At 73.3% G+C, this 55778-nt stretch carries 50 protein-coding genes, 4 tRNA genes and 3 pseudogenes (2 of these 57 cut by a window edge); 28 read left to right on the top strand and 29 right to left on the bottom strand.

From position 1 onward, the window contains the following. The 3 genes from R4Z62_RS17390 to R4Z62_RS17380 form a co-directional block, all read right to left on the bottom strand. Positions 1–509: the 5' portion of a DUF2637 domain-containing protein gene (locus R4Z62_RS17390; protein ID WP_491521888.1), read on the bottom strand. It extends 367 nt beyond the left edge of the window; 509 of the gene's 876 nt are visible here — the first part of the coding sequence; the start codon lies at positions 507–509; the stop codon falls past the left edge of the window. A 276-nt stretch (positions 510–785) separates the two neighbouring features. Beyond that, positions 786–1070: a hypothetical protein gene (locus tag R4Z62_RS17385; RefSeq protein WP_159393099.1), complete on the bottom strand. Its 285-nt coding sequence runs from the start codon at positions 1068–1070 to the stop codon at positions 786–788. Between the two features lie 124 nt (positions 1071–1194). Further along, positions 1195–1413 (bottom strand): hypothetical protein, encoded by a 219-nt coding sequence (locus R4Z62_RS17380; protein WP_064533964.1) that lies wholly within the window; start codon positions 1411–1413, stop codon positions 1195–1197. 144 nt (positions 1414–1557) lie between these two features. On the opposite strand from R4Z62_RS17380, the gene R4Z62_RS17375 reads away from it, so the two are divergent. Continuing rightward, positions 1558–2217 (top strand): HhH-GPD-type base excision DNA repair protein, encoded by a 660-nt coding sequence (locus R4Z62_RS17375; protein WP_491520251.1) that lies wholly within the window; start codon positions 1558–1560, stop codon positions 2215–2217. Between the two features lie 180 nt (positions 2218–2397). Next, positions 2398–3096, top strand: a complete 699-nt coding sequence (locus R4Z62_RS17370) for an HdeD family acid-resistance protein (RefSeq protein ID WP_389599734.1) — start codon at positions 2398–2400, stop codon at positions 3094–3096. Positions 3097–3219: 123 nt separating this feature from the next. Here the strand turns inward: R4Z62_RS17370 and R4Z62_RS17365 are convergent, their stop codons facing one another. Next, on the bottom strand, positions 3220–4851 hold the full coding sequence (locus R4Z62_RS17365) for a helicase HerA-like domain-containing protein (RefSeq protein WP_491520250.1): 1632 nt from the start codon (positions 4849–4851) through the stop codon (positions 3220–3222). Positions 4852–4967: 116 nt separating this feature from the next. On the opposite strand from R4Z62_RS17365, the gene R4Z62_RS17360 reads away from it, so the two are divergent. Together R4Z62_RS17360 and R4Z62_RS17355 are read left to right on the top strand one after the other, a co-directional pair. Continuing rightward, on the top strand, positions 4968–5264 hold the full coding sequence (locus R4Z62_RS17360; protein ID WP_003986294.1) for a type II toxin-antitoxin system VapB family antitoxin: 297 nt from the start codon (positions 4968–4970) through the stop codon (positions 5262–5264). 158 nt (positions 5265–5422) lie between these two features. Continuing rightward, complete coding sequence (locus tag R4Z62_RS17355) at positions 5423–6052, top strand: LytR C-terminal domain-containing protein (protein WP_491521887.1); 630 nt, start codon at positions 5423–5425, stop codon at positions 6050–6052. 209 nt (positions 6053–6261) lie between these two features. Here the strand turns inward: R4Z62_RS17355 and upp are convergent, their stop codons facing one another. Then, on the bottom strand, positions 6262–6897 hold the full coding sequence (gene upp / locus R4Z62_RS17350; protein WP_018566340.1) for a uracil phosphoribosyltransferase: 636 nt from the start codon (positions 6895–6897) through the stop codon (positions 6262–6264). Positions 6898–7277: 380 nt separating this feature from the next. Between upp and R4Z62_RS17345 the strand changes: the two genes are divergently transcribed. The 8 genes from R4Z62_RS17345 (at position 7278) to R4Z62_RS17310 (ending at position 12045) form a co-directional block, all read left to right on the top strand. Next, positions 7278–7487 (top strand): hypothetical protein, encoded by a 210-nt coding sequence (locus R4Z62_RS17345; RefSeq protein WP_064537513.1) that lies wholly within the window; start codon positions 7278–7280, stop codon positions 7485–7487. A 366-nt stretch (positions 7488–7853) separates the two neighbouring features. Further along, positions 7854–8390, top strand: coding sequence for a tRNA adenosine deaminase-associated protein (locus R4Z62_RS17340; RefSeq protein ID WP_491520249.1), 537 nt, complete (start codon positions 7854–7856; stop codon positions 8388–8390). A 212-nt stretch (positions 8391–8602) separates the two neighbouring features. Beyond that, complete coding sequence (gene tadA / locus R4Z62_RS17335; protein ID WP_064533969.1) at positions 8603–9034, top strand: tRNA adenosine(34) deaminase TadA; 432 nt, start codon at positions 8603–8605, stop codon at positions 9032–9034. A 67-nt stretch (positions 9035–9101) separates the two neighbouring features. Beyond that, positions 9102–9186: transfer RNA gene (locus tag R4Z62_RS17330), tRNA-Ser, on the top strand. Between the two features lie 136 nt (positions 9187–9322). Beyond that, entirely contained in the window at positions 9323–9493 is a 171-nt protein-coding gene (locus R4Z62_RS17325; RefSeq protein WP_173860784.1) for a hypothetical protein, read from the top strand. After that, the gene (locus R4Z62_RS17320; RefSeq protein ID WP_064533970.1) at positions 9493–9786 is read left to right on the top strand and encodes a Dabb family protein; all 294 of its coding nucleotides are present in this window, start codon (positions 9493–9495) and stop codon (positions 9784–9786) included. The genes R4Z62_RS17325 and R4Z62_RS17320 overlap by 1 nt, the downstream gene beginning before the upstream one ends. Before the next feature lie 242 nt (positions 9787–10028). Further along, the gene (locus tag R4Z62_RS17315; protein ID WP_026252283.1) at positions 10029–10889 is read left to right on the top strand and encodes an RNA polymerase sigma factor SigF; all 861 of its coding nucleotides are present in this window, start codon (positions 10029–10031) and stop codon (positions 10887–10889) included. 247 nt (positions 10890–11136) lie between these two features. Beyond that, positions 11137–12045, top strand: a complete 909-nt coding sequence (locus R4Z62_RS17310; RefSeq protein WP_064533971.1) for an RNA polymerase sigma factor SigF — start codon at positions 11137–11139, stop codon at positions 12043–12045. A 140-nt stretch (positions 12046–12185) separates the two neighbouring features. Here R4Z62_RS17310 and R4Z62_RS17305 read toward each other — a convergent pair whose 3' ends face one another. After that, a complete protein-coding gene (locus R4Z62_RS17305) occupies positions 12186–12383 on the bottom strand; it encodes a hypothetical protein (RefSeq protein ID WP_064533972.1) in 198 nt (65 codons plus the stop codon). A 272-nt stretch (positions 12384–12655) separates the two neighbouring features. On the opposite strand from R4Z62_RS17305, the gene R4Z62_RS17300 reads away from it, so the two are divergent. From R4Z62_RS17300 to R4Z62_RS17290, 3 genes are all read left to right on the top strand, one after another. Then, positions 12656–13150 carry a MarR family winged helix-turn-helix transcriptional regulator gene (locus tag R4Z62_RS17300; RefSeq protein WP_018566331.1) on the top strand — a complete coding sequence of 165 codons (495 nt, stop codon included), beginning with the start codon at positions 12656–12658 and terminating at the stop codon, positions 13148–13150. An 84-nt stretch (positions 13151–13234) separates the two neighbouring features. Beyond that, positions 13235–15736 carry an MFS transporter gene (locus R4Z62_RS17295; RefSeq protein WP_491521886.1) on the top strand — a complete coding sequence of 834 codons (2502 nt, stop codon included), beginning with the start codon at positions 13235–13237 and terminating at the stop codon, positions 15734–15736. Positions 15737–15841: 105 nt separating this feature from the next. Continuing rightward, positions 15842–16663 (top strand): YceI family protein, encoded by an 822-nt coding sequence (locus R4Z62_RS17290; RefSeq protein WP_064533974.1) that lies wholly within the window; start codon positions 15842–15844, stop codon positions 16661–16663. Positions 16664–16701: 38 nt separating this feature from the next. Here the strand turns inward: R4Z62_RS17290 and R4Z62_RS17285 are convergent, their stop codons facing one another. Beyond that, positions 16702–17424: a GAF and ANTAR domain-containing protein gene (locus R4Z62_RS17285; protein ID WP_051115809.1), complete on the bottom strand. Its 723-nt coding sequence runs from the start codon at positions 17422–17424 to the stop codon at positions 16702–16704. Positions 17425–17695: 271 nt separating this feature from the next. Here R4Z62_RS17285 and R4Z62_RS17280 point away from each other — a divergent pair, with 271 nt between their 5' ends. Together R4Z62_RS17280 and R4Z62_RS17275 are read left to right on the top strand one after the other, a co-directional pair. Continuing rightward, on the top strand, positions 17696–18052 hold the full coding sequence (locus R4Z62_RS17280) for an STAS domain-containing protein (RefSeq protein ID WP_064533975.1): 357 nt from the start codon (positions 17696–17698) through the stop codon (positions 18050–18052). A 37-nt stretch (positions 18053–18089) separates the two neighbouring features. Then, a complete protein-coding gene (locus R4Z62_RS17275; RefSeq protein ID WP_491520248.1) occupies positions 18090–18563 on the top strand; it encodes a PPOX class F420-dependent oxidoreductase in 474 nt (157 codons plus the stop codon). An 18-nt stretch (positions 18564–18581) separates the two neighbouring features. On the opposite strand, the gene R4Z62_RS17270 is transcribed toward R4Z62_RS17275, so the two are convergent. From R4Z62_RS17270 to R4Z62_RS17225, 10 genes and pseudogenes are all read right to left on the bottom strand, one after another. Beyond that, positions 18582–19349, bottom strand: a complete 768-nt coding sequence (locus R4Z62_RS17270; RefSeq protein ID WP_064533977.1) for a TetR/AcrR family transcriptional regulator — start codon at positions 19347–19349, stop codon at positions 18582–18584. Positions 19350–19433: 84 nt separating this feature from the next. Then, positions 19434–21026 carry an MFS transporter gene (locus R4Z62_RS17265; protein ID WP_491520247.1) on the bottom strand — a complete coding sequence of 531 codons (1593 nt, stop codon included), beginning with the start codon at positions 21024–21026 and terminating at the stop codon, positions 19434–19436. A gap of 165 nt (positions 21027–21191) precedes the next feature. Next, positions 21192–23569 (bottom strand): annotated as a pseudogene (locus tag R4Z62_RS17260) (mannosyltransferase YkcB-related protein). Further along, positions 23566–24996 (bottom strand): bifunctional glycosyltransferase family 2/GtrA family protein, encoded by a 1431-nt coding sequence (locus R4Z62_RS17255; protein ID WP_491520246.1) that lies wholly within the window; start codon positions 24994–24996, stop codon positions 23566–23568. The pseudogene R4Z62_RS17260 and the gene R4Z62_RS17255 overlap by 4 nt, the downstream one beginning before the upstream one ends. Positions 24997–25010: 14 nt before the next feature. Further along, positions 25011–26852, bottom strand: a complete 1842-nt coding sequence (locus R4Z62_RS17250) for a sensor histidine kinase (protein WP_491520245.1) — start codon at positions 26850–26852, stop codon at positions 25011–25013. Beyond that, positions 26849–27589 carry a response regulator transcription factor gene (locus tag R4Z62_RS17245; RefSeq protein WP_173860850.1) on the bottom strand — a complete coding sequence of 247 codons (741 nt, stop codon included), beginning with the start codon at positions 27587–27589 and terminating at the stop codon, positions 26849–26851. The genes R4Z62_RS17250 and R4Z62_RS17245 overlap by 4 nt, the downstream gene beginning before the upstream one ends. Positions 27590–27738: 149 nt before the next feature. Continuing rightward, complete coding sequence (locus tag R4Z62_RS17240) at positions 27739–28680, bottom strand: amidohydrolase family protein (RefSeq protein ID WP_237305378.1); 942 nt, start codon at positions 28678–28680, stop codon at positions 27739–27741. Between the two features lie 82 nt (positions 28681–28762). Next, positions 28763–29707 carry a DUF2797 domain-containing protein gene (locus R4Z62_RS17235; RefSeq protein WP_064533982.1) on the bottom strand — a complete coding sequence of 315 codons (945 nt, stop codon included), beginning with the start codon at positions 29705–29707 and terminating at the stop codon, positions 28763–28765. A 73-nt stretch (positions 29708–29780) separates the two neighbouring features. Further along, entirely contained in the window at positions 29781–30371 is a 591-nt protein-coding gene (locus R4Z62_RS17230) for a YciI family protein (RefSeq protein WP_491520244.1), read from the bottom strand. Positions 30372–30473: 102 nt separating this feature from the next. Then, positions 30474–30896 carry a MarR family winged helix-turn-helix transcriptional regulator gene (locus R4Z62_RS17225; protein ID WP_355477790.1) on the bottom strand — a complete coding sequence of 141 codons (423 nt, stop codon included), beginning with the start codon at positions 30894–30896 and terminating at the stop codon, positions 30474–30476. A 56-nt stretch (positions 30897–30952) separates the two neighbouring features. Between R4Z62_RS17225 and R4Z62_RS17220 the strand changes: the two genes are divergently transcribed. Further along, positions 30953–31480, top strand: a complete 528-nt coding sequence (locus R4Z62_RS17220) for a DUF6790 family protein (RefSeq protein ID WP_064533985.1) — start codon at positions 30953–30955, stop codon at positions 31478–31480. A gap of 16 nt (positions 31481–31496) precedes the next feature. Here the strand turns inward: R4Z62_RS17220 and R4Z62_RS17215 are convergent, their stop codons facing one another. Beyond that, complete coding sequence (locus R4Z62_RS17215; RefSeq protein WP_237305379.1) at positions 31497–31823, bottom strand: hypothetical protein; 327 nt, start codon at positions 31821–31823, stop codon at positions 31497–31499. 200 nt (positions 31824–32023) lie between these two features. On the opposite strand from R4Z62_RS17215, the pseudogene R4Z62_RS17210 reads away from it, so the two are divergent. Further along, a pseudogene (locus R4Z62_RS17210) lies at positions 32024–32359 on the top strand (YdcF family protein); the annotation flags it as partial. Between the two features lie 90 nt (positions 32360–32449). Here the strand turns inward: R4Z62_RS17210 and R4Z62_RS17205 are convergent. Next, positions 32450–32522: transfer RNA gene (locus tag R4Z62_RS17205), tRNA-Arg, on the bottom strand. A gap of 200 nt (positions 32523–32722) precedes the next feature. Next, positions 32723–32813, bottom strand: a tRNA-Ser gene (locus tag R4Z62_RS17200). A 281-nt stretch (positions 32814–33094) separates the two neighbouring features. Between R4Z62_RS17200 and R4Z62_RS17195 the strand changes: the two genes are divergently transcribed. Both R4Z62_RS17195 and R4Z62_RS17190 read left to right on the top strand, forming a co-directional pair. Then, positions 33095–33553: an SSI family serine proteinase inhibitor gene (locus R4Z62_RS17195; protein WP_491520243.1), complete on the top strand. Its 459-nt coding sequence runs from the start codon at positions 33095–33097 to the stop codon at positions 33551–33553. Positions 33554–33788: 235 nt separating this feature from the next. Further along, a complete protein-coding gene (locus tag R4Z62_RS17190) occupies positions 33789–38666 on the top strand; it encodes a hybrid sensor histidine kinase/response regulator (protein WP_491520242.1) in 4878 nt (1625 codons plus the stop codon). 84 nt (positions 38667–38750) lie between these two features. Here the strand turns inward: R4Z62_RS17190 and R4Z62_RS17185 are convergent, their stop codons facing one another. Further along, positions 38751–39329, bottom strand: a complete 579-nt coding sequence (locus R4Z62_RS17185; RefSeq protein ID WP_064533991.1) for a TetR/AcrR family transcriptional regulator — start codon at positions 39327–39329, stop codon at positions 38751–38753. Positions 39330–39523: 194 nt separating this feature from the next. On the opposite strand from R4Z62_RS17185, the gene R4Z62_RS17180 reads away from it, so the two are divergent. Continuing rightward, the gene (locus R4Z62_RS17180; RefSeq protein ID WP_491520241.1) at positions 39524–40792 is read left to right on the top strand and encodes an MFS transporter; all 1269 of its coding nucleotides are present in this window, start codon (positions 39524–39526) and stop codon (positions 40790–40792) included. Between the two features lie 217 nt (positions 40793–41009). Here R4Z62_RS17180 and R4Z62_RS17175 read toward each other — a convergent pair whose 3' ends face one another. The 3 genes from R4Z62_RS17175 to R4Z62_RS17165 all read right to left on the bottom strand — a co-directional run bounded on the left by R4Z62_RS17175 (position 41010) and on the right by R4Z62_RS17165 (position 44013). Then, positions 41010–42686 carry a long-chain fatty acid--CoA ligase gene (locus R4Z62_RS17175; protein ID WP_491520240.1) on the bottom strand — a complete coding sequence of 559 codons (1677 nt, stop codon included), beginning with the start codon at positions 42684–42686 and terminating at the stop codon, positions 41010–41012. A gap of 131 nt (positions 42687–42817) precedes the next feature. Beyond that, positions 42818–43375, bottom strand: a complete 558-nt coding sequence (locus R4Z62_RS17170; RefSeq protein ID WP_018566302.1) for a SigE family RNA polymerase sigma factor — start codon at positions 43373–43375, stop codon at positions 42818–42820. A gap of 326 nt (positions 43376–43701) precedes the next feature. Continuing rightward, the gene (locus tag R4Z62_RS17165) at positions 43702–44013 is read right to left on the bottom strand and encodes a hypothetical protein (protein ID WP_018566301.1); all 312 of its coding nucleotides are present in this window, start codon (positions 44011–44013) and stop codon (positions 43702–43704) included. Between the two features lie 398 nt (positions 44014–44411). Between R4Z62_RS17165 and R4Z62_RS17160 the strand changes: the two genes are divergently transcribed. Together R4Z62_RS17160 and R4Z62_RS17155 are read left to right on the top strand one after the other, a co-directional pair. Next, positions 44412–45362, top strand: a complete 951-nt coding sequence (locus tag R4Z62_RS17160; protein ID WP_491520239.1) for a bifunctional DNA primase/polymerase — start codon at positions 44412–44414, stop codon at positions 45360–45362. Positions 45363–45618: 256 nt separating this feature from the next. Further along, a pseudogene (locus tag R4Z62_RS17155) lies at positions 45619–45699 on the top strand (GntR family transcriptional regulator); the annotation flags it as partial. A 643-nt stretch (positions 45700–46342) separates the two neighbouring features. Here R4Z62_RS17155 and R4Z62_RS17150 read toward each other — a convergent pair. Together R4Z62_RS17150 and R4Z62_RS17145 are read right to left on the bottom strand one after the other, a co-directional pair. After that, positions 46343–47299 carry an IS481 family transposase gene (locus R4Z62_RS17150; protein WP_491520238.1) on the bottom strand — a complete coding sequence of 319 codons (957 nt, stop codon included), beginning with the start codon at positions 47297–47299 and terminating at the stop codon, positions 46343–46345. A gap of 398 nt (positions 47300–47697) precedes the next feature. Then, positions 47698–47782 (bottom strand) — tRNA-Ser (locus tag R4Z62_RS17145). Between the two features lie 261 nt (positions 47783–48043). On the opposite strand from R4Z62_RS17145, the gene R4Z62_RS17140 reads away from it, so the two are divergent. Further along, positions 48044–49522 carry an MFS transporter gene (locus R4Z62_RS17140; RefSeq protein ID WP_491520237.1) on the top strand — a complete coding sequence of 493 codons (1479 nt, stop codon included), beginning with the start codon at positions 48044–48046 and terminating at the stop codon, positions 49520–49522. Between the two features lie 101 nt (positions 49523–49623). Here the strand turns inward: R4Z62_RS17140 and R4Z62_RS17135 are convergent, their stop codons facing one another. Then, the gene (locus R4Z62_RS17135) at positions 49624–51207 is read right to left on the bottom strand and encodes a S1C family serine protease (RefSeq protein WP_491520236.1); all 1584 of its coding nucleotides are present in this window, start codon (positions 51205–51207) and stop codon (positions 49624–49626) included. A 260-nt stretch (positions 51208–51467) separates the two neighbouring features. Between R4Z62_RS17135 and R4Z62_RS17130 the strand changes: the two genes are divergently transcribed. The 3 genes from R4Z62_RS17130 (at position 51468) to R4Z62_RS17120 (ending at position 54665) form a co-directional block, all read left to right on the top strand. Further along, positions 51468–52295 (top strand): glycerophosphodiester phosphodiesterase, encoded by an 828-nt coding sequence (locus R4Z62_RS17130; protein ID WP_491520235.1) that lies wholly within the window; start codon positions 51468–51470, stop codon positions 52293–52295. 182 nt (positions 52296–52477) lie between these two features. Then, entirely contained in the window at positions 52478–53119 is a 642-nt protein-coding gene (locus tag R4Z62_RS17125) for an ATP-binding protein (protein WP_355477811.1), read from the top strand. A 580-nt stretch (positions 53120–53699) separates the two neighbouring features. Continuing rightward, entirely contained in the window at positions 53700–54665 is a 966-nt protein-coding gene (locus tag R4Z62_RS17120; RefSeq protein ID WP_491520234.1) for a DUF5926 family protein, read from the top strand. A gap of 264 nt (positions 54666–54929) precedes the next feature. Here R4Z62_RS17120 and R4Z62_RS17115 read toward each other — a convergent pair whose 3' ends face one another. Further along, positions 54930–55622 (bottom strand): hypothetical protein, encoded by a 693-nt coding sequence (locus R4Z62_RS17115; protein WP_491520233.1) that lies wholly within the window; start codon positions 55620–55622, stop codon positions 54930–54932. Between the two features lie 53 nt (positions 55623–55675). Further along, on the bottom strand, positions 55676–55778 hold the end of the coding sequence (locus R4Z62_RS17110) for a bifunctional DNA primase/polymerase (RefSeq protein WP_064533999.1). 563 nt of this gene lie beyond the right edge of the window; 103 of the gene's 666 nt are visible here — the last part of the coding sequence; its start codon lies off the right edge, out of view; it ends in the stop codon at positions 55676–55678.

The raw sequence follows: 55778 nt of genomic DNA, 5'->3' as shown, positions 1-55778 counted from the left end.
GCGATGCCGCCGTGCATCCGGGTCACGGCGACGATCCGCAGCGGGTCGTAGGCGACCATGCCGCCGAAGAAGCTCACCGCCGAGGCGGTCACCGCAGCGAGGGCCGCGATGACATGGCTGGCGGCGCGGACGCCGCTCGGCCGCCTGCGCTGGCGCACCTTCCGGTGGCCGCGCGCGGCGTCCCGCAGGGGCGGCAGTTCCGCCGTGATCTCCTGGAGATTCTCCAGCGGGGTGTTCCGGACGGTCCCGGAGGCTTTTTCCGTGCTTTCCGTACCGGACGCACTCGCCGCGCCCGCCGCACTCGCCATGTTTTCCGGATGGTCCGGGATCCCCGTACCGGCCGGAATTCCGTTGCCCGCCGGGGCCCTGGCCGTTTCCGGTACTCCCGCCGTTTCCGGTACTCCCGCGCTTTCCGGGGCTCCCGGGAATCCCGGGCTTTCCGTTCGTACGGCGTCTCCGGCGTCCTCCGTCGCCGCCGGAGCTCCGTTCGACCGGGTGCCGCCCCGCATCCACTCGCCCCACTCGCCCTCCACGGGAGTGTGCGGCGGCGTCTGGTGCTCCATCGCGTCCTGGAGCATGAAAGCCAGTTCCTCGGCCGGGTCCCATGCCGAGTCCGGGGGCACCAGAGGGCCGAGGGGGCCGGAGAAGAACGCGGAGGGGGCCCGATGGCGACCGGTGCCGGTACGAGGGCGGGGTTCCGCAAAACCGTCCGACTCCGCGTAGGGATAATCAGCGGAATAGCCCGAGCGCCCGCCCATACGTTCGTCATACATGCGGCGGCCCGGCTATTCGGATCGCGAGAAGACGGTCCGGCTCTCCGAGCCGACCCAGCGGCGGGCGAGATCGGCTTCGAGCGCGCTCATCGCGTCCAGGAACTCCCTCAGCAGCGACTCGGTCGCCTTGGGCGCGACCGGGGCGACCGGCGGACCGCTCCTGTTCCTCCTGGCCAGAGTGGTGTGAGCGTCGGCCGTCAACTGCACGGGAGGGGCGGGCAGACGGGGGTCGGGACCCGACGTCACCGCGTGTGTGGCACTCGCGTCCTGACGCTCGCGGCCCACGAGCAGACCCAAGTACCCTTCCCTGGATGCCTTCGTCATATCCCACCTAACGCCACCCGACTTCCCCGGATGCGCGGCAAACGGGTGAAGGAATTCCCTGATTAGACCTATATGTGCGATCGGATGGTTCATCCGCTCACCCGACGAGATGGGCGTCGGGTGACGGCCCCTCGACGGCCGGGTCGCCCTCGGGCGTCCGGGTATTCTTCTTCAGTACGGCGACCATGAGCCTGCGGCGGCGCAATTCGTCGCTGTCGACCCGCCACATTCTGCACTGGTAGGGCGGTACGAGAATGGACCCGGCGGTGCAGAGGGAAGCACACGCGATCAGCGTCCAGAGAGTGGCGTTCCACATGATTTTTCTCCGTGGGCCAGGTGGCGCGACACCGGCATAACGCACCTGGAATATGCGAAGTTACGGAACACGAATAAAAAGGACCGGCCACTCGAATTGATCACCGCCGGTGCGGGCGGCCGTGCGGCGGGCGATCATCGGGACATGAACGTCACCCTGCACCTCGCCCAGGACCCGGACGCCGACGCCCTCCTCGGGCGCAGTCCGCTCGCCGCGCTGATCGGGATGCTGCTGGACCAGCAGATTCCGATGGAGTGGGCGTTCAAGGGACCGGAGACCATCGCCCGGCGGATGGGCACCGACGATCTGGACGCGCACGAGATCGTGGCGTTCGATCCGGAGACCTTCGGCCGGCTGCTGTCGGACAAGCCGGCCGTGCACCGCTACCCCGGCTCGATGGCCAAGCGGATCCAGCAGCTGTGCCAGTACCTCGTCGAGCACTACGACGGTGATCCCGAGACCCTCTGGCGGGACGTGGACAGCGGGCCCGAGCTGCTGCGCCGCCTGGAGGCGCTGCCCGGCTTCGGCAAGCAGAAGGCGCAGATCTTCCTGGCGCTGCTCGGCAAGCAGCTCGGCGTCCGCCCCGAGGGGTGGCGGGAGGCCGCGGGTCCGTACGGCGAGGCGGAGTCCTTCCGGTCCGTCGCCGACATCACCGGACCCGAGTCACTGGCCAAGGTGCGGGCGCACAAGCAGGAGATCAAGGCAGCCGCCAAGGCCGCGAAGACCACCGGGAAGGAGAAGGAGCGCCAGGAGGACGAGGGCGAGGACGAGAAGGAGAAGGAGACGAAGCCGACCGGGAAGTGACCGGCTCGACCGACCGGCGCGGACCACGGACGGCGGTGCGGGCCACGGTCGTGCGGACCGCGGCGGCGCGGACCGCGGCGGCGCGGACCGCGGCGGCGCGGACCGCGGCAGTGCGGGCCGCCGTCACCCGAACGGCTCACAGCGGTGGCGGCCCGCCCGTGGCCGGTCCCAGCATGGACCATGACCGAGCCACCGACCGTCGGCCCCGGCGGGCCGGGAGACGACGACCGCCGCGTCCACGCGATGCGCGACCCCCGTACGACCACGGGGGCGCCCCATGCGTCAGGGCACCCGGAAGGGCCCTACGAGCCCCCGCTGGAAGGGCCGCTCCACTTCCTGTCCCGGGCCGCCTGGCAGGCGGTCCTGGTGACCGGCGTGGCCGCCCTCGTCCTGGGCATCCTCGTCCTGCTCTGGCCGGGCGCCTCGCTCCTGGCCGCCGGGGTCCTCTTCGGCGTCTACCTCGTGGTCAGCGGGGTGCTCCAGCTGGTCTCCGCCTTCGGCACCCACAAGTCGACGGCCCTGCGCGTGCTGGCCTTCGCCAGCGGCGCGCTGTCGATCCTGCTGGGCCTGTTCTGCTTCCGCGGCGCCATGCAGTCGATCCTGCTGCTGGCCCTGTGGATCGGCATCGGCTGGCTGATCCGCGGGATCACGCAGACGATCGCCGCGATCCACGACCGCACGGCACCGGCCCGCGGCTGGCAGATCTTCCTCGGCGTCCTCACCTTCATCGCCGGGATCGTCCTGATCGACTCCCCGCTGGAGTCGGTCGCGGTGCTCACCCTGATCGGCGGCTGGTGGCTGATCGTGGTCGGCGTGATGGAGATCGTCACCGCCTTCCGCATCCGCGGGCACGCGCAGCAGGTGCCCCGCACCGTCTGAGCGGTGTCGGGCGGACGGACCGAGCGTCGAGGACATCGGCGCCCGGTCCGCCGTCGACTGTGCGGGTCGCGGTTCCGGCGCCGGCGTACGGGCCCCGATGCTGCGGTTCAGCGATTCAGCGGTTCAGCGCCTTCTGCGGGCCGTGCCGAAGAGGGAGCGGGTGATCTCCCGGCCGAGCTGGGTGCCCACCGACCGGGCCAGGGACCGGAAGACGCCACTGCCCACGACCTGCTCGATGACCGAGGGCTCCTCCCCGGCGCCCCGGCCCCGGCCGCCGCCGCGCGGGCGCTCCGGTTCCCGCCCCGGGGACGGAGCCGGCTGCGCTGCCCCCGTCTCCGCCGCCTGAGCGGCCCGAGCGGCCTGAGCCGCCGTCAGCTTCTCGTACGCCGATTCCCGGTCCACAGCCTGTGCATAACGTGCGTGGAGCGGGGATTCCCGTACCGCACGGTCCAGGTCCGGGCCGGCGACCGGGCCCATCAGGGACTCGGGCGCCCGCAGCCGGATGGCCGCCACCGGGGTCGGCGCGCCGCTCTCGCCGAGCACCGTCACCACCGCCTCCCCGATGCCGAGCCCGGTCAGGACCTCCTCCAGGTCGTACGCCGAGTCCGGGAAGGTCCGCACCGTCGCCCGCAGGGCCTTCTGGTCGTCGGGGGTGAAGGCGCGCAGCGCGTGCTGGACGCGGTTGCCGAGCTGGCCGAGGACGTCGGCGGGCACGTCCTTGGGGGTCTGGGTCACGAAGAAGACGCCGACGCCCTTGGAGCGGATGAGCCGCACGGTCTGCGTGACCGACTCCAGGAACGCCTTGGAGGCGCCGTTGAACAGCAGGTGCGCCTCGTCGAAGAAGAACACCAGCTCGGGCTTGTCCACATCGCCGACCTCCGGCAGATCGTGGAAGAGGTCGGCGAGCAGCCACATCAGGAACGTCGAGAAGAGCCGCGGCCGGTCCTGCACGGCGGGGAGTTCGAGGACGGAGACGATGCCCCGCCCGTCGTCGGCCCTGCGCAGGAACTCGCTGGTGTCGAACTCCGGTTCGCCGAAGAAGTCCGCCATGCCCTGCGCCTCGAAGGCGGTGAGGGAGCGCAGGATCACTCCCGCCGTGGCGGTCGACAGGCCCCCGATGCCGCGCAGTTCCTGCTTGCCCTCCTCCGAGGTCAGGAAGGCGACGACCGCCCTGAGGTCCTTGAGGTCGATCAGCTCCAGGCCCTTGGTGTCGGCGTAGTGGAAGATCAGGCCGAGCGACTGCTCCTGGGGCTGATTGAGTTCGAACACCTTGGACAGCAGTACCGGGCCGAAACTGGTGACGGTCGCGCGCACCGGTACGCCGTGGCCCATGCCGCCGAGCGCGTACAACTCGGCGGGGAAACCGGCCGGTGCCCAGTCCTGGCCCACCTCGGCGGCCCGCGCGCCGATCCGGTCGCCGGGCACGCCGGGCGCCGAGATGCCGGATAGGTCGCCCTTGACGTCGGCCAGGAAGACCGGCACGCCCTGCGCCGAGAGCTGTTCGGCGACGAGTTGGAGCGTCTTGGTCTTGCCGGTGCCGGTGGCGCCCGCGACCAGGCCGTGGCGGTTGAGCATCGGCAGCGGGACCCGGATCCGGGCACCGGGCAGGCAGCGGCCGTCCCAGAGGAGGGCGCCCAGGTCGAGGGCGGGACCGGCGAAGGCGTATCCGGAGGCGATCCGCCCGGCCTCGGGCGGCATCCGGGTGTCGTCCCCCGGCGGCTTCGGCGCGCCGGGCGCCGTCTCGCTGTCGCTCATCTCAAGCCCCTGTTCAGCCCCGGTTACCGATTCGCCCGGGTTTGCCATGGCATTTCCAGCGTCGCACTGCGCTGCCGAGGCTGCGCCCGGAAGCTCCGGGCCGGTAGGCTTTCCGTGTGATCTTCAAGCGCATCGGAAACGGCCGGCCGTACCCCGACCACGGCCGGGAAAGCACCCGGCAGTGGGCGGACGTCGCGCCGCGCCCGGTCCGCCTCGATCAGCTCGTGACGACCAAGCAGCAGCTCGACCTGGAGACCCTCCTGGCGGAGGACTCGACCTTCTACGGCGACCTCTTCGCGCACGTCGTGAAGTGGCAGGGCGACCTGTATCTGGAGGACGGACTGCACCGCGCGGTGCGGGCGGCGCTCCAGCAGCGCCAGGTCCTGCACGCGCGCGTGCTCGAACTGGGCTGACCCCGGCCCGGCCCCGCACCGGCACCCGGGCCCGGACGGGCCTCCGGCATCGGTTTGGACCTTTCGGGTTCTCCTGGGCGATATCGGATGATCATCTGGTAGGAATCGCCGCCCCGGCGCACTACGCTGCGCCCATGAGCATGCTGACTCCCCCCGGCATGGGCGGGAAGTACCGGATCACCGGGAACAAGTACCCGCGGATGCGCCGGCCCCGGCGACACGGCAGGCTCGTGTCCGCGGTCGCCGCCTCCGTCGTCGTGCTCGGAGTGGCCGGCTGGGGCACGTTGCAGCTCATCGACGTCTTCACGGGCGGCGGCGACAAGGCGGCGGCGGCCGGCGGCGGGACGCACTGCGCGACCGGCACGGCGGCCCGGACGGGCCCCTCCCCCACGACCACGGCCCGCGCGCTGCCCGAACCGGGCGGGATCACGGTCAACGTCCTCAACGCCACCCCGCGCGGCGGACTGGCCAAGCAGACCGCCGACGAGCTGAAGAAGCGCGGCTTCCGCATCGGCAAGGTGGGCAACGCGCCCAAGGAGTACGACAAGAAGGTCAAGGGCGCCGGGATGCTGCTCGGCGCCGCACCGGCCCTCGACGGCTCGCTTCCGGTGCTCGGCACCCAGCTCCCGGGGGCCGAGAGCCGTACCGACACGCGCAAGGGCACCGACGTCGACCTGATCATCGGCGACGCGTTCAAGCAACTGGCGCCGCAGCAGGCCGCCGAGAAGGCGCTGACCGCCCTGGCCGCGCCCCGGCCGACGCCGGGCGCCTCGCAGAAGAGCTGCTGAGGCCGGGAGCCGCCACCGCCGCCTCGCTCGGCCCGGCCGCCTCGCCGGACATCTGAGCCCGGCCGCCCCGGCGGGCGCCCCGTCGTCCTGGCCGAGCCCTCCCGACGTACCGGCGAACCCGCGAACCGGCGAACCCTCCGACCAAGACGACGGCGTCGTCCGGCCGGAGGGGGTGCCTTCGGCCGGAGGGCGGGGCCGGCAGCGGGGTCCTACTCGGCCGCCCCGTACATCCGGTCGCCCGCGTCGCCCAGGCCCGGGATGATGTAGCCCTGCTCGTTCAGGTGTTCGTCGACCGACGCGGTCACGACGGTCACCGGGGTGCCCGCGAGGTCGCGTTCCATGACCGCGACGCCCTCGGGGGCGGCCAGCAGCACCACCGCGGTCACATCGTCGGCGCCCCGCTTGATCAGCTCCTGGATCGCGGCGACCAGCGTGCCGCCGGTGGCGAGCATCGGGTCGAGGACGTACACCTGACGGCCGGAGAGGTCCTCCGGCATCCGGGTGGCGTACGTGGACGCCTGGAGCGTCTCCTCGTTGCGGATCATGCCGAGGAAGCCCACCTCGGCGGTGGGCAGCAGCCGCACCATGCCGTCCAGCATGCCGAGCCCGGCGCGCAGGATCGGCACCACCAGCGGGCGCGGGTGGGAGAGCTTGACGCCGGTGGTCCGCGCGACCGGTGTGGCGATGTCGACCTGCTCGGTCCGCACGTCCCGGGTCGCCTCGTAGGCGAGCAGGGTGACGAGCTCGTCGGCCAGCCGGCGGAAGGTCGCGGAGTCGGTGCGCCTATCGCGCAGCGTGGTGAGCTTGTGGGCGACCAGGGGGTGGTCGACGACGTGGAGACGCATGTGCCAACAGTAACCGGGCGCTCCGCGCGCCCGCCCGCCCGCCACCGTCCTGGCACCGGAGGCGGGCGCACCCGCTCCCTCCGGCACCGTCGTGGCATCAAACCCGCCGTCCGGGGGAAAGTGGGAGGGACGGACTGGGGTGGTGACCGATGGCTGACCGGCAGACCCGCAAGCGACCGTCGCCGGGCGAGCGGCCCGAAGCGGCGGCGGAGCGGCCGAGGGACGCGGCCACGGCGGCGGTACGCCGCAGGAGCGCGCGCCGGGAGCCGGACCCCGCGGACCCGGACGGCACCACACCCACCGGCGGACCGGTCGGCGGACCCACCGGCGGACCGGGCACGGGCCCGATCACCAGCCCTCTCACCGTCAGCCGCGCCACCATGACCACCGGCACCAGGACCGGCACGGGCGCCGGTACCGGCGCGGACACCGACCCGGGCGCCGACACGGAGGCCGAGCGCCGGCGCCGCCGGGCCCAGTTCCTGCGCGACCTCGCCGAGGCCCGCGAGCTGCGCGACCGCGTCCAGCCCCGGCGGGCCAAGGCCGCCCGGCTGCGGCACGCGATGCGGATGCGTACGTTCCGCTGGTAGCGCGCGACCGGCGGGCGCCCGCCCGCCGGTCCGCGGAAGCTCCGGGGAAACTCCGGGGAAGTACGGGCGAAGCCCGGGGGAAGCCCGGGGCGAGAAGGAATCCCGGGCCGACGTTCCGGGGCGGACCTTCGTGACTGCCGGGCAATGCCGCGTACGATCCGCAGGTGGCGGCAACGAGTGCGCTGGTGAGTCCTTTACCGACGAGCCGTAAAAGAGCCGGACACAGGGAGCCGAAGACGTCCCCTGATCGCCTTGTTTCTGCCACGATTCCGAGTGGGTGGGGCTCGGAGCCCAGCTTCTTCCCGCCCACGACCTCCGCCGGGGGGACCCCCGACCGGCACACCTATGACCAGTGGGAGAGTCACGGTGTACTTCGCCGCACTGCTCGCGCGCACCGAAGACGGGTGGGAAGCGAGCGACACGGAGCTCGACGATGTGGAGACGCTCGCCGACCTGGCCGACCTGGCCAGGGATGCCTCGGCCGAGGACGACACCGTGCTCGTCCTCATCGAACAGGAGGACGCCTGGTTCGGCGTCGTCCGGGTGGACGGCGAGGAGGACCCTCGCATCTACGTGTCGGACGCCGCGGCCGCGGCCCGCAGTTCGTACGGCGAGATCCTGCTCACCGACGAACTGCTCGGCCGGGATCCCGGTGACGACGGCCCCGATCTCGACGCCCTGGACCTCGACGGCACGGAGGACGGCGAGCCCTCCTCCGCCGACGACGAGGAAGAGGAGCCCGGTGCCGCCGAGACCATCACGCACAGCCCGCTGGGCGACGCCGAGATCCTCGACGACCTCGGCATCGGCGAGAAGGAGCTGCGCGCCCTGGACGCGGAGGACGCGCTGAGTGCGATCGCCGAGGTCCTGGGCGCCTCGGAGGTGCTGGAGACCGTCCGCTGACCCCGCACCCGCCCCGGCCGGACGGCACACCGCGCCCGTCCGGACCGCACGACCCGGCCGGCGCGCCACGTCCCGGCCACCCCGGACCCACTGACCGATCCGACCCCCCGGACCACCCGGAGCACTTCGGGGCCGCCCCCGGCCCCGTAGCCGCCCCCGGCCCTGACCCCGCCCCGGCCCCCGACCCCGTCCGCGATCCCTGGCGGGGGGCGATGCGGCTCGCTCTGGAGCAGGCCCGGCTCGCCGTCCGGGGCGGCGACGTCCCGATCGGTGCCGTCGTGCTGTCCGGAGACGGCACGACGGTGCTCGGAGCCGGGCACAACGAGCGTGAGGCGACCGGCGACCCGACCGCCCACGCGGAGGTCCTCGCCCTGCGGCGGGCCGCCGCGCGGACGGGCGAGTGGCGGCTGTCCGGCTGCACGCTGGTCGTCACGCTGGAGCCGTGCACGATGTGCGCGGGAGCCGCCGTCCTGGCCCGGGTGGACCGGGTCGTCTACGGCGCCCGGGACGAGAAGGCGGGCGCCGCCGGATCGCTCTGGGACGTCGTGCGCGACCGGCGGCTCAACCACCGGCCCGAGGTCGTCGAGGGCGTGCTCGCCGGGGACTGCGCCGGGCTCCTCACGGATTTCTTCCGGGCCCGCTGAGCCCGTCCCGCCCGGCCCCGGGAAACGGATTTCGATCCACGACCCCGGGTGTTGTAGGGTCTCTCTCGGTAGCGTGTCCGAGCGGCCGAAGGAGCTCGCCTCGAAAGCGAGTGTGGCGCAAGTCACCGAGGGTTCAAATCCCTCCGCTACCGCTTGAGAAGGGCCCCGTCCGTCGGACGGGGCCCTTCGTGCAACTATCGTGCGATCATCGACAGCGCTCGGCGCGCGGCGGTCGACGACGGGGCGGCCGACGGCAGGGGCAACCAGCGACAGGGGGAGACGGTGGCGGTGAACGCCAAGAAGATCGTCGTCTATGTGCTCGTGGTCTTCGTGCTGTACGTGGTCATCACCGACCCGGCCAAGGCCGCCGACTACGTCCAGATAGGCTTCGAGGGCATATCGAACGCCGCCAAGGCCATCGGTGACTTCATGACCTGGGCCGCGAACGGAGGAAAGTGATGATCCGCCACCTGGTCCTCTTCAAGCTCAACGAGGGTGTCCGGCGCGACGATCCGCGCGTCGTGGAGGGTGTCGCGGCGTTCCGGGCGCTGGGCGGCCAGATCGAGGACCTGCGCTTCTGGGAGTGCGGCTGGAACATCAGCGACCGGCCCATCGCCCACGACTTCGCCATCAACTCGGCGGTCGAGGACGCGGACGCCCTCAAGCGCTATCTGGAGCACCCGGCCCATCAGGCGGGCGTGGCCCTGTGGCGGGAGTTCGCCACCTGGGTGATCGCGGACTACGAGTTCTAGCCGTACGGCCCCGTACGGACCCCCTGAGACCCTCCCCGGCCCCGTGGCCCCCGCCGCGCCCCGCACCCGAGCGGTGCGGGGCTTCGTCGTGTCCGCGCACACCTGGCGCACGCGCCGCCACACACACCTGATGCACTAATTCATCCCTCAACACGTGCATATGCGGTGCTTGAACACTTAGCGCCTGTCTTGTGATGCTATGACCGCTTTTGACGGATGAGTTGATCGACGAAGAGGTGGCGTTGACCGTGTCGGCCAGTACTGCGCCGCCCCAGGAGGAAGCTTCCGCCCAGTCGGCGGACGCGCCCTCCGCACCGGCCGCCACACCCCCCGAGAAGCGGCGCGGTGCCGACACCCGGGCCCTCACCCAGGTGCTCTTCGCCCAGTTGAAGCAGCTGGAGCCGGGCGGCCCGGAGTACGCCCGCGTGCGCGGGGCGCTCATCGAGGCCAATCTCCCGCTCGTGCGCTACGCGGCCGCCCGCTTCCGCTCCCGCAACGAGCCGATGGAGGACGTCGTCCAGGTCGGCACGATCGGGCTCATCAACGCCATCGACCGCTTCGATCCGGACCGGGGCGTGCAGTTCCCCACCTTCGCGATGCCGACCGTCGTGGGCGAGATCAAGCGGTACTTCCGCGACAACGTCCGCACCGTCCACGTCCCGCGCCGCCTGCACGAGCTGTGGGTGCAGGTCAACAGCGCGACGGAGGACCTGACCACCGCCTTCGGCCGCTCCCCCTCCACCGCCGAGATCGCCGAGCGGCTGCGCATCGGCGAGGACGAGGTGCTCTCCTGCATCGAGGCGGGCCGGTCGTACCACGCGACCTCGCTGGAGGCGGCCCAGGAGGGCGACGGGCTGCCCGGACTGCTCGACCGGCTCGGCTACGAGGATCCGGCCCTGGACGGCGTCGAGCACCGCGACCTGGTCCGCCATCTGCTCGTCCAGCTCCCCGAGCGCGAGCAGCGCATCCTGCTGCTGCGTTACTACAGCAATCTCACCCAGTCGCAGATCAGTGCGGAGCTCGGCGTCTCCCAGATGCATGTCTCACGACTGCTCGCGCGCAGCTTCCAGCGGCTGCGATCCGCAAACAGGATCGAGGCGTAACCGTCACGAGCGAATCGCTCACCAGGGCGGATCCTGTCACCTTCGGTCCGAAAGACCGTCAGACCCCTTGCCGCCAGGGCTGATTCATGTCGGCGATGTCGACATGTCACTACAGCGCGTTGCCGACATGTGACATTCTGCGGGAAGCGCGTTTGCCGTGGCTCCGGCTCCGGTATTCAGGTGAAGGCTGATGTTCTCCTCGTCAGAGAACGCCGCCACGACCGTCCCGCGACCCAGAGGGGGTGGCATGTCCGCAGACCAGGGCAGCTCCGAGGTGCTCACGCTCACCAAGGGCGAGGCGCCTTCCCCGGCGCTCGAACCGATCGACGCCCTCGACGACGTGGCGGCCCTTCCGGCCGTCCCGGCCCCGGCACCGGCGTTCGAGGCCCCGGAGGCCATCGACACCCGCACCCTGTCCCGCTCCCTGTTCCTGCGGCTCGCCGTGCTCGACGAGAACAGCCCCGAGCGTGCCTACGTCCGGGACACCCTGATCGAGCTGAACCTCCCGCTCGTCCGCTACGCCGCCGCCCGCTTCCGCTCGCGCAACGAGCCGATGGAGGACATCGTCCAGGTCGGCACCATCGGCCTGATCAAGGCGATCGACCGCTTCGACTGCGAACGCGGCGTGGAGTTCCCGACCTTCGCGATGCCGACGGTGGTCGGTGAGATCAAGCGCTTCTTCCGCGACACCTCGTGGTCGGTGCGCGTGCCCCGGCGCCTCCAGGAGCTGCGGCTGGCGCTGACGAAGGCCAGCGACGAGCTGTCCCAGAAGCTCGACCGCTCCCCGACCGTCGGCGAACTCGCCACGGTGCTCGGGGTGTCGGAGGAGGACGTCGTCGACGGCCTCGCCGTGGGCAACGCGTACACGGCCTCCTCGCTCGACTCCCCGGCCCCCGAGGACGACGGCGGCGAGGGCTCGCTCGCGGACCGCCTCGGCTACGAGGACACGGCGCTGGAGGGCGTGGAGTACCGCGAGTCCCTCAAGCCGCTGCTCGCCAAGCTGCCGCCCCGTGAGCGGCGGATCATCATGCTGCGCTTCTTCGCCAACATGACGCAGTCGCAGATCGGCGAGGAGGTCGGCATCTCGCAGATGCACGTCTCCCGGCTGCTGACGCGGACGCTGTCCCAGCTCCGTGAGGGGCTCATCTCGGACTGAGCCCGGCCCGGACCCCGGTCCTCCGGCCCGTACCGGCCGCCGAGGCGCCCACGCGGCGCGTCGGCGGCCGTCGTGCTGTCCGCCGCGGCCGGGCCGTGGCGTACCGGCCGCCGGGCCCGGCCCGCCGTCCCGTACGAGTGCTACTTGAGCGCCAGCCAGGCGACGGCCGCCACGACGATCACGGCGACGACGACACCGATGATCAGGCCGACCCGCGGACCGGCGGCCGCCTGCGGCTGCTGCCTCGCCTGAGGGGCGGCCTCGTCGACGAACGCGCGGAACATCTGGGTGCTGCCGGCGGGGTCGTGGTTGCCCTGGGGGCCCTGGGTGTTAGCCATGGGCCGAGACCCTAGCGAAGACGCGGGCCCCTGCCCAAGTGGGGGGCCTGTTTGTGCTGTTGGCCCGGTGGTGCCGCGCGCCCCGGACAGCGCCCCGGCGACCGCTTCCGCCGCCTTCGGGCCAGGGAACACGCGTTCCCGCCCGTCACCTGCGTGTTTACGTTCGCAATACTTGCCTTTGCCAAGTTTTTGCGCCACCGGCCCCGGATTTGTTTGCCTTCAGCAACCAACCGAACTTATGGTTGCCCCAAGCAACGATTACGGGAGGTGTGATGGCCGAGCGCGCGCAGTACGAAGAGCTGGCGCGTCAGCTCAGCGCCATCGGCGCCGTGAAACGGGACATGGGGCGGATCCTGCCGCCCGACTGCCCGGCCGGATCCGCCGCCGTGCTGACGCTGCTCGGCCGGCACGGCGACATGCGCATGAGCAAGCTCGCCGAGCTGCTCGCCGTGGACCTGTCGGTGACCAGCCGGCATGTCGCGCACGTCGCCGCGCGCGGCTGGATCGACCGGCTGCCGGACCCCGCGGACAAGCGCTCGCGCATCCTGCGCCTGACGCCCGCCGGGAACGACCGGCTCGACGACCTGTCCCGGCGCACCACGCACCTGCTGGCGGAGCGGCTGAGCGACTGGACCGACGACGAGGTCGGCCAGCTCATCCGGCTGATGACCAGGCTCCGCGACAGCTTCGGCGACTGCCGGTCCACGCCGGTCCGGATCCCCGGGCCCGTGATCGAAGAGACCACCCGTACACCCGCAAGCACGTAGTAAAGGAAGCCCATGGCAACGACCACACCAGCCGGTGTGCGGGCTCACGCCAAGCACGGGGGCGGCTCCCCGGACGGCGCTCCGATGACGCACCGGCAGATCATGGAGGCGCTCTCCGGGCTGCTGCTCGGCATGTTCGTGGCGATCCTGTCGTCCACGATCGTCTCCAACGCCCTGCCGAAGATCATCGGTGACCTCGGTGGCGGCCAGTCCGCCTACACCTGGGTGGTCACCGCCGCCCTGCTGTCGATGACCGCCTCGACCCCCCTGTGGGGCAAGCTGGCGGACCTGTACAGCAAGAAGGCGCTCGTCCAGATAGCCCTGATCATCTACGTCGTGGCGTCGATGGCAGCCGGTCTGTCGCAGAACCCCGGCATGCTGATCGTCTGCCGCGTGGTCCAGGGCGTCGGCGTCGGCGGTCTGTCCGCCCTGGCGCAGATCGTCATGGCCGCGATGATCTCCCCGCGCGAGCGTGGCCGCTACTCCGGTTACCTCGGCGCCACCTTCGCCGTCGCCACCGTCGGCGGTCCGCTGCTCGGCGGTGTCATCACCGACACCTCGTGGCTGGGCTGGCGCTGGTGCTTCTACGTCGGCGTGCCCTTCGCGATCCTCGCCCTGGTCGTCCTCCAGAAGACCCTGCACCTGCCCGTCGTCAAGCGGGACGTGAAGGTCGACTGGGCCGGCGCGACCATGATCGCCGCGGCCGTCTCGCTGCTGCTGATCTGGGTCACCTTCGCCGGTGACAAGTACGACTGGCTGTCCTGGCAGAGCGCCGTCATGGTCGGCGGATCGATCGTCCTCGGCCTGCTGTTCGTGCTGATCGAGTCCCGGGCCGCCGAGCCGATCATCCCGCTGCGGCTGTTCCGCAACCGCACGATCACGCTGGCGTCGCTCGCCTCGCTCTTCGTCGGTGTCGCGATGTTCACCGGCACGGTCTTCTTCAGCCAGTACTTCCAGCTGGCCCGGGGCAAGACCCCGACCATGTCCGGGGTGCTGACCATCCCGATGATCGGCGGCCTGTTCGTCTCCTCCACCGTCTCCGGGCAGTTCATCACCCGCACCGGGCGCTGGAAGGCGTGGCTGGTCAGCGGTGGCGTGCTGGTGACGGCGGGCCTCGGCCTGCTGGGCACCATCCGGTACGACACGGACTACTGGAAGATGGCCATTTTCATGGCCCTGCTGGGTCTCGGCATCGGCATGATGATGCAGAACCTGGTGCTGTGCACGCAGAACCAGGTCGACCCGAGCGACCTCGGCTCGGCCAGCTCCACCGTCACCTTCTTCCGCTCGCTGGGCGGCGCGGTGGGCGTCTCCGCGCTCGGCGCGGTCCTGGCCCACCGGATCACCGACTACGTCAAGGACGGCCTGGCCGGACTCGACCCGAAGTACCAGGCCGCCATGGGCGGCTCGTCCACCGGCACCATCCCGGACGTCGCCAAGCTCCCGGCGCCGCTGCGCACGGTCATCGAGAGCGCCTACGGGCACGGCATCGCCGACATCTTCCTGATCGCCGGCTGCATGGCCGCCATCGCCTTCCTGATCACGCTGTTCATCAAGGAGGTCCCGCTGCGCACCCGGGGCGGTCTCGCGCAGTCCGCCGAGGGCGAGCCGGCCCCGGTCGACCCGGTGGCGGCCCCGGCCGTCGCCGAGGCCCAGGAGCAGGCCCCCCTCGCGGCCGCCGACCAGTTCGCGGCCCCGGCCGAGGACAAGGTGCCCAGCTGGGCCACGGCCGCCGCCACCACGGAGACCGGCCCCGAGGGCACCCAGCGGCTGGCCGCCGTCGCCACGGCGGCCCCGCGGGAGCCGGCCGCCGCCCCCGCGGGCGGCGGGGTCCCGGTGCACGGCTTCGTCCGCGGCGCCGAGAGCGCCCCGGTGCCCCGGGCCGCCGTCACGCTGATCTCGCTGACGGGCCGCCAGCTCGGCCGCGCGGTCGCACAGGCCGACGGCGGCTACACGGTGGACACGCCCGGCGCGGGCTCGTACGTCCTGATCGCCTCCGCCGACGGCTTCCAGCCGCAGGCGTCCACGATCGTCGTCCACGACGAGCCGGTGGCGTTCGACATCCTGCTCAGCGGCACCAGCGGACTGAGCGGTGTCGTGCGGGCCGCGGAGACGACCTTCCCGGTCAAGGACGCCATGGTGATCGTCACCGATGTGCGCGGCGATCTGCTGGCCACCGGGTCCACCGGTGAGCAGGGCGAGTTCTCCTTCGCCGAGCTGGTGCCGGGCGTGGTGACCGTCGCGGTGAACGCCGCCGGGTTCCGGCCGCGCGCGCTGCCCGTCGAGGTCGGCGGCGCCGGGGTCACCCGGATCGAGGTCGACCTGGACTCCGGCGCGCAGCTCCAGGGCGTCGTGCGGGCCCCGCACGGTCCGCTCGCTGACGCCCGCGTGACGCTGGTCGACGCGGCGGGCAACGTGGTCGGCACGGCCACCACCGGCGCGGACGGGGCGTACGCCTTCACCGACCTGAACAGCGGCGAGTACACCGTCATCGCGACGGGTTACCCGCCGGTGGCGACGGCGCTCGCGGTCTCGGGCCGCGGTGTCGACGACCACGACATCGAACTCGCCCACCCCGGCGAGTAGTTCAGCCCCCGGCCCGGGGCGGGGCGCGCTCCCAGTGGAGGCGCCCCGCCGCGGGCCGGTCATTTTCCGGACTTTTTTCGCAAGGCTTCTCAGGGAGACAACGGGATGGGACTGACCGCGAGGATCCGCACCCGGGACGGATGGGCCGTGTCGCACGCGGTCGTCACGGTGACCGACATGACCGGGACGCAGGTGCTGCGCGCCGAGGCCGACCACGAGGGCGCGGTGCGGGACACCACCGAGCTGGCGCCGGGGGCGTACACCGTCATCGTCACCGCCGTCGGGTACGCGCCGGCCGCCGCCAGCGCGATCGTCACCGCCAGCGGGCGGGCCGAGGCGGGCACGGTGACGCTGGCCCGCCAGGGCGGCACCGAGCTGCCGCCGCCGGGGCCGTGGACCATCGACCCGGCGCACTCCTCGGTGGCCGCGGTTGCCCAGCACCTGGGCATCTCCAGCGTGCACGGCCGGTTCACCGAGTTCGGCGGCACCATCGAGATCGCCCCCGACGACGTCACCAAGTCCCGGGTGGAGGCGGTCATCCGGGCCTCTTCCATCGACACCGGGAACGGCATGCGCGACGGCCATCTGAAGTCCGCGGACTTCCTGGACGTCGAGCGGTACCCGGAGATCACCTTCCGGAGCACCGCGCTGACCGCCGCCGGTTCGGACCGCTGGACGGTCAGCGGCGAGCTGACCATGCACGGCGTGGTGCGCCCGGTCGACCTCGACCTCGCCTACCTCGGCACCGGCGCCGACCCCTGGGGCGGCACCCGCGCCGCCTTCCGGGCCGTCACCGAACTGCGGCGCGAGGACTTCGCCATGAACTACAACCAGGTCCTCCAGGCGGGCATCGCCGCCATCGGCACCACCCTGAAGGTGGAGCTGGACATCCAGGCCGTGCAGGGCGACTCCCTGCCCGCGGCCTGACGTCCGCCCCGTACCTCACCCCGGCCCCGCCGCCGCCCTCACGTGGCGTTCTTCGTGTCGACGAGGCGGCGGGCCAGGTCGCGCAGCTTGACGTTCTCCCGCTGCGAGGCGCGCACCAGGCTGTCGAACGCCTCGGCCGCGTCGATGTCCAGACGCTCCATCAGGATGCCGGTGGCCTGGCCGATCAGGTCGCGGGTGCGCATCGCCTCGGTGAGCTGCTCGCGCACGGTCGCCGAGTCCAGGGCGAGGCTCACATGAGCGGTGAACAGCCGCCCCACCCGGACCGCCGTGGCGTCGAAGGCGCGTGGCTTGCCGGAGTAGGCGGTGAGCACCGTCAGCCGCCGCTTCTCGGCGCGCAGCCGCAGCGCGAGCGCCGAGCGCAGCCCCGCGGCGGCCAGGGCCGCGCAGCCGTCCTCGGTCTCGCTGTCGGTCACCCGCACCACGGGCGCCTGCCACAGCCCGTCCCAGTAGGGCGGCTGGGCGCCGTCGCCGTCCGGGGCCCCGGCGGCGCGTACGACGTCGTCGCTCCAGGCCACCGTGCGGGGCGGAGCCGCGCGGTCGAGCACCGCGATGCCCGCGTACTCGGCGCCCGGCAGCAGGTGCACGGCGAGCCGGACGGCGGCGCGCATGGTGTTGTGCGGGCTGTCGGTGTCATGAAGCTGCTGAGCGGCCACGGTCAGGGCCTCGGACAGCTCGATGCCCCCCGAAAAACGGGGCAATTCAGAAAAGTCGGACGCAGGCACCACGAACCTCTTCGGCATGCACGGCACCAAGGCCATGCGCAGGAGAGCTCCGCAGCACATTCCCGACTGCGAGCACAGGACGAGCAGAACCTTATCTCGTCCTTCCAGGAGTCTTACGCCTGGTTGACGGTCGGCCCCGGGCCCTGGGAACCGGCGCGTGGGAGTGGTGGAATGGGGTACGACGGGTCAGGAAGCGGCCTGGGTTCCGTCGGCCTGCCGACGAGGGGCCCCCGGCCCGCCGGACGGGCCTTGACCGGACGGATGTCCACCTATCCCCCAGGTGAGTGCCATGACCCACATCCCGAGCCCGTGCCGGGTGCGTGACGTGCCCGGCCGCGGCACGCTGTTCGTCCTGCCGCCCGAGATCGACCTGTCCAACGCCCCCGCCCTGTGCGCCGGTGTCCTCGCGCACGCGGCCGCCCGCCCCGCCCGGCTGCGCCTGCTGGTGCTGGACCTCACCCAGACCGAGTTCATGGACTCCCAGGGCGCCCGGCTGGTCCTCGACGTCCTGCACCGGCTGCCCCCGCACATCCGGCTGCGGGTCGCGGCGGCCCCGTACGGCATCCCCCGCCGCGTCCTGGAGGTCACCGGCGTGCGCCGGGACGTACCGGTGTACGACGACCCGGAGCAGGCGCTGCGGGCCTGAGCGGGCCGTCGGCGGTGCCGGCGCCTAGGCTGCGGGCATGGCACCCAGCATCGCGACCAACACCCGCGTCTCGCGCGAGGAACTCCTCGACTTCGTACGCCCCCGCCACCGCGCCCTGCTGCTGACCCGGCGCGCCGACGGCGGCCCGCAGGCCTCTCCGCTGACCTGCGGGGTGGACGGCGCCGGACGGATCGTCGTCTCCACCTATCCGGAGCGGGCCAAGACCCGCAACGCCAAGCGGGACGCCCGGGTGGCCCTCGTCGTGCTCAGCGACGAGTGGAACGGGCCCTGGGTGCAGATCGACGGCACCGCCGAGGTCGTGGACGCGCCGGACTCGGTCGAGCCGCTCGTGGAGTACTACCGCACCATCGCCGGTGAGCACCCCGACTGGGACGAGTACCGGCAGGCGATGACCGACCAGGGCAAGTCGCTCATCCGGATCACTCCCGAGCGCTGGGGCCCGGTCGCCACCGGCGGCTTCCCGGCGCGCCTGGCGCCCCGGGAGCCGTAGCGGGCCGGGCGGGGGCGCTCAGCCGCCGCGGGCGACCATCGCCTCGATGCCCGCGACCAGCAGGTCGAGGGCGAAGGCGAAGTCGCGGTCGAGCATCTCCGCGACGGTGTCGCCGCCGCGGGCGTCGCTGATCTCCTTGGACCGCCGCATGACGTCCGCCGCCGTCCGGTGCTCCAGCGCCTCGCGCATCGCCTGCCGGTGGTAGTCGTCCGCGCTCATGTCGCTGTCCGCGAACCGGTTCAGGAACTGGCCCTCGATCGTGCCGTAGCCGTAGACGAACTGGAAGACGGCCGCGATGGCGCCGGCCACCCGGTGCTCGGGCAGTCCGGTGCGGCCGATGACACCCATCACCGCGCGCGAGAAGGCCAGGTGGTTCGGGCCGATGTTCAGGTAGCGGCCGTACAGCGGGGACACCCAGGGGTGGCGCACCAGCTGCGCGCGGTACTCGGCGGCGAGCGAGCGCACCTCCTCGCGCCAGTCCGCGCCGGCCTCCGCCTCGGGCAGGCGCAGCTCGGCGAAGGCGGCGTCGAGGGCGAGTTCTAGGAGGTCGTCCTTGGTGTCGACGTACCAGTAGACGGACATCGCGGTGACGTTCAGCTCGGCGGCGAGCCGGCGCATGGAGAACGCGGCCAGCCCGTCGGCGTCCAGCAGCCGCACGGTGGCCGCGGTGATCCGCTCCCGGTCGAGCCCGGACGGCTGCCCGCCGCCGCGCCCGCCCCGGCGCTCCCTGCCCGCCAGCCAGACACTGGTCCGGGCCGCGCCCCTGGCTCCCGCTGCCTTCACCATGGCGCACCTTCCTCAGCCGTCCCGACGCCCGTCATGCTAGATCTCCCTCCGCGGGCGCCTCCCGGCGGAGCCCCGGGGCACCCTTCAGGCCCCTGCCTCCGCCGCCACCTCCGAGTCTGCCCGCTCCGCCCGGCGCAGCAACGCGGCGGCCAGTACGCCGCCGAGCAGCACGGCCGCCGCACCGGCGAGCTGGCTGGTGGACAGCCCGGAGGCGTACGCGTCCAGGATCCGGTCCTTCTCCGCGCCGTCGTGCGCCGCGGCGAGCGCGGCGGGCAGGGAGGTCGCGGCCACCGGGACCAGCGCGGCGAACCGCGAGGTGAGGACCGCGCCCAGTACGGCCACCCCGAGCCCGTTGCCGAACTCGGCCAGCGTGCCGTTCACCCCGGCGCCGACCCCCGCCTTGGCCGGCGGGATCGCGCTCATGATGGCGTGCGCCATGGCCGGACCGGCGAGCGCGGTGCCGGCGCCGATCAGCAGCAGGCCGAGGAGCGTACCGGTGTACCCGTGCTCCGACAGGAGCGCGATCGACACCAGGCCGCCCGAGAGCAGCACCATGCCGAGCAGGATCGACACCGGGGTGCCGAGCTTCACCGTCGCCCTGGCCCCGAGCCCGGAGAAGTTCAGCACCACCACGGTCAGGGCGAGCGGCGCGGTGCGCAGACCGGCCTCCAGCGGGCCGTAGCCCAGCACGAACTGGAGGTGCTGGGTGAGCAGGAACAGCGAGCCGCCCATCCCGAACGCGATCAGCACCGCCCCGGAGACCGCGCCCGTGAAGCGCCGGTCGCGGAAGAAGTGCATGTCGAGCATGGGGTACGGGATCCGGCTCTCGTGGCGCGCGAAGACCGCCAGCACCACCACGGCGGCGGCCGCCGTGCCCAGCACCCGCGCCGACGCCCAGCCGTGCGTGGGGCCCGAGATGATGGCGTAGACGAGGGCCGCCATGCCGACCGTGGACAGCAGCGCGCCGAGCAGGTCGGGGCGGTCGGGACGCCCCGGGCTGCTGCCCGGGTCCGGGGAGCCGGGGGCCGCCGCCGGACCGGGGTCCGGCCGGGGGGCTCGGGCCGCCTTCGACTCGGGGACCAGGACGACCGCCGCGACCAGGCCGAGGGCCGCCACCGGCAGGTTGATCAGGAAGATCGCGCCCCACCAGAAGTGGTTGAGCACAAAGCCGCCGATCAGCGGTCCGGTCGCGAAGCCCAGCGCGCTGACCGCGCTCCAGATGCCGATGGCCTTCGGGTGCTCGTCCGGTGTGAAGATCTGCATCACGACGGCGAGCGTGGTGGTCAGCAGCAGCGCGCCGCCGACGCCCATGCCCGCGCGGGCGGCGATCAGCTGCCCGGTGGACTGGGCGAGCCCGGCGACCAGCGAACCGGCACCGAACAGGGCCAGGCCCGCGATCAGCATCTTCTTGCGGCCGTAGCGGTCGGCCGCGCTGCCCGCGGTCAGCAGCAGCCCGGACTGCACGAGCGAGTACGCGTTGATCATCCACTGGATGTCGGAGGTGGCCGCGTGCAGCTCGCGGGTGAGCGAGCGGATCGCGACGTTCAGGACGGTGTTGTCGAGCAGCACGGTGAGCTGCGCGAGACAGATGACGCCCAGGATCAGCCAGCGCTGGGGGTGGCCCTGGGGCTGCGGCAGGCTCGGGGCCCCGGTCCGGTCCGGGGAGGCGGTTGACATGCCATACAGCGTAGAACTGCTCCCATACGGTGTACAACGCATTTACCCCGGGCGCGGCGGGCCGGCAGGGCTGGTGGGCGCGGCGGGCACAGCGAGGGGAGGCGGCGGCCGGTGTGCGGTCGCCGCCTCCCCGGGTGCGTGCGGTGAGGGGTGCTCGGTCGTCCGTCAGCCGGTGCTGTCTGTGGTGCCTGTGCTGTCTGTGGTGCCTGTGCTGTCTGTGGTGCCTGTCTTCTGCGTCAGGTCGTAGAACGTGGCCGATCCCGCCGTGACCTTCTTGAAGGTCTTCTCCACCCAGGAGGTGATCTGGGCGGAGGTGCCGTTGCCGCCCATCCCGCCGCCCATGCCGCCGCCGGAGATGAAGTAGTGGATCCGGCCCTGCGCCACGTACTGCTGGAACTGGGCCAGGGTCGGGGACGGGTCGGTGCCGTTGAAGCCGCCGATCGCCATGACCGGCTTGCCGGTGGCGAGCTGGTAACTGGCCGCGTTCTGCGAGCCGATGGACGCGGCGGCCCAGGTGTAGGCGGACGCGTCCTGCTCCAGCAGCTTCTTCGCGGCTGCGGAGACGTTCGCGCCGTCGAGCAGGCCGCCCATGCCGCCGGGGCCGCCCGCACGGCCGCCTTCGCCGGTCCGGCCGCCGCCGGGGAAGCCGCCTCCGGGGAGGCCGTTGCCGTTCTGGCCGCCGGTGCCGTTCTGGCCGTTGGGGGCGGTCCCGCCGTTCTGGCCGCCGCCGGGGAAGCCTCCGGTGCCGCCGCCCGGGAAGCCGTTGCCGTTCTGCTGGTTCCCGCCGGGGAGGCCGCCGCGCATGCCCTCGCCACCGCCGGGGAAGCCGCCCCGCCGCCGAAGCCCCGCATGCCCGCGCCCGCCGGACCCGCCGTCGGGATGGAACCGGTGTGCGCGGAGTCCACCGTGCTCAGCGTGTACGCCGTCGGACCGGCCAGGCAGGTCACGAAGCCCGCGGCGACCACGGCGACGGCCAGCCGCCGGCCGATCCGGGTCACGAAGACCAGTCCGAGGGCGGTGGCCAGACCGCCGATCAGGACCAGCCAGCGGAGCCACGGCAGGTGGTCGGGGGTGCGGTGCAGCAGGACGTACCCCCACGCGGCGGTCGCCGTGACGGCGGCGGCCAGCGTGAGCGACGCCCAGGTCCTGGACCGCTCCTCCCACAGCACGGTCACGCCCATGCCCACCACGGCCGCGAGGTAGGGCGCGAGGGCGACCGTGTAGTACTGGTGGAAGATGCCCGCCATGTAGCTGAAGACGGCCAGCGTCATCAGCAGCGCGCCGCCCCAGGCGAGGAAGGACGCGCGGGCGAGGTCGGTGCGCCGGGCCCTGCGGGTCACGAGCACCCCGGCCACCAGCAGGATCAGCGCGGCCGGCAGCAGCCAGGAGACCTGGCCGCCGACCTCGGAGTTGAACATCCGGTCCCAGCCCGTCTCACCCCACATGCCGCCCCCGCCGCCGCGCCCGCCCGGACCGCCTCCGCCGCCGACGCTGCCGGTCTCGTCGCCGTTGATCCGGCCGAGGCCGTTGTAGCCGAAGGTCAGCTCCAGGAAGCTGTTGTGCTGCGAGCCGCCGATGTACGGCCGGGAGGAGGCCGGCCACAGCTCGACGATCGCCACCCACCAGCCGCCGGAGACGACCAGCGCCACGGTGGCGAGTGCGAGTTGCCCGAGCCGCTTGCGCAGGGCGACCGGCGCGCAGATCCCGTAGAGCAGGGCCAGCGGCGGCAGGATCAGGAACGCCTGGAGGGTCTTGGCCAGGAAGGCGAAGCCGACCGCCACGCCCGCCCACACCAGCCACTTGGTGCGTCCGTCCTCCAGGGCGCGGACCACGAGGTGCACGGTGAGCGCCATGAGCAGGGCGAGCAGCGCGTCCGGGTTGTTGAAGCGGAACATCAGCGCGGCCACCGGGGTGAGCGCGAGCACCGCGCCCGCGATCAGTCCGGCCGCGGGGCTGAAGCGGCGGCGCACCGAGGCGTACACCACGGCGACCGTGAGGACGCCCATGATCACCTCGGGCACGAGGATCGCCCAGGCGCTGAGGCCGAACAGCCGCACCGAGAGCGCCATCGGCCACAGCGCGGCCGGCGGCTTGTCCACGGTGATGGCGTTGCCCGCGTCCAGCGAACCGAAGAAGAACGCCTTCCACGAGGTGCTGCCCGCCTGCACGGCCGCCGAGTAGAAGGAGTTGGCGTAGCCGGAGGCGCTCAGGTTCCACAGATAGAGCAGGGCGGTCGCGAGCAGCAGGGCGAGGAGGGCGGGCCGGGCCCAGCGCGGATCCTCGGGCCGGCCGCGCCACAGGCGGCGCGCGAAGGGCAGCCGCGGATCGGCGCCGTGCGGGGCGGGGGACGCGGAGGGCGGGGCGGCGGCGGGGACCGGGGGTTCGGCCGTCGCCACGGCGGATGCGGGCGCGGACGGGGACACGGACGGGGATACGGACGGGGATACGGAGGGTGACGCGGCCGGGGGTGCTGCCGGGGGCGGGTCCCAGGAGGACGTACCCGTGCCGGGCTGGCGACCGTCCCGGTCGTGTTCGGTGCTCATCGGGGGTCCTTCTGGTCGATTCCGAGGTCGATTTCGAGGTCGAGGTCGAGGCCGTTGTCTTCGGCGGCGCTGCGGCCGATGCCGTCGGTGTCGCTGTGGTCGTGGCGGGTGCCGTACGGGTGCTGGGGCCGGATCGCGACGGGCCGGGACCGCTGCGGGTGCGCGGGCGCCGTCCGTGGCGGCTCCTCGCGCGGTTCCGGGAAGACCCAGGCGCGGAAGAGCAGGAAGCGCAGCACGGTCGCGGCCAGGTTGGCCGCGACCAGGACGGCCAGTTCGGTGGAGTGCGCCGGCTCCCTGGTCGCCATGGCCAGCGCGGCCAGGGAGCCGCTGGTCAGCGCGAGGCCGATGGCGAAGACCACCAGGCCCTGCGCCTGGTGGCGCACCGCGCCGCCGCGCCCGCGCACACCGAAGGTCAGCCGCCGGTTGGCCGCGGTGTTGGCGACCGCCGAGACCAGCAGGGCGAGCGCGTTGGCGGTCTGGGAGCCGGCGAACTGCCGGAAGAGGCTGTAGAGCAGCAGATAGAAGAGGGTGGACAGGACACCGACGACGCAGAACCCGACCAGTTGCCGGGCCAGTCCCCTGGGCACGTCCTGGATGTCCCGGTCGCGCGGGTCGTCACCGAAGGGCCGGGCGAGCCGGTCCAGCGGCAGCGAACCGGTGGCCAGGGCCTTGCCGACCCGCCACACGCCCTTCAGGTCGTCGGTCGCGGTCCGCAGGATGTGCACCGTGGAGTCCGGGTCGTCGACCCAGTCGACCGGCACCTCGTGGATGCGCAGCCCGGCCCGTTCGGCGAGCACCAGCATCTCGGTGTCGAAGAACCACCCGGTGTCCTCCACCAGCGGCAGCAGCACCTGGGCGACATCGCGCCGTATCGCCTTGAACCCGCACTGCGCGTCGGAGAAGCGGGCCTGGAGCGAGCCGCGCAGGATCAGGTTGTAGGAGCGGGAGATCAGCTCCCGCTTGGTGCCGCGCACCACCCGTGAACTGCGGGCGAGCCGGGAGCCGATGGCCAGGTCGGAGTGGCCGGAGATCAGCGGCGCCACCAGGGGCAGCAGCGCGTTCAGGTCGGTGGACAGGTCCACGTCCATATAGGCGAGGACCGGCGCCTCCGAGGCCGACCAGACGGCCCGCAGGGCGCGGCCCCGCCCCTTCTGTTCGAGGCGCGCGCTGCGCACCCCGGCCAGCTCCGCCGCCAGCGCCGCCGCCACCCGCGGGGTGCTGTCGGTGGAGGCGTTGTCGGCGACGGTGATGCGGAACGCGTACGGGAAGGTCCGGGTCAGGTGCTCGTGCAGGCGGAGCACGCACGGCCGGAGGTCCTTCTCCTCGTTGTAGACGGGGATCACCACGTCCAGGACCGGCGTACCGGCGTCCGCGGCAGGGAGGTGCTCCCGTGCCGGGAGTGGACCGGGGGAAGGGTCGGTTCGCATGGGACCGACTCTTCTCAACCCCCCTGTCGCACCGATGTGGTGACACTGTGCTGCGCCTGTGAGTGCGGGCCCGGGGCCGCCTTCCCGCAGGGCGCGGGACGGCCCGGGGCCGCCGGTGGGAGGGCAGAGGGGCCGGTGACCGGGAAGGCAGGGGAGCCTGTGACCGGGAGGGCAGGGGAGCCGGTGACCGGGCGGGCGAGGAGGCCGGTGGCCGGTGCGGCGGTCGTGCCGAGGGCGGGCAGCCGTACCGTGAAGACGGTCCGCCCCGGCTCGCTGTCCACGCCGACGGTGCCGCCGTGCGCGGCGGCCACGGCCCGCACGATGGCCAGCCCGAGCCCGGTCGAACCGGTGGCGCGGGAGCGGCCCGAGTCGCCGCGCGCGAACCGTTCGAAGACGTGCGGCAGCAGCCCGGCCGGGATGCCCTGTCCGTCGTCCTTGATGTCCAGGCACAGCCACGGCCCGTCCCGTCGCACGCGCGCGGTCACGGTCGTGCCGGGCGCGGTGTGCGTACGGGCGTTGGCCAGCAGGTTGACCAGCACCTGCTGGAGGCGTGCCGGGTCCGCCGACACCGCGGCCGGTTCGTCGGGCAGGTCGAGCCGCCAGGTGTGGCCGGGACCGGCCGCCCGCGCGTCACTGACGGTGTCCACGACCAGCGGCAGGAGGTCGGTCGGCTCGAACCGCAGCGGGCGGCCCGCGTCCAGCCGGGCGAGCAGCAGCAGATCCTCCACCAGCAGCGTCATCCGGTCGGCCTCGGACTCGATACGGCCCAGCGCGTGCCGGGTGTCCGGGCCGATCCGCTCGCCGCCGCGCCGGGTGAGTTCGGCGTAGCCGCGGATCGAGGCGAGCGGGGTGCGCAGCTCGTGGCTGGCGTCCGCGACGAACTGGCGGACCCGTGTCTCGCTGCGCTGCCGTGCGTGCAGGGCGCCGTGGATGTGGTCGAGCATGCGGTTGAGCGCGAGGCCCACCTGTCCGACCTCGGTGCGCGGGTCGGTCTCCGGGGCCGGGACGCGTTCGCTGAGGTTCACCTCGCCCGAGTGGAGGGGGAGTTCGGAGACCCGGGTGGCGGTGGCGGCGACCCGGCGCAGCGGGCGCAGCGCCACGCCGACGATGGCGGCACCGGCGAGCGAGGCGGCGACGAGCCCGGCGACGGTGACGCTGATCTCCACCAGGACGAGGGTCCGTACGGTGTTGTCGACCTCCGTGGTCGGTATGGCCACGTAGAAGCTGCCGTTGGGGCCGGTGGCGTGGACGACGCGGTAGCCGCCCAGACCGGGCAGGTCGACGGTGTGCTTGCCCTGGTCCTGGGCGACGGAGCCGAGCGCGGAACGCTGGTCGGTGGTCAGGGACTTGGCGTCCACCTGCGGGACCCCGGCACCGTCCCGGGTCTTGTCGCCGACCTCGGCCTCGGTGATGGTGCCGTTCTCGGTCCTGGCCACGACGGTGCCGCCGGGCTGCGGCCCCTTGACGAAGTCGCTGAGCCGGATGTCCTTGGGCTCGGGGGCGCCGAGCCGCTGGTCGGGGGCCCACTGCTTGCCGGGCCGGCCCGGCGGCCGGAACACGCCGGAGGCGCGCGCGGCGACCTCGCCGAGCTGCCCGTCGAGCTGTTCGTACAGATGGGAGCGGAGCGCCAGGGCCGTCACGGAGCCGATGACCCCGCAGACCACGGCGATCAGCACGACGGACGCGACGACGAGCCGGGTCCGCAGGGTGCGCGGCTGCCGTCCGCGCCGCCGCCTGATCCGGGGCGGACGCGGGAGCCGGGGGCCCGGTTCCGGTGTCCGCCGAGGCCGCCGGAACCGCTGGGTCTGCTCGGCCTGCTGGGCCTGCTGGGTCCGCCGTGGTCCGCCGTCGGTCACGACACCGCGGGCTTGATCAGGTATCCGGCGCCGCGCCGGGTGTGGATCATCGGCTCGCGGCCCGCGTCGATCTTGCGGCGCAGATAGGAGATGTACAGCTCGACGACGTTGGCCTGGCCGCCGAAGTCGTACGACCAGACGCGGTCCAGGATCTGCGCCTTGCTCAGCACGCGCCGCGGGTTGCGCATGAGGAAGCGCAGCAGCTCGAACTCGGTGGCGGTCAGATGGATGTTGTCGCCGCCGCGCGAGACCTCGTGGCTGTCCTCGTCGAGGGTGAGGTCGCCGACGACCAGCACGGACTCGGAGCGCCGGTCGGCGGCGCCCGCACGCCGGATCAGTCCGCGCAGCCGCGCGACGACCTCCTCCAGGCTGAACGGCTTGGTCACGTAGTCGTCCCCGCCCGCGGTGAGACCGGCGATCCGGTCCTCGACGGCGTCCTTGGCGGTCAGGAAGAGGACGGGCACGTCGGGCAGGTCGCGGCGCAGCCGGCCCAGCACGGTGAGGCCGTCCATGTCGGGCAGCATCATGTCGAGGACGACGGCGTCGGGCCGGAACTCGCGGGCGCTCTTCAGCGCGCCCACCCCGTCGTCGGCGCTGCGGATCCGCCAGCCCTCGTAGCGCAGGGCCATGGACAGCAGTTCGGTGATCGACTGCTCGTCGTCCACCACGAGCACGCGGACGGGGCTCCCGTCCGCCCTCAGCAGTTCGGTGCGCCCCTGGGGCGAAGTCGTGGTCATGTCGGCCACCTTGGCGGCGCCCTCTGAGAACACGCTTGCACGAATCTGTGTTTTCCCTGAGAAACGCACAGGGACCGCTCAGGGAACACCTGGGAGCCTCACCGCTCCGGCCCCGGCTCCCGGGATCGCTCGTACCGGCCCCCTCGGTGTCACTCCAGGCCGAAGAGCCGTGCCCCGTTGTCGTGGCAGACCGCGCGCAGCCAATCGGCGCCCAGGCCGAGGCGCTCCAGGGCGTACAGCTGCTCGACGTACGGATAGGGGAGGTTGGGGAAGTCCGTCCCGAGCAGGATCCGGTCGCCGAGGGCGGCCAGCCGGGGCAGGGCGCGGCGCGGGAACGGCGCGAAGCCCTCGCTGAAGTCGGTGAACGCCATGGTCGTGTCCAGCCGCACCCGCGGGTACCGCTCGGCGAGGCCGAGGAAGTCCTCGTACTCCGGCATGCCCATGTGGGCGACGATCAGCGGCAGCCGGGGGTGCCGGGCGAGCACGCGGCCGATCGGCTCGGGCCCGGTGTGCTTGCCGGGCGCCGGTCCCGAGCCGCAGTGGATCACGACGGGCACGCCCGCCTCGGCGAGCAGCCCCCAGGCCGGGTCGAGGAGTTCGTCGGCGGGGTCGTACGCGCCGACCTGGACGTGCGCCTTGAAGACCCGCGCGCCCGCCTCGACGGCCTCCTTCACGTAGGTGTGCGCACCCTCCTCCGGGAAGAGCGTGGCGGTGTGCAGGCAGTCGGGGGTGCGGCGGGCGAAGCCGACCGCCCAGCCGTTCAGCCACTCGGCCATGCCGGGCTTGTGCGGGTAGAGCATGGCGGTGAAGGCCCGCACCCCGAACTCCCGCAGCCGGGCGACGCGCCGGTCCTCCTCCTCGCGGTACGTGATGGGCCATTCCAGGCCGCCGGTGAGCGGACCGAGCCCGTCGAAGTAGTCCCAGACCTTGCGCAGCACCCGCTCGGGCATGAAGTGCGTGTGCACGTCGACGAGTCCGGGCAGGCCGAACCGGTCCTGGAACCGCCGCACCTCGGCCGCCTCCTGCGCCACCTCGGGTGCGGTACGGGGGGTGGGCTGGGGGACGGACCGAGGCTGAGGCTGATCGCTCATGCCGCCCACGATCACCCCCGCGCGCGCCGCGCGTCCACCCCCGCGCGCGGGCTCCCTCCCGCGCACCCTCCCATCCGCACCCTCAGAACAGACCGTCCTGAACGCCCCTCGCCCTCCCCTGCTCAGCGTCCCGCACCGGCACCGTGAGCCGGTCGCCCCCGCCCGTGCCACCCTCCGCCGGGCCCAGCGGCCAGCCGGTCATCAGCCGTGTGTCGAGGACGACGGCCCCGCTGCCGTGGGCCAGATGCAGATCCGGTCCGGCGGCGGCGACCAGCGCACCGCTCACCGCACCGCCCGCGACCAGTTCGCTCACCTCCGCGACGGCCTCAGGAACCCTCCCGTCGGCCCTTCCTCCAACCCTCCCGTCAACCCTTCCTTCAACCCTCCCGTCGAGCCCGTACACGCCGACGTGGTCCACCGGCCGGAACGGCTTCCGCTCCAGCGACTCGGGCCAGTCGGCCAGCGCACCCGCCCGTTCGTGCAGCGCGCTGATCTCGGCGGCCCGCGCCGCCGGGTCCGGGTCCAGCGCGGAGCGCACGGCGCGCTTCGCGGCGTAGGGGATCCGGTCGGGGACCCCCAGCGCGGCGCGCAGCAGTTCCTCGGTCCGGCGCGCCGCCATCAGCGGTCCGGCGCCGAGCCAGCTGAAGCAGATCGCACCCTGTTCGAGCAGCCGCACCGGTCCCCGCTCGACCGCGGTGATCCCGACCTTGGTCAGGCCGGGCCCGAACCACGCCAGATACACGTGGTACGGCCGGGGGTCGTCCGCGACCGTGTCGGCGGCCACGGAGTGGGCCCGGTCCAGCCGCGCGCACTCCTCGCACCGCGCCCCCGTGCTCCGCCCCGGCACGGCGGCTCGCAGCGGGCACGCGTGCCCCCGCGCCCCCACGCAGGTCCGCACTCCCCCCTCGGCGACCTCGAAGGCCACCCGCTTCCCCCACGGCAGCGCGCTCGTGCGGCCGCCCTGCCACGCCAGCACGGGACCGTCGGCCGCCCACCGCAGCCCCGCACACCTCCACACCTGGTCCATCACCCACGAGCGTACGAGCCACCACTGACAACGGCGGTGCCGCGCGACCGTCCCAGCCGCCGGCCCTGGCGCCTCACCGCCTGCCGCCGAACTCCCACCGGTGCACCTCGACCCCGTCGTACGGCTCGTCGCCCAGTACGGCGCGCGCCGCGGCCGCGTCCCGCGCCCGGACCAGCGCCGCCGTGCCCAGCCACGCGGTGCCGTCGTCCGACAGCAGCGGCCCGTACGCGATCAGGTCGTCGCGTACGTCCGGCACGGCGGGCCCGGACGCCGCCCTGCCCCGAGCCGCGCCGGAGCCGGAGCCGACGCCGGGGCGAGGGCCGGGTCCGAGGCCGATCACCAGGTACCGCCGGCCGTCGACGGCCCCGCCCGGGAAGTCCCACATGGTGCGCCCCAGCAGATTGCGCCACCGCCGCAGCAGCACGTCCCGGTACGCCCCGGCCTGGTAGTTGGGCTCGTCGAAGGCGAACGCGCGGGCGGCGGCGGGGCCGGGCAGGTCGAGGATGTGCACACTGCCGAGGAGGGTGTCCTCCTCGTCGAAGACCGGCCCGCGGGCGATCATCCGGTCCGCGTACCCGTCCATGTAGGACCAGTGCGCCTCGACCAGTTCCTCGCGCAGCGCGAGGGATCCCGGCCGGTCCCGGTGGTAGCAGAAGTACTCCATGCCCGCGCTCACTCCTGGTGCTGTGCCGTCTGGGACACAAGAGATACCAAGAGACACCCGAGTTACGGGGGGAGCCGGGGGCGTGCATCCGCTTCCTCTTCCTCAGTCGGGCTCCAGGAACTCGGCCAGCCGGGCGGTGTCTTCGAGGTAGCGCTCGTAGGGGAAGCCGGCCGCGACGAGTGCGGCGCGGAGTTCGTCGTGCAGCGGCTTTCCGGCGCCGTGGAACGCCTTTCGTCCGGCCTCGGTGAGGCGGACCAGGCGGCGGCGCGCGTGTTCGGGGTCGACGGTGATGCGCACCAGGCCGTCCGCTTCGAGCGGCCGCAGCGCGCGGCTGATCGCCGGGTCGGACACCGACAGCGCCTGGGCCAGCCCGTGCTGCGTCGTCGGCTCGATGTCCTCCAGCGTGCCCAGGAGCCTGATCTGGCTGTAGGTGAGCCCGCCGGGGCCGCCGTCCGTGCGCCGCCGGGCCGCCTCGCCCAGCAGCAGGACCACGCGGTGCAGCAGATCTCCGAGTCCGTCATCCACGGCATCACCCTACCTGAGTGTTGACGCGTTAATGTTAACTAGGTAAGACTGAAGCCATGGACGACAACTTCTCCTACCTGGCCCGCTCCGCCTTCCCCCTGGTCTGGATCCTGGTACCGGCCGCCGGCGCCTTCCTGCGCGCCCGCCGCGCCCGCTCCCGCGAGGAGGCGCTGGAGATCTGGCAGCGCTGGTGGGCCATCGGCGCCTTCGGCATCGGGAGCCTGTGGATGACGGTCGCGTTCCTCGCCGCCCCGGACACCATGGCCGAGGCGATCGGCTTCGGCCGGACGCCCTTCATGGTCGAGATCGCCTTCGCCAACCTCGGCCTGGCCGTCATGGGCTTCCGGGCCGCCTCGGCCTCCGCCCGCGAGCGCATCACCATCGGGCTCGGCGGCGGGATGTTCCTCTGGGGCGCCCTGGCCGGCCACCTCTACCAGTGGTTCGCCAACGGCGACCACGCCCCCGGCAACACCGGCGGAGTCCTCGTCAACGACCTCCTGATCCCGGCCGTCATGATCGCCCTGGCGGTCCGCTCCCGACGCCTGGCCCCTTCTCCCCGGCCGACCGCGCACGTACCCGCCTGACGTCCCGCTCCGGGGACTAGATCCAGTCCGCCCAGCCGAACGTGAACTTGTACGCGGCGCGCACCGCATCCCGCCCCCGGCCACCCACCAGAAGCGCCACGCCCAGAGCGACGGCGAACAGCCCGGCAAAAACCCCCGCGACGGTCGCCCCCGCCCCGGGCGACCAGACCGCCCCCACGAACACGGTCGCGATGATCACGATCACCAAGCCCATGTGCGCGACGGGCATCTCCACACGGAACAGGGTGCGCACCGCAGCACGCGACGCCCGCATGTCCGCGTCATAGCGCTCCCGCGCCGCGTCCGGATCGGCGTATTCCCCCTCCGGCCACTCCTGCTGCACTGCACCCTCCCAAGCCGCCCGCGTCACGTCCCCCGGACGCCAGTCTCTCTCCGCTGCCGCACTCGCCGGAATCGGCCGAAGGCCCCGGATCCCTCCGGGGCGTCTCGCCTATCTGCACTCAGCGGGGTTTGACCCCATGTCAAGTCTCCGAAGTCGCGGGTCGCGGCCTGCATGACGTGGGTCGCGTAGTCGTGACGGCCGTCTCCCGTGCGGTCCTCGCCGCCGCCGGCATCACCCCGGCCACCGTGCTGCTGGACTCCAAGCCGTACATGGAACGGCGCTCGTACGCGACCGCCCGCAAGCTGTGGCCCGGCGTCGAGATCCTCTGCGCGTCGGAGCCGTTGGAACTCGACGACTACGTGAAGTCCATCGGTGACGAGAAGCTCGTCCTGGACATGCTCGATGGTGATCTCCAGCGGGTGATCGAGTACCCGAGGCGCGGATTCGCCGTCGAACAGGAGGTCCCGGCCGACGTGTGTGGAGCGTACGAATCCCTCATCCGCGACGGCTTCACCAGCCGCCTCATCGCTTCCTGAGCTGCCGTCCCGGAGGTACCGCCGCATGAACGCGAGCATCCGCCACCAACACCAGAGGCCCCGGATATCTCCGGGGCCTCTGGTCCTATGTGCACTCGGCAGGATTCGAACCTGCAACCTTCTGATCCGTAGTCAGATGCTCTATCCGTTAAGCTACGAGTGCTTGTTCTGTTTTGTGTCTTGGCTTCCGGTCCTTGCGGCCCGTTCGCGGCGACAGGAAGAACATTACATGACTGCCGCCGCCATGTGAAATCCATTCCCCCCACCCCTTGTGACCTGCGGAAACGTGGTGCGGCGGGGGAGGGCGAGGGGACGGGAACGACGAAGCCCCGGTCCGATGGACCGGGGCTTCGTGATCTTGCGCGGAGGCGGAGGGATTTGAACCCTCGATGGGCTTTAAGGCCCAAACCGCATTAGCAGTGCGGCGCCATAGACCGGACTAGGCGACGCCTCCAGCACAACCGCCCACGCGAGCGCGTGATCGGTGCGTGCAGATGATGACACAGACGAGCGGGGTGTCACCAATCGCCTCCCACGGTACTAGGCAGGCGGGCCCCAGGGCAAAGCCCTTCCGGTGGGGTAGGTCGAGCGGGTCGGGCGCAACGTCTCGGGGCGCGGCGCGTTAGTCCGGGCATGGTCCAGGTCGGTTCTTCCTCAACGTCGTCGTCCGCCTCCCGCACGGCTCCGGCTCCCGCCGCTTCCGCGCGCCGGTTCCTCCTCGGGGCCGCCGCGTCCATGGCGGTGCTGTCCGCCATGTCCGCCGGGCCCGCCTCGGCGGCCCCCGGTGTCCCGGATGCCCCCGGTGTCTCCTCCGTCTCCCCCGGCTCGGTCGGCGCGCCTCCGCCGGTCCGGCCCGAGGACCGGGGCGGTGACCACCTCACCGTGACGGTGCGGCACGCCGGCGCGGGCAAGGACGGGACGTACGAGCTGTACTGCCACCCGGGCGGCGGCAGCCACCCGGACGTGCGGCGCGCCTGCCGGGTGCTGGACGGGCGGACGCGCTGGGGCCGGGACACCTTCGCGCCGGTCCAGGAGGGCAGCGTCTGCACGCTCCAGTACGGCGGTCCGGCCACCGCGCACATCACGGGGACCTGGGCGGGACGCCCGGTGGACGCGCGCTACGACCGCCGCGACGGGTGCGCCATCAGCCGCTGGGACGGGCTCGTGCCGGTGCTGCCCGGCCTCGGGAGGTAGGGCGCGGAAGACCGGGGCGGGCGGGCGGAGCACGGCGCGCGGCGGAACCCCGCGGTGACCGGTTCACGGAACCGTACGGTCACAGGTTCGACGTCACTTCCCCGTGCGACCTCCCTCTCATCCGGCGTCGCGCGCGCAACCTCAGCGCTTAGACTCGCTCGCGTGACACTCCGCGGGCCGGTTGGCAAGATGGCCCCCGCGGTGGGCAAGGAGCGGTGACAGGGAGGAAGCGTTCGTGAGCAGCAGGCCATCCCGAGGCGCTGCTCGCCTCGCTGCCATACTCGACGCGCTGCCCGACGCGCTGTTGCTGGTCAACGCCAACGGCACCGTCGTCAACGCCAACACCATCGCCCTGGAGACCTTCGAGACGCCGGGCACCGCCCTGGTGGGGCGCGGGCTGCTCGATCTGCTGCCGCAGTTCGACTCCAAGCTCATCCCCGGCTCGATGCGCCGCCCCGACCACATCGACCCGCGCGCGCGGACCAAGCCGACCCGGATGACCGCGCGGCGCACCGACGGGACCGAGTTCCCGGTCGAGGTCACGAGCGCGAATCTGCCGAACGGCCAGCACGCCTACGACGGCTCCGGCTACACCGGCGACGAACTGCTGATGCTGGTCGTCCGCGACCTGGCCGGCACCGTCGACACCGAGGCCGAACTGGCCCGTTCGCAGCGGCAGACCGAGATGATCCTGCGGGCCGCTGCCGAGGGCGTCGTCGGCACCGACACCGACGGGCGCATCGTGCTCGTCAACCCGGCCGCCGCCCAGATCCTCGGCTACCGCGCCGGTGAACTCGGCGGCCGCGAACTGCACACCCTCGTCCTGCACTCCCGCGCCGACGGCTCGCCGTTCCCGTACGAGGAGTCCCCGCTCGCCGACACCCTGCGCTCCGGGCGCAAGCACCGGGTACGCGGCCAGGTGCTGTGGTCCAAGGCGGGCGACAAGGTGCCCGTCGATCTGACCACTTCGCCCGTGCGCGACGGCGACCAGCTCGTCGGCGCCGTGATGACGTTCACCGACCGGCGCCCCTACGACGCTCTCGTCGAGGCGCAGGCCGCCGCCGAGGAGCGGTACGCGCAGGAGCGGGAGCAGCTCACCGAGGAGCACGCCGCCGCACTGGACGCGCTGCGCCGCCGCCATGCCGCCGAGATCGAGGAGCTGATCGAACGGCAGGCGGAGGAACTGGCCGCGGGCGAGGACCGGTACGCCGCCCTGGGCGAGCGCGAGAAGGACCGCTACGAGGCACTCGCCGCCCGCCACGAGCAGTTGCTGACCCTGCTGGGCGACTCCCTGCGCGGCCCCCTGGACGAGCTGCGCCGCGAACTGGCGGCCCTCGCCGCCGACGACGCCGGCCAGCTGTGGCCCGAGGCCAACCAGGTCCTGCACCACCTCTCCGCCGGCTACTCGCGGATCACCACCCTCATCGACAACGTCCTCGGCTACCAGCGCCTCGACATCGGCAGCGAGGAGATCACCCGCACCAAGGTGATGCTCGACGCCGTCGTCGCGGCGGGAGTCGACGGGGCCGTGGAACTCGTCGGGCCCGGCCGGGTGCAGTTCGCCGTGCACGCGCCGCCCATCGAGGCCGAGGTCGACCCGGGCCGCCTGGCCACCGCCCTCGCGCACCTCGTCGCGGACGTCGCGGGCGTGGACGCCACCGGCAACGCGCCCGTGTCGGCGGCCGGTTACATGGACAACACCGTGGTGGTCGCGGCGGCGCAGCGCGGCTCGGTGGTGCGCATCGAGGTGCGCGGGCCGTACGCCGGCGGCGACCCGGTGCACGAGCCGATCGTGCGCGGGATCGTCCGGGCGCACGGCGGTGTGCTCCAGACCCACCAGGTGCCGGGGATGAGCGGCAGCGCGTACGTCCTCGAAGTGCCCATCGGCGGCGGGGCGGGTGCCGTCGCGGCGGGTCTGCCCGGTGCCCTCGGCCCGGCGGCTCCGCACACGGCCGCCCTGGGCCCGGCCGCACCCGGACCGGACCAACCGGCCGTGGACGCAGACGCGGGCGCGGGCGCGGGCGCGGGCGCGGAGGCGGTTCCGGGGGGCGCGGCGGGTGCCGCCGTGGTCGCCCTGCCCGCGCAGGCTTCGGGCTCCGCCACGGCGCCCGGCGGCGGACGGCGCCGGGCCAGGCGGTCCTCGACGGACGCGTTCCTGGACGGTGACGGTGAGCCGGACGGCAGCCCGGCGCCCGGCGACGTACCCGGTGCCGCGTCGGTTCCGACCGGGCGGCGCAGGCGGCGTGCGGCCGAGGCGCCCGCCACCGCCCCCGCCCCCATCCCCGCCCCCGCAGCATCCGCATCCGCATCCGCTCCGGACGCCTCCTCCGGCTTTTCCGGCCCGGCCGGGCCGTCCGGCACGGACGGTTCCGGCGGCACGGGGCGGCGGCGCGGCCGGCCCGCCGAGGACCCCGATGTGAGCGAGGGCGCCGTGCTGACGGCGGCCGAGCACGCCGCGGGTACGGCGGCGACGGGCACCGGCCTCGGCGGTACGGTGCCGCCGCGGGGCGTGCCCGCACCCGCCCCCGCCGGGCCCACCGGACGCCGGGCCCGGCCCCGGACCGGCGAACAGCACGCGCTCCCCCCGGCCCTGCCCGCCGCCCCGGACGGCACCGCCGACGAGGCGCCCGGCGCGGCGGCTGACGCGGGCGCCGTCCCCGCTGCCCTCCAGCCCGGTGCCGGTGACCCCGCCGCGCAGCCGACCGGGCGCCGTCGGCGTGCCCTGGCGGCGGCGAACGAGCGTGCCGCCGCGCAGGAATCGGCTCCCCGTACGGTCTTCGCGCTGCCGCCCGCCGACGCGGACCGGCCCGCCGACGAGGACGAGGCCGGGGCCGAGGGCGAGGGCGAGAACGGCGTCCGTATCGGAGCTCCCGGAATGCCCGGTGCCGAGGCCGGTGGTCCGCCGGTTCCGCCACCGCCGTCGCACCGGCCCGCCGTGCCGCACGTGCCGCAGCAGGCCCAGGTACAAGCCCAGCAGCCCTCCGCAGTGCGGGGCACGGCGGCGGCTTCCGGCGCCGACGAGGGCCGGCACGACGCCGTGGGCCACGACCAGGCCGAAGATCACACCCCGCCGCAGCCCCATCCCACGAGCGCGCCCACCGGTCGCCGTCGGCGGGCGATGGCCCAGCCCCCCGAGGGCACGATCGCACCTGCCACGCCTGCCACCCCTGCCCCACCCGCGTCCGCTCCCGCGCCGGGCGCGCCGGTGCAGGCCGGTCCGGTGCCCCCGCCGGTGCCCGGACAGCCGTACGCCGCGCCGGGAACCCAGCCCGTCGGACAGCCGATCCCCGGACAGCCGATCCCCGGTCGGCCGGGCCCTGGACGGCCGGTCCCCGGCCACCCGAACACCGGCCCGCAGAGCGCCGGACCGCAGGCCCCAGGCGTTCAGGCACCGAGCGCCCAGGCGCCAGGTGCTCAGGCCCCGGGCCCGCAGGTCCCCAGGCAGCCGCTGCCCGCACCTCACCCGCTGCCCGCCCAGGGCACGGGTCCCGCCCCGGCCGGACAGCCCACCCCTGCCGGGGGTAGTACCCCCGCGGGCACCCCGGTTCCGCCGCAGCCGTGGCCCGGCGGCGCCGACGACACCTCGGGCGCCGGCATCCCCGTACCGCCGCCGAACGGCGCCACCGGCCCCGTACCGGCACCGCCCGGCCGTCCCCCGGTCCCGGGCGCGCCGCCCTCCGTGCCGTCCGCCCCCGTCCCGGGCGCCGGTACGCCGCCCCACGGCACGCCCGGCCACGCCACCACACCGGCCACCGGCACCCCTCTGCCGCCCGAGCAGCCCGTCGGCCGTCCTCAGGGCCAGGGCCGGCCGGGCGCCAGGCCGCCGAGGGCCGCCCAGCCGCTGCCCGCCGAGGCCGCCGCCCCGGTGGACCCCGACTCGACGCAGGGGCGTTCGATCAGCGTGCGCACGCTCGGGCAGGGCGTGCCCTTCAGCCGTCAGGCCGCTCAGGTGCAGCAGCCGTCCGCCACCCCGCCCCCGCACGCACCGGGCGGTTCCGGGCGCCGCCGCAAGCTGGGCACCCCGCCCGACCCGGCCGCCGCGCGCACCGAGCAGCAGCGCCCGGAGCAGGGGGGCCGCCCGCACCCGTCGGCGCCCGAACGGCCCGCCGCGCAGCCCGCTCCCGGCCGCCCGCCCGCGGCGCCCCCCGCCCCGGCAGCCCCTCCGGGGCCCGTCTCCCCGGGAGCCCCCGGCACATCGGGCGCACCGGCCCCGTCGCCGCTGCCCGGCCCCGGTCAGCCGCGGCGCGCGCCGGGCACCGAGGGCGCCGGACGCTCGTACGCCATAGGCGCCCCGGACGAGAACGCCGCCGAAGGACCCGAACCGCTGGACGGGCCCGGCGGCGCCGTGGAGGTCGCGGACCCGCCGCGCCCGCAGCCGATGGACGACGAGCTGCCGCCGGAGCCGCTGGACAACCCGCGCAGGCTGCTGGTCTGGCCGGCGCCGGACGTCACCACGCAGCAGGCGCTCAGCGACCGCGGCTACCGGCCCGTCATCGTGCACTCGCGCGAGGAGGTCGACGCGCAGATCGCGGCGTTCCCCGCCGCGCTGTTCGTCGACCCGCTGACCGGGCCGATCACCCGGACCGCGTTGCAGTCGCTGCGCCAGGCCGCGGTCGCCGCGCAGGTGCCGGTGCTGGTCACGGCCGGACTCGGGCAGGCGACCCGGGAGGCGGCGTACGGTGCCGACCCGGCCGTCCTGCTGAAGGCGCTCGCGCCGCGCGACAGCGAGCAGCACCCGCCGCGTGTCCTGCTGATCGAGGAGCACACGGAGATCGCGCTGGCGCTGACCGCGACGCTGGAACGGCGCGGGATGCGCGTGGCGCGGGCAGAGAGCGACGCCGACGCGGTGGCGCTCGCGGGGCAGTTCCGGCCGAACCTGGTGGTGATGGACCTGATGCAGGTGCACCGCCGCCGGGCCGGGATCCTCGACTGGCTGCGCGCCAACGGGCAGCTCAACCGCACCCCGCTGGTGGTCTACACGGCCGCCGTCGACCAGGCGGAGCTGCCGCGGCTGGCGTCCGGCGAGACGGTGCTGTTCCTCGCGGAGCGGTCGACCAGCACCGAGGTGCAGACCAGGATCGTGGACCTGCTGGCCCGCATCGGGACCAACTGACGTACGCCCCCGTACATCCCCGTACGCCCCCGTGCCCCGTACTCCTCCGGGCCGGGGCACGCCCTTGTCACGGCCCCGGGTGTGTCAGGGCCGTACCACCCGCAGGGCCGCCTCGCGGATCGATGACCGCAGGCGGTCGCGGGCCGCGTCGTCGTCACCCACCAGGATCCGTCGTATCTGCGGCACCACCGAGGCCCAGCCCGCCAGGGAGACCAGCAGGAACATGAGGTCCTCGGGCGGGAAGGCGTCGGTGATCACGCCCCGCTCCTGGCCGTCCCGGAGCGCGGTGACCTTGGCGGCGTAGTGCGCGTGGCGGGCCGGTTCGTCGGGGAGCTCGCCGGTGCCGTACTCGACGCCCTCCCAGAAGAGCAGGCGCAGCAGCTCGGGGTGGGTGGCGTGGTAGTCCAGGAGGCGGTCCATCCAGCCGTCGATGTCGTCCGGATCGATGGGGACGGCGGCGGCGAGGTCGACCATGGACCTGCCGAGGACATGGGTGAACAGCTCCGCCTTGTTGCCGAAGTAGGCGTAGATGAGCTGCTTGTTGGCCTTGGCCTGAGCGGCGATCCGGTCGATACGGGCGCCCGCGATGCCGTGCTGGGCGAACTCGGCCACCGCCGCGTCGAAGATCCGCGCCTTGGTGGCCTCGGGGTCTCTTGCTGCCATGAGGGCAGCGTACCCCGTTAGCAACCAACTGTTTGGTTGACAGAAGATCCGGAACGGGCGCAGACTGTTCCACGCGCCAACCAACCAGTTGGTTATGGACAGCCGGTTGGTCATGCATGGACCGGCTCCACGCTTCAGCTCCACGCTCCAGTTCCACCCCGCGCCCACCCGCCCGTACCGGAGGCCCACGCACCATGCCGTCGTCACCGTCGTCCCCAGCCCCTGCCGCGTCCAGGACCGCGGTCCTCACGGCCACCACCACCGCAGTCAGCACCGCAGTCACCACAGCCTCGGCTCCGGCTCCGGCCGCCCGGCGGAGCCTCGGCCCCAACGCCTTCCTGGCGCTGATCGCCGTGTGCACCGCGGTCACCGCGGGCAACATCTACCTCGCGGCGCCGCTGCTCCCCCTCATCGCCCACGACTTCGGCTCGGCGCCCTCGGCGGTGGCCTGGATCGCCTCGGTGGCCCAGTTCGGCTACGCGGCGGGTCTGCTCTTCTTCGCCCCGCTCGGCGACCGGGTCAACCGGCGCCCGCTGGTGGCCGCGCTGTCCGTGGCGACGACGGCCGCCCTGCTCATCGCCGCCGTCGCGCCCGGCACCGGCGCGCTCGCCGCGGCCGTCTTCGTCGCCTCCGCCGCGACCGTCGTCCCGCAGCTGCTCGTCCCGCTGGTCGTCGAACGCGCCCCCGCCGACCGCCGCGCCCGGCACGTGGCCGTCGTGATCGCGGGCCTGTTCACCGGCATCGTCGCCGCACGGGTCGTCGGCTCGCTGGCCGGACAGGCGTTCGGCTGGCGCTGGGTGTTCGTCGGCGCGTCCCTGCTGACCGTGGTCCTCGGCCTGGCGACTGCTCTCGCCCTGCCGTCGGAGGGCCGCCGCGGCACCGGCCCGCTGCTGTCCGGCATCACCTCGCTGCCCGGTCTGGCCCGCCGCTCGCCCGACCTGTGGCGGGCGTGCCTGCGGCAGGCGGGCATGTTCGGCGCCTGGAGCGCGCTGTGGACCTCGCTCGCGCTGCTGCTCACCGGCCCGGCGTACGGCCTGTCGATCGCGACCGCCGGACTCTTCGGGCTCTTCGGGCTGGCGGCGAGCGCGGTGGCGCCGCTCGCCGGCGGGCTGGTCGACCGCTTCGGCGCCGCCAAGGTCGTACGGTCGGCCTACATCCTGGCCGCCGTCTCCGTGCCGCTGTTCTGGCTGGGCGGGCACACGGTGGTGGCGCTGTTCGTGGCCGCGATCGCGATCCACGCGGCCCTGGTCGCCTCCCACGTCGCCAACCAGACCCTGGCGCTGACCACCACCTCCGCCCCGGCGACCGCCAACACCGCCTACGTCGTCTCGGGCTTCGCCGGCGCCGCGCTGGCCTCCTCCGTGGCGGCGCCCGCCTTCGCCCACTGGGGCTGGACCGGGGTCTGCGCGGTGGCCGCGCTGTGGCTGGTGGTGGGCTGGGTGAGCACGTCGGTACGGCGGTGAGGGCGGGAGACACGGGGGACGCGGGACACGCGGGACACGCGGGAGGGACGCGGCGCGTCCAGGGCCGCGTTCGGGCCCGCGTCCAGGCCCGCGTTCGGGACCCGCGGGGTCGCGTCCACGCCCGGTGCCGGGCGGGAAGCCGGAAGGCGGCCCGCCCGGCACCGCTGCCTGTCCTCGGTCTGTCGCCCCCCGGAGCCGAAGCCTCCCGAAGGACGTTTCAGAGGCTGGTGACGTCCAGCTCGCCCGCCGCGTACCGCCTGCGCAGCACCTTCTTGTCGAACTTCCCCACGCTGGTCTTCGGCACCGCGGTGACGATCGTCCAGCGCTCCGGGAGCTGCCACTTGGCGATCTTCCCCTCCTCGGCGAGGAAGGCGCGCAGCGACTCGAAGTCGGCCGTGGAACCCTCCTTGAGGACGACCGTGGCCAGCGGGCGCTCGCCCCACTTGTCGTCGGGGACGGCGACGACGGCCGCCTCGGCGACGTCCGGGTGGGACATCAGGGCGTTCTCCAGGTCGACGGAGGAGATCCACTCGCCGCCGGACTTGATGACGTCCTTGGCGCGGTCGGTGAGGGTGAGGAAGCCGTCCGGGGAGATGGTGCCGACGTCACCGGTCTTCAGCCAGCCGTCCTCGCTGAACTTGTCGGCGGGGCGCAGCGGTTCGGCGTCCGGGCCGTTGTAGTAGGCGCCCGCGATCCACGGGCCGCGCACCTCCAGCTCGCCCGCCGACTCGCCGTCCCAGGGGAGGCGTTCGCCGCCGGGACCGGTCAGGCGGCCCTCGACACCGGCCGGGAAGCGGCCCTGGGTGAGACGGTAGGCGAACTCCTCGTCCGGGCCGGAGGCGTACGCCGGCGGGTGGGCCACCGTGCCCAGCGGGGAGGTCTCCGTCATGCCCCAGGCGTGGCAGACCCGCATGCCGAGCCGGTCGAACGCCCGCATGAGGGCGGGCGGGCAGGCGGAGCCGCCGATGGTGACCTGGGTGAGGGAGGAGACGTCGCGGGGGCGGGCGGTGAGTTCACCGAGCAGGCCCTGCCAGATGGTGGGGACGGCGGCGGCGTGCGTGGGACGCTCACGCTCGATCATCTCGGCGAGCGGGGCGGGCTGGAGGAAACGGTCCGGCATCAGCATGTTGACGCCGGTCATGAAGGTGGCGTGCGGCAGCCCCCAGGCGTTGACATGGAACTGCGGGACCACGACCAGCGAGGTGTCGCGGTCGGTCAGGCCCATCGACTGCGCCATGTTGACCTGCATGGAGTGCAGGTAGATCGAACGGTGGCTGTAGACGACGCCCTTGGGGTCGCCCGTGGTGCCGGAGGTGTAGCACAGGGCGGCGGCGCGGCGTTCGTCCAGCTCCGGCCAGTCGTAGGTGGCCGGCTTGTCCGCGATCAGCTCCTCGTACTCGTGCACCCGGGCGGGGCAGCCGTCGAGCGGGGCGCGGTCGCCGGGGCCCGAGACGACGACGTGTTCGACCGTCTTCAGCCGCGGCAGCAGCGGGGCGAGCAGCGGGATCAGGGAGCCGTTGACGATGATCACCCGGTCGGCCGCGTGGTTGACGATCCAGGTCAGCTGCTCGGCGGGCAGGCGCAGGTTGAGCGTGTGCAGCACGGCGCCCATGGAGGGGACGGCGAGATACGCCTCGACGTGCTCGGCGTTGTTCCACATGAGGGTCGCGACACGATCGTCCTCGCGGACGCCGAGGTCGTCGCGCAGGGCGTTCGCCAGGCACACCGCGCGGGTGCCCGCCTCGGCGAAGCTGCGCCGCTGCGGTTCGGCCTCCCCGGTCCAGGTGGTGATCTGGGACCGGCCGTGCACGCGCGTCCCGTGGAGCAGGATGCGGGTGACGGTCAGCGGTACGTCCTGCATGGTGCTCAGCACGGCGTCCTCCCGGGGCGGCATTGCCTACGCGGCAGTAGGGTGTGCGCTGATTCTGCGCACATACCACGCGGTATGTCACTAGCTCCGGGTGATCGATCAACCGAGGGGCCGGACGGCCCGCCGGACGCTCCGCCGGACGCCGAAACGGTCGGTCAGCGCACGCGCCCCAGCTCGGGGTCCTCGCGGAGCTTGCCGAGCGCGCGCGAGACCGCCGACTTCACGGTGCCCACGGAGACGCCGAGCACCTCGGCCGTCTGCACCTCGGAGAGGTCCTCGTAATACCTGAGGACGACCATCGCCCGCTGCCGGGTGGGCAGCTTGGTGATCGCCCGCCACATGGCGTCGCGCAGCGCCTGCTGCTCGGCGGGGTCGGCCGCGCCGGGCAGCGGATCCGGCTCGGGCAGTTCGTCGCAGGCGAACTCGTCGACCCGGCGCTTGCGCCACTGCGACGTACGGGTGTTCAGCAGCGCGCGGCGGACATAGCCGTCGAGCGCCCGGTGGTCCTCGATCCGCTCCCAGGCGACATACGTCTTGGTCAGCGCGGTCTGGAGCAGGTCCTCCGCGTCGCACGGGTTGGCGGTCAGCGACCGGGCGGTGCGCAGCAGCACCGACTGGCGGGCCCGCACGTACGAGGCGAACGACGGATACGCCAGGCTCGGCACGGCCGGTACGGCGGCGGTCGACGCGCTGGTGCATACGGGTGTGGTCATGTCCTCCACGCTAGGAGCGGCCCCCCGGTCGGCGGATCGCCCGCAGGTCCCGAAGCGGGGTCCGCCTCAGGTTGTAGGGGTGGGGTTGACCGCACCTCCTGTAGGTGGACGGGGAGGGGGACCGGGGTGCGGGTTCACCCTTGGGTGACGCGGCTGAGCGACGCACCTGGCGCCAGGGCAGGGACGGGTTCCCGGTACGCGCGCCGCACACGCCTGCGCGGCGGTGCCGAAGCACCGCCGCGCAGCTGTGTGTCACATCCCCACAAGCACACCCACAGGGTCTCGGGGCCGGCAGGTCCCCAACGCGCACGCCGGCCCGCCGCGACTCACCAGAGGCGGGTGAAGTGGACGGCCACGTTGTGGTTGCCCTGCTGGATGGCCGTGAACGCGGAGCCGTTGACCTGAGCGGTGTTGCTCTGGTTCGTGGCGCCGGAACCCACCGCCTGCTGCCCGGTGGTGGACGAGTTGCCGCTGTTGTTGTGGCCGACTCCGCTGCCGACGATCCCGGCGACACCCGCGCTCGATCCGACACCCGCCACGGCGCCGGTGTCCGCCGCCGCGATGCCGGTGAAGAGGGCTGCCGCGAGCGGGACGGCGGTGACGGCGGCGAGAACGCGGGCGGTACGGATGCTTGCCATATTGCTCCTCCAGTAAGAGGTACGCACCGGCTGCCTGCCGGAAGTACGTGAAGCTGCGTGAAGCTACCTGAACTACGGCTTTCACCAGGGCGGTTGGCCGACCGCCCCAGCGGGTTCCCACGACGTCGCAAGATCAGAGTTGCCCACGGATCACCGGGGAACCACCCCGGAAGCCCCGATTAGCACGCAAGCGTGAGGACAAGTCGATAAACCCCCTTCACCACCTTTCCCGCCGCCAAAGCCCCGACCGGACACAGAGCGCCCCCCTTCACCCCAAGCGCGACAAGAGGTGAAGCGTTCCGGCAAGCGCCCGGCGCAAACCGGCCGTACCGAGCGCCCCTGCCGCACCCCGCAAACGCCCTCTTCCCATCCTCGAACGCTCGTACGAATATGAAGTCATGGCCACCACCGCCCGAAAGCCCTCGGCACCGGCACCGGCCCCCGCCCTCACCCACGCCCTGACGGCCGCCGCCCGCGGCCTGGCCGTCATCCCGCTGTCCCCGACCAAGCACCCGGCGCTGCGCTCCCCGCACCACCCCGCCTCGCACGACGGTGCGAACCACCCCGCCACGCGCCGCGCTGACGGCGCCGCACCACCCGGCGGCGCCCCGGACACGACCCGGCGGCAGCCGTGCCGCGGTGAGTGCGGCGCCCTCGGTCACGGTGTGTACGACGCCTCGTCCGACCCGGCCCGCATCCGGGACCTGTTCGCCGCGGCGCCCCGGGCCACCGGCTACGGGATCGCCTGCGGAGTGCCGCCGCACCACCTGATCGGCGTCGACCTGGACACCAAGCCCGGCACGGACGCCCTGGCCGCCCTGCGCGAACTGGCCCGGCGCCACCGCTTCCCGCTCCCCGCGACCGTCGTCGTCCTGACCCCGAGCGGCGGCCGCCACCTGTGGTTCAGCGGCCCCCCGGACGTCACCGTCCCCAACTCGGCCGGCCGGCTCGCCCCCGGCATCGACATCCGCGGCACCGGCGGCTACCTGATCGGCCCCGGCTCCCGCACCCACCACGGCACGTACGCCCTCGCCCCCGGCACCGCCCACCTCGCCCCCGCGCCCTGCCCGCCGCCCCTCCTGCGCCTCCTCGTGCCCCCGCCCCGCCGCACGCCACCGCCCTCCCCCGGCCGCCACACCGCCCACGGCCTCGTCCGCTTCGTCCTGGACGCCCCCGAGGGCCAGCGCAACACCCGCCTCTTCTGGGCCGCCTGCCGCGCCTACGAATCCGGCCTCGGCCCCGCCCTCCACCCCCTCCTCCTCGACGCCGCCCTCACCACCGGCCTCTCCCGCCCCGAAGCCCACTCCACCCTCACCTCGGCGTCCCGCGCGACGGGGCGCCATCCATGAGGACCGGCGCGTCACCTCCCCCACGAGAACCGGCCCCGCGCGGCACGGCTCCCCGGAGAATTCCGCTGTTTCCCGGCTTGTTGGTCGCGGGGCGCTGCTGCCATCGTTGCCACTCAGCCGTGCAGCCGGGGGTGGACGGGTGGCTCAGAACGAAGGACTGACGTCAGTCGGTGCGGGACGCTACAAGCTGATCCGGGCTGTCGGCCGTGGCGGCATGGCCACGGTCCACCAAGCCACGGACACGGCGCTGGGCCGCGGACGGCCCGTCGAGACGGCGGGCATCGTCGTGCCCGCCGCTCACTGCGAGATCGTCTACGAGATTCCGATCAACCGCTGACAGGGCAGAGCCTCTTGCGCTCAGGCTTCAGCTTCCAGGAAGCGTGTGCGAGCGTGCCGTCGTGACTACACCCTCATCGCACCTGCTGCCCCGGCCTTTTCTGTCGTGCTGGCTTCATTGGATCGCGGTACCCACCGCAGATCAGCACGGAGTCATGTCCCTACTGGGGCTGACGGACGGGGCACCCGTGTCCTTCAGTCACGCTGAAGAGGCCGTCGATGAAGACAGCCATTGCGGAGCCGAAGGGCTCCGCCGCGTATACGTGAGTCCAGCACTCGACGGGTGGACCCTGGTCATCGGACGTTGGTGCGATCCCTGCGGCCGCGAGCGCTCGGACGCTGTGCTGCGTATGTGCGAGGAACTGAGTGTCCACTACGGAACAGCGCAGGCCTACTACTACGGCGCGCAGGGTGACGGGTCGGCTTGGCTGGTCGCAGAGCAGGGAGCGGTTGTGCGCCGCTATTGCGAGACCGGCGCGGGCGATGACCACTACCTGACGCTGGGAGAGCCGCTGCCCTGTGAACGTTCCCGTCGAGAGGCCCTGGGCCTGGCCACGAGCTGGGATGCGGCAACCGAGACGGAAGAGGACGAAGAGACGTGGGCCCTGGAGACCATGGACATGGCACCCGAGATCGCCGCCGCCCTAGGTGTATTGACTCGCAGCGTTGTTCACACGGCTGATTGGGGGCTTGCCTCCGAGTGCGGTGTGGCAGCGGTGGTGATTGTAGGTGTGCAGGAAGTCTGTCAGGGCGTCGGTGCGTTCGGTGTTGCTGGTGTAGGGCCGCTGGTAGGCCCATTCGTCGAGCAGGGTGCGGTTGAAGCGTTCGACCTTGCCGTTGGTCTGCGGCCGGTAGGCGCGGGTGAGCTTGCCGGCCGCGCCGAGATCGTCCAGCGCCTGCCGCCAGGCGAAGCTCTTGCGGTAGGGCCACGCGTTGTCGGTCAGGACGCGTTCGATGCGGGTGATGCCGCAGGTGGCGAAGAAGACTGCGGCCCGCCGCAGGAAGCCGGCGCAGGTGACGGCCTTCTCGTCCGGGTGGACCTCGCTGTAGGCCAGGCGGGAGTGGTCGTCGACGGCGGAGTGGATGTAGTCGAATCCCATGTTGCTGCGGCGGGCGCGGCCGGCCTGGCGGCCCAGTACCCTGTGGCCGCCGCCGTCGGGGATGCGGCCGAGCTTTTTGACATCCACGTGGAGCAGCTCGCCGGGCCGGTCGCGTTCGTAGCGGCGGATGAGCTGTCCGGTGGGCCGGTCCAGGTGGGCCAGCCGGTTCAGGCCGTGGCGGACCAGGATCCGGTGCACGGTCGAGGCGGGCAGGCCCAGGACCGGCCCCAGCCGTGCGGGACCGAGCTTGCGGACCTGCCGCTCGTGACACACCCGGGCCTCGACGGCGGCCGGCGTGCGGTGCGGGGTGGTTCGGGGCCTGCTGGAGCGGTCGGCGAGGCCGGCCTCGCCCTCGGTACGCCAGCGGCGGATCCACTTGTGGGCTGTGGCGCGTGAGACGCCCATCTCGGCGGCGACATGCGCGACGGCACGGCCGCAGCGGACACGCTCGACGAGCAGCCGCCTGCCGTGAACGGTCAGCCGGGCATTACGGTGGGACACGAAGACCTCCGTGTGGTGCGGTCCTAGACAGCTCCACCACACCGGAGGTCTTCGCCATGATCAAGCACCCACGCGCGTCAACAACGCTCGTGATCAATACACCTAGGCACCAGTCCGCGTGCCCTGACGGCACAGACTCCGATGTCTGGCACAGGGGTGCTGGCGCGCACTCCACCCGGCAAGCCCTGAGCCCCCTGCGCCCAGCGCCGGATGCTGTGATCAGTGACGTCTGCGCTGAGGCTGAAGGGCAAGCCACAATCCACTCTCAGCATGCGCTCGCTCGTGCCCCATCCGTGCCCCATCGACCGGGAAACCACGGGCACACACGGTGCCGGACGGTCACCGCCCAGCGCCACGGCCCCCGACCGTCTCACCTGGTCAGGGGCCGTCCGTTCAAGCGGTGGGTGTGGGATTTGAACCCACGGTGACTCGCGCCACGACGGTTTTCAAGACCGTTCCCTTAGGCCGCTCGGGCAACCCACCTGGGCCTCGCCCACCGGGGCGGGGCGGGTACAGCGTACCGGGCCTCGGGCGGGGGGCGGAGGGTGTGGGGCGGGGCGTGGGCAAAAGCGGTGGCTCCGGCGGGCGGGTGGTGGATAGCCTGCGCGGCCGTGACTGATCGTCTGAAGGCTTGCGGAGAGACGTGGTTGTCCGGGGGACGGTGTGCCGGTGAGGATGGTCAGGGGCGGGCGGGCGGCCGTGGCTGACCGGGGCGGGGGAGCGTCCGGGGGCGCCGGGGAGACGTTGTTCTCGCGGACGCATCTGGCGGCCACCGCCAGTTTCTCCCTGGTGATGTTCCTGACCGGGTTCGCGGCGCTCGCGGTGGTGCCCACTCTGCCGACGGCGGCCCGGGATCTGGGCGGGGTGTCGCTGTTCCCGCTGGTCGCGGGCTGCTTCGTGGCGGCGGGTCTGCTGGGCGGGGTCCTCGGCGGGCACTGGGCGGACCGGTCGGGAGCGCGCGGGCCGCTGGCCGCCGGCATGGCGCTGACCGTGGTCACCCTGATCGTCTCGGCCACCAGTACCTCGATCTGGCAGCTGGCGGCCGGGCGCTTCCTGGACGGTCTCGCCGCCGGAGCGGTCGCGGTGTCCGTCAACGCCGCCATCGGGCAGGTCTATCCGAAGCGCCTGCGCCCGCGTGCGCTGGCGCTGATGAGCGCGTGCTGGGTCATCCCGTCGCTGACGGGTCCGCCGCTGGCCGGGCTCGTCTCCGCGTGGTGGTCCTGGCGCGTGGTGTTCTACGGCCTCGCCGCCCTCACCGTGCTGCCGACGCTGGTCCTGGTGACCGTTCTGCGCGGCCCCTCCTGGCAGGGCGCGGCCGGGGCGCGCGAGGACCGGGCCGCCCGCCCGCCACTGCTGCTCGCGGCCCTGGTGAGCCTGGGCGCGGCGCTGGGGCAGTACGGCGTGTCGGGCTGGGACGTCCGCCATCTGCTGTTCGCCGCCGCGGCGCTGTGCCTGCTCGTGGTCTGCGCGCCCCGGCTGCTGCCCGCCGGCACCTGGCGGGCAGCAGGGGGGCTGCCGGCCACGGTGCTGCTGCGCGGCCTGGCGTCCGGCACGTACTTCACGATCGAGGCGTTCGTGCCGCTGATGCTGATCGCGGAGCGCAAGGTGGCCCCGGTGGTGACCGGCCTCGCCTTCACGGGCGCCGCCGTGGTGTGGGCCGGGGCGTCCTGGGTCCAGGGCAGGCTGCTGGAGGGCCGGCCCCGGCATCGCCTGGTCGCCGCGGGTGCCGTGGTCATGACGGCCGCGGTCGCGCTCGCCGTGGCGGGAACGCTTCCCGGGGTGCCCGCGCTCACCGCGGCCTCGTCCATGATCGTCGCGGCGGTCGGCATGGGGCTGCTGGATCCCTCGCTGACCGTGCTGTCGCTCGCCCACAGTCCGCGGGGCCGACAGGGCTCTGCCAGCAGCGCGATGCAGACCAGCCAGAACCTCGGCCAGATCTCCGTGATGGCGCTGTACTCCGTGGTGCTCAACGCCTGCCTGGGCGCCGGCGCCTCCGGCCTGGCCGGGTACGGGGCCGCCTTCGGGCTGCTGGCGGTGCCCACGCTGGTGATCGCCGTACTCGCCGGGCGGGCTCGCGGGACCGGGGAGCCGGCGCCACGGACCGTGGCCGGGTCCGGGGCCGGGGCCGCGGACAGCTCCGGGGCGGACCCGGGCACCCGCATGGACCCGGGGGACGGTGCGAGCAGCAGCCCGGCCTCCGGTTCAGGTGTCGGCTCACCCTGAGCCGGGAAACGGCCGCTGCCCGCGCCGCCGCCCGTCCGGGGCGGTGGCGCGGGCAGCGGGCACGCGCGCGCGTGGGCGGTGTGTGGGCGTGTGCGTGTGCGTCAGCTCGCGCTGTCGCCGATCCGGGACGCCAGCGTCACGTCGACGGTGTGCTCCTTGCCGTCGCGCTTAAAGGTGATCTTCACCGTGTCGCCGGGCTTGTGGGTCCAGATCTCGCCGATGAGGGTCGGACCGGAGTCGACCACCGTGTCGTCCAGCTTGGTGATGACGTCACCGGGCTTGAGACCCGCCTTGGCCGCCGGGCTGCCCGGCTCCACGGCGGCGCCGCCGCCCGCGCCCTGGTCGGAGATGGTCGCTCCGCCGGAGCCGTCCTGCGAGGTGGCGACGGAGGCACCGATCTTCGCGTAGACCGGCTTGCCCGTCTTGATCAGCTGCTGGGCGACGTACTTGGCCTGGTTGATCGGGATGGCGAAGCCCAGGCCGATCGAACCGGACTGCCCCGAGCCGCCCAGACCGCCGCCGCTGCCGGAGGACTGGATCGCAGAGTTGATGCCGATCACCGCGCCGCGCGCGTCGAGCAGCGGGCCGCCGGAGTTCCCGGGGTTGATCGAGGCGTCGGTCTGCAGGGCGCTCATGTAGGACGCCTTGCTGTCGCCGCTGCCGTCGCTGGAGGCGACCGGGCGGTTCTTGGCGCTGATGATGCCTGTCGTCACCGTGTTCGACAGGCCGAAGGGCGCGCCGATGGCGATCGTCTCGTCGCCCACGGCCACCTTGTCGGAGTCGCCGAGGGCGAGCGGCTTGAGGTCGGAGGGCGCGTTCTTGAGCTTGATCACCGCGACGTCGTAGCCCTGGGCGTGGCCGATGATCTCGGCGTCGTACTTCCGGCCGTCGGGGAAGGTGGCGGTGAGCTTGCCACCGTCGACGGCGTCGGCCACGACGTGGTTGTTGGTGACGATGTGGCCCTGGGTGTCGAACACGAATCCGGTGCCGGTGCCGCCCTGGCCGTTGGTGCTCTCCGCCTCGATGGTGACGGTGCTCGGCAGCGCCTTGGCGGCCACGCCCGCGATCGAGTTCGGATCGCGCTTGACCTGGGAGGCGCCCGCGTCGGAGGCGGCGACCGTGGTGGAACCGCCGTCGTCGTTCCTCGCCAGTGTGTAGCCGAGGCCGCCGCCCAGGCCGCCCGCGACCAGCGCGGCCACCAGGACCGCGGCGATCAGACCGCCGCGCCGGCTGCGCGGCTTCGGCGCGGGCTGCTGGTACGCCGCACCCCAGCCCGCGCCCCCGGCACCACCGGCCGCGCCCGCGCCGCCGTCCGCGTACGACGGCACGGCGGGAGGCTGGGGCGGCGGCCAGGAGCCGTCGACGGGCGCGCCGGGGACACCGGCACCCTGCGGCTGCTGCGGGTGTCCGCCCGCCGGGAAGGTCTGCGCGGGCCCCTCACCGGCGGTTCCCGGCGCGCCCTGGGCCGCCGGGTGGGCGGCCGCGTCGGCGGGTGCCGCCGACGGAGCCGCCGGTGGGGTGTCCTGCTGCGGGGCGCCCGGCACGTACGGAGGCGTGCTGGGCGGCGGGGGCGTGGGGGCACCGCCCTGGGGAGCGGGCGGCTGGGAAGCTGCGGAGGTCTCCACCGGCACGGGAGGTGCGGACGGGGCCGGGGGTACCTCGGTGCCCTCGTTCTCGGTGCTCACAGCTCTTCTCCTCGATCCACGGCTGTTGTTGTCGGTCGCACTCGTCACGCTCGTCCTGGCTGCCGACGACCCGGCGTGCTCCAGCTGTGCAGGTGCATCTGTACGTGGTCAGCTTTTCCCACAGGCCGTCAGAGCACCATAAGCCGAGGCTGTGGGTCGGCCACCACCACTCCTTATACGGGTCATCTCGCAGTAAACGGACACACTATCGACACCTTCCCGTGGCCACACCCGCTCCGCCGCGGTGGCACCATGACGCGGTGACCCACGCACGGCAGCATCACATCCAGGTCGTCGCACACCGCGGAGCCTCCGAGGCCGCGCCGGAGCACACCCTGGCCGCCTACCGGACGGCGATCGAGGACGGCGCGGACGCCCTCGAGTGCGACGTGCGGCTGACCGCGGACGGCCACCTCGTGTGCGTGCACGACCGCCGCGTCAACCGTACGTCCAACGGCCGCGGCGCGGTCTCCGCCCTGGAACTCGCCGACCTGGCCGCGCTGGACTTCGGCTCCCGGCACTCCCGCGCCACCTGGCGCGGCCGCGACGAGGAGCCCGACTGGGTCGTACGCCCCGAGGACCCGGAGGACACCTCCGTCCTCACCCTGGAGCGGCTGCTGGAGCTCGTCTCCGACGCGGGACGGCGGGTGGAGCTGGCCATCGAGACCAAGCACCCCACGCGGTGGGCCGGCCAGGTCGAGGAGCGGCTGCTCGCCCTGCTGAAGCGGTTCGGCCTGGACGCTCCGACCGTTCCCGCCGACTCGCCGGTGCGGGTGATGAGCTTCTCGGCGCGCTCCCTGCACCGGGTGCGGGCGGCCTCCCCGACGCTGCCGACGGTCTACCTGATGCAGTTCGTCTCGCCCCGGCTGCGCGACGGACGGCTGCCGGCCGGGGTCCGGATCGCGGGTCCCTCGATCCGCATCGTGCGGGGGCATCCGGGGTACGTCGAGCGGCTGAAGGCAGCCGGGCACCAGGTCCACGTGTGGACGGTGAACGACCCGGAGGACGTCGCTCTCTGTGTCGATCTCGGCGTCGACGCCATCATCACCAACCGTCCGGGACCCGTCCTGCGCCAGCTCGGCCGCTGACAGGCCGCCTGCCAGCCGCCCGTAGGCCGCCGACAGGCCACCGATCGGCCACTGATCGGTCACGGGCCTTGACCTCGCGCCCGCCGCTCCAGCAGGCTCCGGTTCAAGCCACTTTGACGATATTCGGCCATGCGGTGACAAGGAGTGCTCCGGCGCGTTCGCTGCGTGTTCGATCCTCGTTAATGCGTCGTCGGGCGCTGGATGGCCGGTTTCCGGTTCAGGCCGATGGGGCATCCACACCGTGGCGTGGGGCGAAGGAGGTCTCGGGGGTGGCGTTGGTGGTGGCACAGGAGGTGCCCACGTCGTCGTGCATGGCCGTACCCCATGGCCCTGCGGGCGTGGGGGAAGCAAGGCACCGGATGCGTGAGCAACTGCGCAGGGGCGGTGTGGCGGAATCGGTCGTCGACGACGCCGTTCTGGTCCTTTCCGAACTGCTGAGCAATGCGTGCAGGCACGGCCGGCCGCTGGGCGGCGCCCTGGCCGGCGACGGGGACGTCCGGGCCGCTTGGCGCGTCGACGCGGCCGGCCGGCTGGTCGTCGAGGTGACGGACGGCGGCGGCCCGACCCGCCCGGCCCCCGCCACCCCGTCGGTCACCGCGCACGGCGGTCGCGGACTGAACATCATCACGGCCCTCTGCGACGACTGGGGAGTGCGGGACGACGTCCGCGGCGAGGTCACCGTGTGGGTGATCGTCCACGACGACGTCCATGACCCGGACGCCGGTCATCGCCGGGACGGCTTCGCCGGGCGCGTCGCGGCGCCCGCGGCGGTGGCCGCCCTGCCCGAGCTGGGCTTCGCCGCCCCCTTCGGCGACCTGGCCTGACTCGACCCGACCGGCACGGGGCGCGGCGCGGCACGCGGGCGGGAAAGCCGCGGGGGACTCCGGCGCACGTGCCCGCCCGTGCGCGGGGTACGTGCGCGCGTCCCGGACAGCGATCCGATGCGGAGGCTCATGCGGCTCCGCGCGGGGTGCGTGCGCGCGCGTCCCGGACCAGAGGGCCCTCCCCCGTGCACGGGACGCGCCCGCGGGGGCCGACGACATTCCCGCGGGCGCCTCCGCTTGCACGTCCTCGCGCGGACGTTCCCCCGGCGCGGTCGCCTCTGTACACGCGTCCCCGTACACGCGTCCCCGCACAGACGTTCCCGCACAGACGTTCCCCGTACGCGCGCACGCGTCACCGCCCCCATGAGCCCGCAGGGCCTCCGCACGGCGCAACCGTCCCCCCCGACCCAGCCCACCCCTTCCCCGGGCGGCCCCGGGCGCCCCACCCGTCTCCGCACGCCCCGCCGCGCGCGGTCGGGTTGTCCACAACGCCCGCCCCGTCCACAGCTTCCCGTCGCGAAGGGTGTGAACGACTAGGCTCGCGCCCGTACAAGACGAGCCGTAACCGGGAGACACCCAGATGGCCAAGAAGCGACCCCAGACGAAGGCCAAGCGCCCGCAGCTCACGGACGGAGAGATCCCGGTCGTCGGCGCCCGCGAGCCCTGCCCGTGCGGCAGCGGCCGGCGCTACAAGGCCTGCCACGGCCGGGCCGCGGCGCACGCGGCGACCGAGCTGGTGCAGCGCCCGTTCGAGGGCCTGCCCGGCGAGTGCGACTGGGTGGCGCTGCGCGAGCTGGTCCCCGCGGCCACGGCCGAGCTGACGCTCAAGGACGGCCTGCCCGAGGGCGTGCCGTCGGTCCGGCTGGCCACCGTCCTGCCGATGGCCTGGCCCGCGCTGCGCCGCGACGACGGCTCGGTCCTCATCGGCCTGCAGAACGACACGGCGTCCGGCGACATCAGCCGCGACCTCGCCGACACGCTCCTGCGCGCGCTGGAGGCCGAGCCCGGCAACCCGGTGCAGGGCCGCCGCGCCCCGGCCGACGGCCCCCGGCTCCAGGACCTGCTGGACCCCGAGGCCCCCTTCGCACCCGAGGTGCACGAGGGCTTCGAGTTCTGGGTCCCGGACGCGGGGAACGCGGCGCCGGAGGTGGCCGCCTCCCTGGAGCGGGCCAACGCCGCGGCGATCCCGACCGTGCGCCTGGAGGGCGTGGACTGCGCCTACTGGTGCCGGACGCCGGAGAAGAACCACCTGCGCTGGGTCATGCCGCACCCGGAGGAGCAGCTTCTGGACGCTCTGGCGCGGCTGCACGCGGCGGGCGTCTCCAGCCTCGGCGAAGGCACCCGGCTGGTCGGCTCCTTCCGAGCTCACGGCCTCACCGTGCCCGTCTGGGACCTGCCCGGCGAGGTCGGCGCCCAGGACGTGGAGAAGCCGGCCGCCGAGTTCGCCGAGCGGCTGGCCGGGGCGCTGGCCACGGACGCGCCGCTGACCCCCGAGGAGCGCCGGGCCCGCGGCGGGCTGACCAACCGGCAGGTCACGCTCAGCTGAGCCGGGGGCCCACCGGCCGTGCTGACCGACCGGTCAGCCGGACGCCCCGCGCGGAACAGGTAGCTCCGGTTTCAACTCCCGGTCCGCGCGGGCGAGTCGGTGTGACCGGAAAGACGGCACACCGGGTGACTGGAAAGCCGGGATCGAATTTGCGAACCGCCGATCTCTTGTTACCGTTCCAGTAGCCCGGTTGCTGGTGCATCCCCCGTCGCCAGCAACCGGGTCTTTCCATGTGCACTGCCGCTCACCGAGCGCAGCCGCCCGTCAACGCCGCGTTTTCGCAGGTGAGTTGGAGCCGGAGCGCAGCAGCAGCGGTCCGCTTCCCGGGCGCCCGGCGAACTCGGCGACGGCCGTGTAGGCACCCGGCGCGCCACGGGTGTGCTCCCGGGGCGTGTCGCACGTCCCGGGTTCGTCGCCGCCGTCCAGCGCGCAGTGGATCCTCAGGGTGCGCTCGTCCGGGCCCATGAGGGTCAGCGCGGCGTCCAGGGCCCGGCCGGTCGCGTTGCGGTAGTAGGTGCGCGCCCAGGTGTCCGCGCCCTGGGTCAGCACACAGGTCTGCGCCTCGACACCACCGGGCGAGGCGACCTCGGGGCCGCAGCGGGTGGCGGTCGCCAGTCCCAGACCGAGCAGGAACGGCGTACGGGTGGGCGCGGCGGTCGGCATCTTGCCGTCGGCGGCCGGGCGGTCCGGCGCGGCGGCGGCACGTCCCCGGTCGTCCGGGCCACCCGGGGCTCCCGGAACGCCCCGGTCGCCGACCTGGCCCGCGGACGCCACGGCCAGCGGCAGCGCGACGGCGCACACCACGACGCCGATGAGGGCGTACAGCCGGACCCGCCGGGGATCGGCGCCGCCCGTACGCTCCGCCTCCGGGTCCCGGCGGTCGCCGCGTCCGCGCGGACCGCCGTCTCCGTGTCCGTGCGGGCGGCCGCTTCCGTGTCCCTCGGGATGGCGCAACATAAAGGGAAGATAACGACCAGAACGGGCGGTTGCCCCCGGCGCGCCCGACACCCCTACAACTCGGGCGCGCTCACACCCTTCCGAGTGAGGGCGTCCACCACCGCGTCCACCACGGCCTCCACGCCGGGCACCCAGGGGGCGGCGGAGCCGGGCAGC

The organism is Streptomyces sp. PL-25, from assembly GCF_058344915.1.
Note: the sequence above shows the minus strand (reverse complement) of the source record. Positions and strands in the feature narration are given on the sequence as shown.

Coding starts and splice junctions, on each gene's coding strand:
- R4Z62_RS17285 (WP_051115809.1), bottom strand. CDS start 17,424: ATGCCGAAGAGGTTCGTGGTGCCTGCGTCCGACTTTTCTGAATTGCCC.
- upp (WP_018566340.1), bottom strand. CDS start 6,897: ATGCGTCTCCACGTCGTCGACCACCCCCTGGTCGCCCACAAGCTCACC.
- R4Z62_RS17160 (WP_491520239.1), top strand. CDS start 44,412: ATGGCCACCACCGCCCGAAAGCCCTCGGCACCGGCACCGGCCCCCGCC.
- R4Z62_RS17235 (WP_064533982.1), bottom strand. CDS start 29,707: ATGGACCAGGTGTGGAGGTGTGCGGGGCTGCGGTGGGCGGCCGACGGT.
- tadA (WP_064533969.1), top strand. CDS start 8,603: ATGCGGCTCGCTCTGGAGCAGGCCCGGCTCGCCGTCCGGGGCGGCGAC.
- R4Z62_RS17265 (WP_491520247.1), bottom strand. CDS start 21,026: ATGTCAACCGCCTCCCCGGACCGGACCGGGGCCCCGAGCCTGCCGCAG.
- R4Z62_RS17165 (WP_018566301.1), bottom strand. CDS start 44,013: ATGGCAAGCATCCGTACCGCCCGCGTTCTCGCCGCCGTCACCGCCGTC.
- R4Z62_RS17115 (WP_491520233.1), bottom strand. CDS start 55,622: ATGTTGCGCCATCCCGAGGGACACGGAAGCGGCCGCCCGCACGGACAC.
- R4Z62_RS17305 (WP_064533972.1), bottom strand. CDS start 12,383: ATGGCTAACACCCAGGGCCCCCAGGGCAACCACGACCCCGCCGGCAGC.
- R4Z62_RS17275 (WP_491520248.1), top strand. CDS start 18,090: ATGGCACCCAGCATCGCGACCAACACCCGCGTCTCGCGCGAGGAACTC.
- R4Z62_RS17230 (WP_491520244.1), bottom strand. CDS start 30,371: ATGGAGTACTTCTGCTACCACCGGGACCGGCCGGGATCCCTCGCGCTG.
- R4Z62_RS17290 (WP_064533974.1), top strand. CDS start 15,842: ATGGGACTGACCGCGAGGATCCGCACCCGGGACGGATGGGCCGTGTCG.
- R4Z62_RS17120 (WP_491520234.1), top strand. CDS start 53,700: ATGGCCAAGAAGCGACCCCAGACGAAGGCCAAGCGCCCGCAGCTCACG.
- R4Z62_RS17170 (WP_018566302.1), bottom strand. CDS start 43,375: ATGACCACACCCGTATGCACCAGCGCGTCGACCGCCGCCGTACCGGCC.
- R4Z62_RS17380 (WP_064533964.1), bottom strand. CDS start 1,413: ATGTGGAACGCCACTCTCTGGACGCTGATCGCGTGTGCTTCCCTCTGC.
- R4Z62_RS17175 (WP_491520240.1), bottom strand. CDS start 42,686: ATGCCGCCCCGGGAGGACGCCGTGCTGAGCACCATGCAGGACGTACCG.
- R4Z62_RS17220 (WP_064533985.1), top strand. CDS start 30,953: ATGGACGACAACTTCTCCTACCTGGCCCGCTCCGCCTTCCCCCTGGTC.
- R4Z62_RS17125 (WP_355477811.1), top strand. CDS start 52,478: ATGCGTCGTCGGGCGCTGGATGGCCGGTTTCCGGTTCAGGCCGATGGG.
- R4Z62_RS17345 (WP_064537513.1), top strand. CDS start 7,278: ATGACCACCGGCACCAGGACCGGCACGGGCGCCGGTACCGGCGCGGAC.
- R4Z62_RS17300 (WP_018566331.1), top strand. CDS start 12,656: ATGGCCGAGCGCGCGCAGTACGAAGAGCTGGCGCGTCAGCTCAGCGCC.
- R4Z62_RS17375 (WP_491520251.1), top strand. CDS start 1,558: ATGAACGTCACCCTGCACCTCGCCCAGGACCCGGACGCCGACGCCCTC.
- R4Z62_RS17240 (WP_237305378.1), bottom strand. CDS start 28,680: ATGAGCGATCAGCCTCAGCCTCGGTCCGTCCCCCAGCCCACCCCCCGT.
- R4Z62_RS17295 (WP_491521886.1), top strand. CDS start 13,235: ATGACGCACCGGCAGATCATGGAGGCGCTCTCCGGGCTGCTGCTCGGC.
- R4Z62_RS17320 (WP_064533970.1), top strand. CDS start 9,493: ATGATCCGCCACCTGGTCCTCTTCAAGCTCAACGAGGGTGTCCGGCGC.
- R4Z62_RS17370 (WP_389599734.1), top strand. CDS start 2,398: ATGACCGAGCCACCGACCGTCGGCCCCGGCGGGCCGGGAGACGACGAC.
- R4Z62_RS17180 (WP_491520241.1), top strand. CDS start 39,524: ATGCCGTCGTCACCGTCGTCCCCAGCCCCTGCCGCGTCCAGGACCGCG.
- R4Z62_RS17195 (WP_491520243.1), top strand. CDS start 33,095: ATGGCGGTGCTGTCCGCCATGTCCGCCGGGCCCGCCTCGGCGGCCCCC.
- R4Z62_RS17365 (WP_491520250.1), bottom strand. CDS start 4,851: ATGAGCGACAGCGAGACGGCGCCCGGCGCGCCGAAGCCGCCGGGGGAC.
- R4Z62_RS17255 (WP_491520246.1), bottom strand. CDS start 24,996: ATGCGAACCGACCCTTCCCCCGGTCCACTCCCGGCACGGGAGCACCTC.
- R4Z62_RS17280 (WP_064533975.1), top strand. CDS start 17,696: ATGACCCACATCCCGAGCCCGTGCCGGGTGCGTGACGTGCCCGGCCGC.
- R4Z62_RS17310 (WP_064533971.1), top strand. CDS start 11,137: ATGTCCGCAGACCAGGGCAGCTCCGAGGTGCTCACGCTCACCAAGGGC.
- R4Z62_RS17270 (WP_064533977.1), bottom strand. CDS start 19,349: ATGGTGAAGGCAGCGGGAGCCAGGGGCGCGGCCCGGACCAGTGTCTGG.
- R4Z62_RS17355 (WP_491521887.1), top strand. CDS start 5,423: ATGGGCGGGAAGTACCGGATCACCGGGAACAAGTACCCGCGGATGCGC.
- R4Z62_RS17185 (WP_064533991.1), bottom strand. CDS start 39,329: ATGGCAGCAAGAGACCCCGAGGCCACCAAGGCGCGGATCTTCGACGCG.
- R4Z62_RS17245 (WP_173860850.1), bottom strand. CDS start 27,589: ATGACCACGACTTCGCCCCAGGGGCGCACCGAACTGCTGAGGGCGGAC.